48 protein-coding genes (2 of these 48 cut by a window edge) are annotated in these 57,467 nt (G+C 67.6%); 35 read left to right on the top strand and 13 right to left on the bottom strand.

Annotation, left to right across the window (positions count from 1 at the left end; genetic code table 11):
• On the bottom strand, positions 1-90 hold the beginning of the coding sequence (locus tag RYM47_RS07085; protein ID WP_315386827.1) for a nucleoside deaminase. Its footprint begins 363 nt before the window's first position; 90 of the gene's 453 nt are visible here — the first part of the coding sequence; its start codon is at positions 88-90; the stop codon falls past the left edge of the window.
• 71 nt (positions 91-161) lie between these two features.
• Between RYM47_RS07085 and ubiE the strand changes: the two genes are divergently transcribed.
• The 3 genes from ubiE (at position 162) to RYM47_RS07070 (ending at position 3,771) form a co-directional block, all read left to right on the top strand.
• A complete protein-coding gene (gene ubiE, locus RYM47_RS07080) occupies positions 162-923 on the top strand; it encodes a bifunctional demethylmenaquinone methyltransferase/2-methoxy-6-polyprenyl-1,4-benzoquinol methylase UbiE (protein WP_315386826.1) in 762 nt (253 codons plus the stop codon).
• 93 nt (positions 924-1,016) lie between these two features.
• Entirely contained in the window at positions 1,017-2,948 is a 1,932-nt protein-coding gene (locus tag RYM47_RS07075; protein WP_315386825.1) for a M1 family metallopeptidase, read from the top strand.
• A 91-nt stretch (positions 2,949-3,039) separates the two neighbouring features.
• Entirely contained in the window at positions 3,040-3,771 is a 732-nt protein-coding gene (locus RYM47_RS07070) for a hypothetical protein (RefSeq protein ID WP_315386824.1), read from the top strand.
• A 182-nt stretch (positions 3,772-3,953) separates the two neighbouring features.
• Here RYM47_RS07070 and RYM47_RS07065 read toward each other — a convergent pair whose 3' ends face one another.
• Entirely contained in the window at positions 3,954-4,892 is a 939-nt protein-coding gene (locus tag RYM47_RS07065; RefSeq protein WP_315386823.1) for a carbohydrate kinase family protein, read from the bottom strand.
• A gap of 283 nt (positions 4,893-5,175) precedes the next feature.
• Here RYM47_RS07065 and RYM47_RS07060 point away from each other — a divergent pair, with 283 nt between their 5' ends.
• From RYM47_RS07060 to RYM47_RS07025, 8 genes are all read left to right on the top strand, one after another.
• A complete protein-coding gene (locus RYM47_RS07060) occupies positions 5,176-6,222 on the top strand; it encodes a rod shape-determining protein (RefSeq protein ID WP_005419402.1) in 1,047 nt (348 codons plus the stop codon).
• Positions 6,223-6,354: 132 nt separating this feature from the next.
• Entirely contained in the window at positions 6,355-7,413 is a 1,059-nt protein-coding gene (mreC, locus tag RYM47_RS07055) for a rod shape-determining protein MreC (protein WP_315386822.1), read from the top strand.
• A complete protein-coding gene (gene mreD / locus RYM47_RS07050) occupies positions 7,410-7,895 on the top strand; it encodes a rod shape-determining protein MreD (RefSeq protein ID WP_070208914.1) in 486 nt (161 codons plus the stop codon). Before mreC ends, mreD begins: the two co-directional genes overlap by 4 nt.
• Position 7,896: 1 nt before the next feature.
• Positions 7,897-9,960 carry a penicillin-binding protein 2 gene (mrdA, locus tag RYM47_RS07045; RefSeq protein WP_315386821.1) on the top strand — a complete coding sequence of 688 codons (2,064 nt, stop codon included), beginning with the start codon at positions 7,897-7,899 and terminating at the stop codon, positions 9,958-9,960.
• Complete coding sequence (gene rodA / locus RYM47_RS07040) at positions 9,957-11,069, top strand: rod shape-determining protein RodA (RefSeq protein ID WP_315386820.1); 1,113 nt, start codon at positions 9,957-9,959, stop codon at positions 11,067-11,069. Before mrdA ends, rodA begins: the two co-directional genes overlap by 4 nt.
• A 510-nt stretch (positions 11,070-11,579) precedes the next feature.
• Positions 11,580-12,725 (top strand): lytic murein transglycosylase B, encoded by a 1,146-nt coding sequence (gene mltB / locus RYM47_RS07035; protein ID WP_315386819.1) that lies wholly within the window; start codon positions 11,580-11,582, stop codon positions 12,723-12,725.
• On the top strand, positions 12,722-13,972 hold the full coding sequence (locus RYM47_RS07030) for a septal ring lytic transglycosylase RlpA family protein (protein WP_315386818.1): 1,251 nt from the start codon (positions 12,722-12,724) through the stop codon (positions 13,970-13,972). The genes mltB and RYM47_RS07030 overlap by 4 nt, the downstream gene beginning before the upstream one ends.
• 101 nt (positions 13,973-14,073) lie before the next feature.
• Entirely contained in the window at positions 14,074-15,291 is a 1,218-nt protein-coding gene (locus RYM47_RS07025) for a D-alanyl-D-alanine carboxypeptidase family protein (RefSeq protein WP_315386817.1), read from the top strand.
• A 47-nt stretch (positions 15,292-15,338) separates the two neighbouring features.
• Here RYM47_RS07025 and RYM47_RS07020 read toward each other — a convergent pair whose 3' ends face one another.
• Entirely contained in the window at positions 15,339-16,403 is a 1,065-nt protein-coding gene (locus RYM47_RS07020; protein ID WP_315386816.1) for a lipid A deacylase LpxR family protein, read from the bottom strand.
• 190 nt (positions 16,404-16,593) lie between these two features.
• Here RYM47_RS07020 and RYM47_RS07015 point away from each other — a divergent pair, with 190 nt between their 5' ends.
• From RYM47_RS07015 to gnd, 7 genes are all read left to right on the top strand, one after another.
• Positions 16,594-16,872: a DUF493 family protein gene (locus RYM47_RS07015; RefSeq protein ID WP_315386815.1), complete on the top strand. Its 279-nt coding sequence runs from the start codon at positions 16,594-16,596 to the stop codon at positions 16,870-16,872.
• 11 nt (positions 16,873-16,883) lie between these two features.
• On the top strand, positions 16,884-17,570 hold the full coding sequence (gene lipB, locus RYM47_RS07010; RefSeq protein ID WP_315386881.1) for a lipoyl(octanoyl) transferase LipB: 687 nt from the start codon (positions 16,884-16,886) through the stop codon (positions 17,568-17,570).
• Entirely contained in the window at positions 17,563-18,573 is a 1,011-nt protein-coding gene (lipA, locus tag RYM47_RS07005) for a lipoyl synthase (RefSeq protein ID WP_315386814.1), read from the top strand. The genes lipB and lipA overlap by 8 nt, the downstream gene beginning before the upstream one ends.
• A gap of 435 nt (positions 18,574-19,008) precedes the next feature.
• Positions 19,009-21,186 carry a carboxy terminal-processing peptidase gene (locus tag RYM47_RS07000; RefSeq protein WP_315386813.1) on the top strand — a complete coding sequence of 726 codons (2,178 nt, stop codon included), beginning with the start codon at positions 19,009-19,011 and terminating at the stop codon, positions 21,184-21,186.
• 126 nt (positions 21,187-21,312) lie between these two features.
• A complete protein-coding gene (locus RYM47_RS06995) occupies positions 21,313-22,011 on the top strand; it encodes a DUF2242 domain-containing protein (RefSeq protein ID WP_315386812.1) in 699 nt (232 codons plus the stop codon).
• Between the two features lie 119 nt (positions 22,012-22,130).
• On the top strand, positions 22,131-23,303 hold the full coding sequence (locus RYM47_RS06990; RefSeq protein WP_315386880.1) for a hypothetical protein: 1,173 nt from the start codon (positions 22,131-22,133) through the stop codon (positions 23,301-23,303).
• Positions 23,304-23,306: 3 nt separating this feature from the next.
• Positions 23,307-24,212, top strand: coding sequence for a phosphogluconate dehydrogenase (NAD(+)-dependent, decarboxylating) (gene gnd, locus RYM47_RS06985; protein WP_315386811.1), 906 nt, complete (start codon positions 23,307-23,309; stop codon positions 24,210-24,212).
• Between the two features lie 216 nt (positions 24,213-24,428).
• Here the strand turns inward: gnd and RYM47_RS06980 are convergent, their stop codons facing one another.
• Complete coding sequence (locus RYM47_RS06980) at positions 24,429-25,472, bottom strand: oxidoreductase (protein WP_315386810.1); 1,044 nt, start codon at positions 25,470-25,472, stop codon at positions 24,429-24,431.
• 171 nt (positions 25,473-25,643) lie between these two features.
• Between RYM47_RS06980 and RYM47_RS06975 the strand changes: the two genes are divergently transcribed.
• Both RYM47_RS06975 and RYM47_RS06970 read left to right on the top strand, forming a co-directional pair.
• Positions 25,644-26,021 (top strand): BON domain-containing protein, encoded by a 378-nt coding sequence (locus RYM47_RS06975; RefSeq protein WP_315386809.1) that lies wholly within the window; start codon positions 25,644-25,646, stop codon positions 26,019-26,021.
• Between the two features lie 147 nt (positions 26,022-26,168).
• On the top strand, positions 26,169-27,680 hold the full coding sequence (locus RYM47_RS06970) for an ATP-binding protein (RefSeq protein WP_315386879.1): 1,512 nt from the start codon (positions 26,169-26,171) through the stop codon (positions 27,678-27,680).
• On the opposite strand, the gene RYM47_RS06965 is transcribed toward RYM47_RS06970, so the two are convergent.
• On the bottom strand, positions 27,681-28,415 hold the full coding sequence (locus tag RYM47_RS06965) for a 20S proteasome subunit A/B (protein ID WP_315386808.1): 735 nt from the start codon (positions 28,413-28,415) through the stop codon (positions 27,681-27,683).
• 84 nt (positions 28,416-28,499) lie between these two features.
• On the opposite strand from RYM47_RS06965, the gene folK reads away from it, so the two are divergent.
• Complete coding sequence (gene folK / locus RYM47_RS06960) at positions 28,500-28,985, top strand: 2-amino-4-hydroxy-6-hydroxymethyldihydropteridine diphosphokinase (protein WP_315386807.1); 486 nt, start codon at positions 28,500-28,502, stop codon at positions 28,983-28,985.
• Positions 28,986-28,991: 6 nt separating this feature from the next.
• Here folK and RYM47_RS06955 read toward each other — a convergent pair whose 3' ends face one another.
• Positions 28,992-29,729, bottom strand: coding sequence for a pteridine reductase (locus tag RYM47_RS06955; protein ID WP_315386806.1), 738 nt, complete (start codon positions 29,727-29,729; stop codon positions 28,992-28,994).
• A gap of 55 nt (positions 29,730-29,784) precedes the next feature.
• Here RYM47_RS06955 and RYM47_RS06950 point away from each other — a divergent pair, with 55 nt between their 5' ends.
• Both RYM47_RS06950 and RYM47_RS06945 read left to right on the top strand, forming a co-directional pair.
• The gene (locus RYM47_RS06950; protein ID WP_315386805.1) at positions 29,785-30,969 is read left to right on the top strand and encodes an SAM-dependent methyltransferase; all 1,185 of its coding nucleotides are present in this window, start codon (positions 29,785-29,787) and stop codon (positions 30,967-30,969) included.
• 16 nt (positions 30,970-30,985) lie between these two features.
• The gene (locus RYM47_RS06945) at positions 30,986-31,366 is read left to right on the top strand and encodes a VanZ family protein (RefSeq protein ID WP_315386804.1); all 381 of its coding nucleotides are present in this window, start codon (positions 30,986-30,988) and stop codon (positions 31,364-31,366) included.
• A 208-nt stretch (positions 31,367-31,574) separates the two neighbouring features.
• Here the strand turns inward: RYM47_RS06945 and RYM47_RS06940 are convergent, their stop codons facing one another.
• From RYM47_RS06940 to RYM47_RS06925, 4 genes are all read right to left on the bottom strand, one after another.
• The gene (locus tag RYM47_RS06940) at positions 31,575-33,911 is read right to left on the bottom strand and encodes a family 20 glycosylhydrolase (protein WP_315386803.1); all 2,337 of its coding nucleotides are present in this window, start codon (positions 33,909-33,911) and stop codon (positions 31,575-31,577) included.
• A gap of 114 nt (positions 33,912-34,025) precedes the next feature.
• Positions 34,026-36,689 (bottom strand): TonB-dependent receptor, encoded by a 2,664-nt coding sequence (locus tag RYM47_RS06935; RefSeq protein ID WP_315386802.1) that lies wholly within the window; start codon positions 36,687-36,689, stop codon positions 34,026-34,028.
• A 110-nt stretch (positions 36,690-36,799) separates the two neighbouring features.
• On the bottom strand, positions 36,800-37,771 hold the full coding sequence (locus RYM47_RS06930) for a glucokinase family protein (protein ID WP_311184714.1): 972 nt from the start codon (positions 37,769-37,771) through the stop codon (positions 36,800-36,802).
• 135 nt (positions 37,772-37,906) lie between these two features.
• Complete coding sequence (locus RYM47_RS06925; protein WP_315386801.1) at positions 37,907-38,053, bottom strand: hypothetical protein; 147 nt, start codon at positions 38,051-38,053, stop codon at positions 37,907-37,909.
• 131 nt (positions 38,054-38,184) lie between these two features.
• Here RYM47_RS06925 and RYM47_RS06920 point away from each other — a divergent pair, with 131 nt between their 5' ends.
• The 8 genes from RYM47_RS06920 (at position 38,185) to RYM47_RS06885 (ending at position 48,999) form a co-directional block, all read left to right on the top strand.
• Positions 38,185-39,477 (top strand): sugar MFS transporter, encoded by a 1,293-nt coding sequence (locus RYM47_RS06920; RefSeq protein WP_315386800.1) that lies wholly within the window; start codon positions 38,185-38,187, stop codon positions 39,475-39,477.
• A 42-nt stretch (positions 39,478-39,519) separates the two neighbouring features.
• Positions 39,520-40,587 carry a LacI family DNA-binding transcriptional regulator gene (locus tag RYM47_RS06915; protein WP_315386799.1) on the top strand — a complete coding sequence of 356 codons (1,068 nt, stop codon included), beginning with the start codon at positions 39,520-39,522 and terminating at the stop codon, positions 40,585-40,587.
• 7 nt (positions 40,588-40,594) lie between these two features.
• Positions 40,595-41,623 carry an SIS domain-containing protein gene (locus RYM47_RS06910; protein ID WP_315386798.1) on the top strand — a complete coding sequence of 343 codons (1,029 nt, stop codon included), beginning with the start codon at positions 40,595-40,597 and terminating at the stop codon, positions 41,621-41,623.
• Positions 41,623-42,771: an N-acetylglucosamine-6-phosphate deacetylase gene (gene nagA / locus RYM47_RS06905; protein WP_315386797.1), complete on the top strand. Its 1,149-nt coding sequence runs from the start codon at positions 41,623-41,625 to the stop codon at positions 42,769-42,771. The genes RYM47_RS06910 and nagA overlap by 1 nt, the downstream gene beginning before the upstream one ends.
• Entirely contained in the window at positions 42,768-43,835 is a 1,068-nt protein-coding gene (locus RYM47_RS06900) for a heparan-alpha-glucosaminide N-acetyltransferase domain-containing protein (RefSeq protein WP_315386796.1), read from the top strand. Before nagA ends, RYM47_RS06900 begins: the two co-directional genes overlap by 4 nt.
• 120 nt (positions 43,836-43,955) lie before the next feature.
• On the top strand, positions 43,956-46,805 hold the full coding sequence (locus RYM47_RS06895) for an autotransporter outer membrane beta-barrel domain-containing protein (protein WP_315386795.1): 2,850 nt from the start codon (positions 43,956-43,958) through the stop codon (positions 46,803-46,805).
• 48 nt (positions 46,806-46,853) lie between these two features.
• Positions 46,854-47,573, top strand: coding sequence for a helix-turn-helix domain-containing protein (locus RYM47_RS06890; RefSeq protein ID WP_315386794.1), 720 nt, complete (start codon positions 46,854-46,856; stop codon positions 47,571-47,573).
• A 97-nt stretch (positions 47,574-47,670) separates the two neighbouring features.
• Positions 47,671-48,999, top strand: a complete 1,329-nt coding sequence (locus tag RYM47_RS06885) for an MFS transporter (RefSeq protein WP_315386793.1) — start codon at positions 47,671-47,673, stop codon at positions 48,997-48,999.
• 46 nt (positions 49,000-49,045) lie between these two features.
• Here RYM47_RS06885 and RYM47_RS06880 read toward each other — a convergent pair whose 3' ends face one another.
• Positions 49,046-50,215 (bottom strand): mandelate racemase/muconate lactonizing enzyme family protein, encoded by a 1,170-nt coding sequence (locus tag RYM47_RS06880; protein WP_315386792.1) that lies wholly within the window; start codon positions 50,213-50,215, stop codon positions 49,046-49,048.
• Positions 50,212-51,144: a dihydrodipicolinate synthase family protein gene (locus RYM47_RS06875; protein WP_315386791.1), complete on the bottom strand. Its 933-nt coding sequence runs from the start codon at positions 51,142-51,144 to the stop codon at positions 50,212-50,214. Before RYM47_RS06875 ends, RYM47_RS06880 begins: the two co-directional genes overlap by 4 nt.
• A gap of 243 nt (positions 51,145-51,387) precedes the next feature.
• On the opposite strand from RYM47_RS06875, the gene RYM47_RS06870 reads away from it, so the two are divergent.
• Genes RYM47_RS06870 through RYM47_RS06855 form a run of 4 tightly spaced genes read left to right on the top strand, consistent with a single transcriptional unit; the run spans position 51,388 to position 57,194 of the window.
• Entirely contained in the window at positions 51,388-54,063 is a 2,676-nt protein-coding gene (locus tag RYM47_RS06870; protein WP_315386790.1) for a TonB-dependent receptor, read from the top strand.
• Positions 54,064-54,094: 31 nt separating this feature from the next.
• Positions 54,095-54,832 carry an SDR family NAD(P)-dependent oxidoreductase gene (locus tag RYM47_RS06865; protein WP_315386789.1) on the top strand — a complete coding sequence of 246 codons (738 nt, stop codon included), beginning with the start codon at positions 54,095-54,097 and terminating at the stop codon, positions 54,830-54,832.
• Complete coding sequence (locus RYM47_RS06860) at positions 54,829-55,749, top strand: 2-dehydro-3-deoxygalactonokinase (RefSeq protein WP_315386788.1); 921 nt, start codon at positions 54,829-54,831, stop codon at positions 55,747-55,749. Before RYM47_RS06865 ends, RYM47_RS06860 begins: the two co-directional genes overlap by 4 nt.
• Positions 55,746-57,194 (top strand): 2-dehydro-3-deoxy-6-phosphogalactonate aldolase, encoded by a 1,449-nt coding sequence (locus RYM47_RS06855; RefSeq protein ID WP_315386787.1) that lies wholly within the window; start codon positions 55,746-55,748, stop codon positions 57,192-57,194. Before RYM47_RS06860 ends, RYM47_RS06855 begins: the two co-directional genes overlap by 4 nt.
• A 235-nt stretch (positions 57,195-57,429) precedes the next feature.
• Here the strand turns inward: RYM47_RS06855 and RYM47_RS06850 are convergent, their stop codons facing one another.
• On the bottom strand, positions 57,430-57,467 hold the 3' portion of the coding sequence (locus RYM47_RS06850) for a multifunctional CCA addition/repair protein (protein ID WP_315386786.1). Its footprint extends 1,183 nt past the window's final position; only the last 38 of its 1,221 coding nucleotides appear in the window; its start codon lies off the right edge, out of view; its stop codon occupies positions 57,430-57,432.

Raw genomic sequence — 57,467 nt, 5'->3', positions numbered from 1 at the left:
GCCGATCGGGATGCCGCCCTCGGCCAGGCCCTGGCGGGCTTCGGCAATGGCGGTTTCGAGCAGGGCGGCGTAGTCGGGGGTGCTGATCATGGGCAGTCCATTGAAGTGAAGGGGGCATCATAAGGTGCCGCAGACCGGCCGGCGGTGCGATAATCGGCGGCATGAGCGAATCCCCCTACAAGACTGGCACCACCCATTTCGGCTTCCGTGACGTAGCCGCCTCGGACAAGCAGAAGCTGGTGGGCGAAGTGTTCACCTCGGTCGCGCGCAACTACGACCTGATGAACGACCTGATGAGCCTGGGCGTGCACCGGGCGTGGAAGCGCTACTACGTGGCGACCGCGCAGGTGAAGCCGGGCGACCGCGTGCTCGACCTGGCGAGCGGCACCGGCGACATCGCCGCCCTGCTGAAGGAGCGCGTCGGCGCCGAGGGCTCGGTGGTGCTGGGCGACATCAACGCCGGCATGCTGTCGGTCGGCCGTGACCGCCTGACCAACCGCGGCCTGGTGCTCGGCCTGGACTACGTGCAGTGCAACGCTGAAGCCCTGCCGTTCCCGGACAACAGCTTCGACCTGGTCACCATCGCCTTCGGCCTGCGCAACGTGACCGACAAGGACGCCGGCCTGCGCGAGATGTACCGCGTGCTGAAGGTGGGCGGCCAGGCCCGCGTGCTGGAGTTTTCCGAAGTCACCGCGGACTGGTTCAAGCCGATCTACGACTTCCACTCGTTCAAGATCCTGCCCAAGCTCGGCAAGCTGTTCGCCCGCGACGCCGACAGCTACCAGTACCTGGCCGAAAGCATCCGCAAGCACCCGCCGCAGGAAGCGCTGAAGACCATGATGGGCGAGGCCGGGTTCGCGCGCTGCCACTACAAGAACCTGACCGGCGGGATCGTCTCGATCCATTCGGGGTACAAGATCTGATTGAACGTAGCGCCGGGCTCTGCCCGGCGCGTCCGTATTCAGGATTCGGGAGGGGGTAAACTGGCGGTTTCACCCCTGATCGGTCCCGATTCAATGCGATCTCCGTTCCTGCTGATTCCCCTGGCCGTCGCGCTTGCCGCCGGCTGCTCCAAAGAGCCCGCCGCCCCGACCGCGGCCCCCGCCGCCCAGCCGAGCGCCGCCAACGCCGTGAAAGCCGCCAACCGCAGCCACGATGAAAGTTCCTACGCCGAGCCGGACAAGGTCGTCATCCAGGACCTGGCGCTGGACCTGAAGCTGGACTTCGACGCGAAGCAGATCGGTGGCACCGCCACCTACACGCTGGACTGGAAGGACAAGGCGGCGAAGCAGCTGGTGCTCGACACCCGCGAGCTGACCATCGAGAAGGTCGAAGCGCTGGGCGCCGACGGCAAGGCCACGCCGCTGCAGTTCGTGCTGGCGCCGGCCGACAAGGTGTTCGGCAGCAAGCTGACCATCGAAGCGCCGGAACAGCCGGGCAAGGTGCTGGTGACCTACCACACCGCACCGACCGCCTCGGGCCTGCAGTGGCTGGAGCCGTCGATGACCGAAGGCAAGCAGCTGCCCTTCATGTTCAGCCAGTCCCAGGCCATTCACGCGCGTTCGTGGGTGCCGCTGCAGGACACGCCGAGCGTGCGCTTCACCTACAGCGCGCACGTGACCTCGCGTCCCGACGTGATGGTGCTGATGAGCGCCGACAACGACCCGAAGGCCGCGCGTGACGGTGATTACACCTTCAAGATGCCGCAGCCGATACCGTCCTACCTGCTGGCGATCGCCGCCGGCGACCTGGTGTTCGAGCCGATCTCCGGGCGTTCGGGCGTGTGGGCCGAACCGACCATGGTCGGCAAGGCGGCCAAGGAGTTCGAAGACACCGAGAAGATGATCGGTGCGGCCGAGAAGCTGTACGGCGAGTACCGCTGGGGCCGCTACGACATGCTGGTGCTGCCGCCGTCGTTCCCGTTCGGCGGCATGGAAAACCCGCGCCTGACCTTCGCCACCCCGACCGTGATCGTCGGCGACAAGTCGCTGGTCTCGCTGGTCGCCCACGAACTGGCGCACAGCTGGTCGGGCAACCTGGTGACCAACGCCAGCTGGAAGGACATCTGGCTCAATGAAGGCTTCACCACTTACGTCCAGGGCCGCATCACCGAAGCCCTGTACGGCAAGGAAATGGCCGAGATGGAGAAGCAGATCGACCAGACCGACCTGCTGGCCGAAGTGAAGGACATGAGCCCGGCTGACCAGGCACTGGCGCTGCCGCCGCTGAACGAGCGTGATCCCGACGAAGCGCTCAGCCAGGTCGCCTACGTCAAGGGTGCGTGGTTCCTGGAATTCCTGGAGCAGCGCTTCGGCCGCGAAACCTTCGATCCGTTCCTGCGCGGCTGGTTCGATGACCACGCCTTCCAGAGCGCCAACACCGACCAGTTCGTCGAGTACCTGAAGAAGAACCTGCTGTCCAAGAAGCCTGGCGCGGTCACCGACGCCGAACTGAAGGCATGGCTGGACGAGACGGGTATTCCGGCGTTCGCCACCAAGGCACGTTCGCGCAACTTCTCCATCGTCGACACCGCGCGTATTGCCTGGCAGGGCAGCGACAAGCTGCCGAACGCGCAGATCACCAGCGAATGGGGCACCCAGGAATGGGTCCACTTCATCGACGGCCTGGGCAAGACCCTGCCGGTGGAGAAGCTGGCCGCGCTGGACCGCGCCTACCACTTCACCGGCACCGCCAATGGCGAAATCGCCATGCGCTGGTACCCGCTGGCAATCAGCAGCGGCTATGCCGAAGCCAATGAGGCGGCTGGTGCGTTCATCGAGCGCGTGGGCCGTCGCAAGCTGATCCTGCCGATCTACGCCGAACTGGTGAAGACTCCGGAAGGCCTGGCGTTCGCCAAGGCAGCGTTCGAAAAGGCCAAGCCCAGCTACCACCCGATCACCACCGCATCGGTGCAGGACATGCTGGACAAGGCAAGCGCCGGCAAGTAACCGCCGGGCTGCGCGTTGAACGAAAACGGCGGGGGAAACCCCGCCGTTTTTCTTTGTAAACTCGGGGCAATCCCTGGAACCGGACCTGCCGATGAAACGATTGATCCTCGCCGCCGCCTGCGCGTTCGCCCTGGCCGCGTGCAGCAACCCCGAGGAAGAGCGCAGGGCGCAGGAAGCTGCCGATGCTGCCGCCCGGGCGCAGAAGGAACAGAAGGCCGAAGGCGTGGCCAAGCAGTACGACATGGCCGTGGCCGCGCAGGACTGGGAGCGCGCGCGCATCCACGGCGGTTCGCTGCTGGACCAGTACAAGGACACCGACGTGGCCGCGCGGATCGAGCCGGGCTACGCCGAGGTGAAGGCCAAGGCTGAAACCGCGCGCGAACTGCGCCGCATGCAGGGCCTGTGGCAGTACAACCAGATGCCGGTGGGCAACAAGGGCAACCAGGTCTCGGCCTCGATCTACAGCAAGGAGCGCGTGGACGTGGACGGCAGCGGTCCCAAGCCGGTGCAGCTGATCTTCCGCGACCACCCGGAGTGGAAGCGCCACGCCTACCTGGTGCTCCAGGCCGGTGATTTCCGCTGCCCGCAGTGCACGGTCAAGGTTACCGTGGACGACGGCAAGCCGATCAACATGGCCGCCTGGCGCCCGAAGACCGACGAAGCCATCGCCATGTTCATCACCGACCAGAAGGCGCTGTGGAAACTCGCCCGCAAGGCGAAATCGATCAGCATCGAATTCCCGGTCAAGGCCGGCGGCACCCGCACCGCCGTCTTCGAAACCGGCGGCGTAGACGCCAGCCGCATGCCAAATTGGTGGAATTGACCGAACGGTGATCCACCGCGCGGAAAGCAGCCGGGCAGGGCCCGGCTCTACCGGTATCCCGTCTGGTGGAACAGCCCCCTTCTGTTAAGGGGGCGCGCCGACAGGCGCGGGGATAGGTGGAATGCAATGGGGCCCGCAATTCGCCAATGGCGAATTGTGGGCAGCGTTTGATCGCAACGCGATCAAACGTTCAACGAGTAACCGAATTGCTGTTTGAACTGTTCGTTGAACTCGTCGAACGTAAAGCGCTGGTTCTGCGTGCCCGGGTGCTCCACCTTCAGCGCGCCCATCAGGTTGCCCATGCGGCCGATGGTCAGCCAGTCGTAGCCCTTCTGGATGCCGTAGATCAGGCCGGCGCGGAAGGCGTCGCCACAGCCGGTCGGGTCGACCACGCGGCGCTCGTGCGCCGGCGGGATGTCGTAGCTCTTTTCCGGGGTGTGGATGACCGCGCCCTTCGGGCCGCGGGTGGTGATGTAGGCCTTGACCCGGCTGACGATCTCTTTCTCGTCCCAGCCGGTGCGTTCCTGCAGCAGGTTCGACTCGTAGTCGTTGACCACCACGTAGTCGGCCTGCTCGATGAACTCGCGCAGTTCCGGGCCGTTGAACAGCGGCATGGCCTGGCCCGGGTCGAAGATGAACGGGATGCCGTCTTCGTGGAATTCCTGCGCGTTCTGGATCATGCCTTCGCGGCCGTCCGGGCCGACCAGGCCCAGGGTCACGCCCGGTACGCCACGCACGTGGTTCTCGTAGGAACGCATCATCGCGCCCGGGTGGAAGGCGGTGATCTGGTTGTTGTCGTGATCGGTGGTGATGAACGCCTGCGGGGTGAACAGCTCATCGATCACGCGCACGCGCGACAGGTCGATGCCCAGGCCTTCGAAGTACTCGCGGTACGGGCCGAAGTCCGAACCCACGGTGCCCATCGGGATCGGCTGGCCGCCCAGCAGGTGCAGGTTGTAGGCGATGTTGCCGGCGCAGCCGCCGAACTCGCGGCGCATGCGCGGCACCAGGAAGGACACGTTCAGGATGTGCACCTTGTCCGGCAGGATGTGATTCTTGAACTGGTCCGGGAACACCATGATGGTGTCGAAGGCAAGAGAACCACAGATCAGAGCGGACATCGATGTAAGCCTATGCGGTGAATTTTGGGGTGGGCCGGCCCGGTTCGGCGGGCAAGCAAACGGCGCCCTTGGGCGCCCGACGGCGCAAAGGTTACCCGCTGGTGCCGCTCAGGGCCAGAACCGGGTGAGACCCGATCAGGCCGAAAGCCTGTGAAGACGCGGGTTCAGCTAGTTTTTTCCTTGCTCGGCGGCAGGCGGGTTGCTAGGCTTGTCGGCCTCGATTTCTGCCCATTTTTTCGCCATCCCGCGGCGGGCACGACACCCCTCAGGACTCCTTCCTCAGATGTTCAAGAAACTCCGTGGCATGTTCTCCAACGACCTGTCCATCGACCTGGGCACGGCCAACACCCTCATCTACGTGCGCGGGCAGGGGATCGTGCTGAACGAGCCATCGGTCGTGGCCGTGCGTCAGGACCGTGCCATCGGTGGCACCCGCTCGGTGGCAGCCGTAGGCGCCGAAGCCAAGCAGATGCTTGGCCGTACCCCGGGCCACATCACCACCATCCGCCCGATGAAGGACGGCGTCATTGCCGACTTCACCTATACCGAGGCGATGCTCAAGCACTTCATCAAGAAGGTGCACAAGTCGCGCGTGCTGCGCCCGAGCCCGCGCGTGCTGGTCTGCGTGCCGGCCGGTTCGACCCAGGTCGAGCGCCGCGCGATCAAGGAATCGGCCGAGGAAGCCGGTGCCCGTGACGTGTTCTTGATCGAAGAGCCGATGGCCGCCGCGATCGGCGCCGGCATGCCGGTGACCGAAGCGCGTGGCTCGATGGTCATCGACATCGGCGGCGGCACCACCGAAGTGGCGGTGATCTCGCTCAACGGCATCGTCTATTCGGCGTCGGTCCGCATCGGTGGCGACCGCTTCGACGAGTCGATCACCAACTACGTGCGCCGCAACCACGGCATGCTGATCGGTGAAGCCACCGCCGAGCGCATCAAGGTCGAGCTGGGCTGCGCCTACCCGCAGGCGGAAGTGATCGAGATGGAAATCTCCGGCCGCAACCTCGCCGAGGGCGTGCCGAAGATGATCAAGATCAGCTCCAACGAGGTGCTTGAAGCCCTGCACGAGCCGCTGTCGGGCATCGTCAGCGCGGTCAAGCTGGCGCTGGAACAGACCCCGCCGGAGCTGTGCGCCGACGTCGCCGAGCGCGGCATCGTGCTGACCGGTGGCGGCGCGCTGCTGCGCGACCTGGACCGCCTGATCTCCGAGGAAACCGGCCTGCACGTGCAGGTGGCCGACGACCCGCTGACCTGCGTGGCCCGCGGTGGCGGTCGTGCGCTGGAGCTGGTGGACATGCACGGCAACGAGTTCTTTGCGCCGGAGTAATCCGTACCGGTCCTGTGTCGTGGACGCGCCCCTGCGGCGTGATGCCCACTGCGTGCCTGCCACGCCGGGCATCGCAGCGCCGGGGCGTTGTCGCATCCGCTCCCTCTACATCCTGATCAATCGAAACCGCTCGTGCCGCCCTACGCCGGTCCTCCCGTAGCCTCCCGCCAAGGGGATGCCAGCAGCCCCCTGCGGCTGCTCGCCTACCTGGCCCTGGCCATCACCCTGATCGTGCTTGACGACCAGGCTGGCTGGCTGGCGCGTGCCCGCGCCCAGGCCAACGTGCTGGTGCAGCCGGTGTGGGCCCTGGCCGGCCTGCCGGGCCGGCTGGGCACCCAGGTCAAGGACAACGCCGCCAGCCACGGCCAGCTGGTCGACGAGAACCGGCAGCTGCGCAACCAGCTGCTGATCGCCAATGCGCGCCTGACCCGCCTGCAGACCGCCGCGCTGGACAACGCCCAGCTGCGCGAACTGCTCAACGTGGCCGAACGCAGCGGGCTGGACGTACAGCTGGCGCCGATCCTGGACATCGACCTGGATCCGGTGAAGCAGCGCCTGGTGCTGGCCGCGGGCAGCCGCGACGGCGTGCACCTGGGCCAGGCAGTGATCGACGCTGGCGGCCTGATGGGGCAGGTGATCGCTACCACCGGCGGCTCCGCCACCGTGCTGCTGCTGACCGATCCCGACCACGCGGTACCGGTTACCGTGGCCCGCAACGGCGTGCGCCTGATCGTGTACGGCCGCGGCGACACCCTCGAATTGCGCGACATCCCGCTCAGCGCCGGGGTGGAAGTGGGCGACGAGATCGTCACCTCCGGCCTCGGCGGCCGCTTCCCGGCCGGCTTCCCGGTCGGAAAGATCACCGCCCTGCGCCCCGACGACACCCACGCCTTCCTGGTCGGCGAGCTCAAGCCCGCAGCGCAGCTGGACAGAGGCCGCGACGTATTGTTGTTGCGCCCCGGCGCAGCCATCCGCGTACCTCCCAACCTGCAGCTTTCCGAAGCCGCAGGCGGTCCGGCAATTGGCACGCCTGCGGCGCGCGAATTGCCTCAGCCAAATTCGCCTGCGGCGAACCCGGCTGCCGGGGGGGCATCCCACCTTGACCCCGCGCCTTCGGCGCGCCCCCTTGAACAACAAGGGGGCTCTCCTCCAGATGCGCCTGCTCCCGCTCCAACGGGGCCCACCCCATGAGCCGCCTGCGCGACAAACCCTGGGTGCTCCCGGTCAGCATCGTGCTCGCACTGCTGCTCGGCCTGCTGCCGCTGCCCGAACTGCTGCAACCCCTGCGCCCCTACTGGCTGGCGCTGGTGCTGGCGTACTGGGTGATCGAAGCGCCCGACCGGGTCGGCCTCGGCGTGGCCTTCAGCTGCGGTGTGATCGCCGACCTGCTGTATGGCGGCGTGCTCGGCGAACAGGCGCTGCGGCTGGTGATGCTCACCTTCATCCTGCAGCGCTTCCGCGCGCGCATCCGCTTCTTCCCGATGTCGCAGCAGGTGCTGGCGATCGGCGGCCTGCTGTTCAACGACCGCATCGTCAGTGCCGTGGTCCATATCGCAGTAGGCGAACCGACCTTGCCGTGGTCGTACTGGTGGGCGCCGCTGCTGGGCATGGGTCTGTGGCCGCTGGTGTTCGTGCTGCTCGACGCGGTCCGCTTCGGACGTCGCGGGCGCTGACATGTACGTGCGCCGCCATGCCAAGAACCCCCACGCCGAAGCCGAGCAGTTCCGGCGCCGCGCCGCGCTGGGCTTCCTCGGCGTGCTGGTCTGCCTGCTGGGCCTGGGCGGCTGGTACTTCAAGCTGCAGGTGCTGGACCACGACATCTATGCCACCCGGTCGGAAGCCAACCGGATCAAACCGCGACCGGTGGTGCCCGGGCGCGGCATGATCTACGACCGCAACGGACGACTGCTGGCCGAGAACGTGCCCGCGTTCCGGCTGGACATCACCCCGGACAAGGTCAAGGACATGGACGCCACCCTGGCCGGGCTGGCGACGATCCTGACCATCAGCCCGGAAGACATCGAGACCTTCAACAAGTCTCGCAAGGCGCGCCGCAGTTTCCTGCCGGTGACCCTCAAGCTGCGCGTCACCGATGAGGAAATGGCGCGCTTCGCGGTGGACCGCTGGCGCTACCCCGGCGTCGAGCTCGAACCCTACCTGACCCGTCGCTATCCGTACGGCGACCTGTTCGCGCACATCATCGGGTACGTCGGCCGCGTCGACGACAAGGACCTGGAGATCCTCGGCGAAGGCAATGCCGCGCTGACCCACATCGGCAAGTCCGGGCTGGAGCGCTATTACGAGCAGGAACTGCGCGGCAAGGTCGGCTACGAGCAGGTCGAGACCAACGTGCAGGGCCGCGCCATCCGCACCATCGGCCGGGTCGCCGCGCAGTCCGGCAGCGACCTGCGCCTGTCCATCGACGCTGACCTGCAGCGCGCGATGGTCGCCGCCTTCGGCGAGTTCGAAGGCTCGGCGGTGGCGATGGACCCACGCACCGGCGAGGTGCTGGCGATGGTCAGCCTGCCGTCGTACGACCCCAACCTGTTCGTCAACGGCATCTCGCACGCCGACTTCAAGGCGCTCAACGACAATCCGTCGCGACCGCAGTTCAATCGCCTGGTGCTCGGTGGCGTGGCCCCGGGTTCGACGATCAAGCCGCTGATCGGCCTTGCCGGCCTGGACAGCGGTACCCGCCGCCCCGAGGACAAGATCCTGTCCACCGGCATGTTCTACCTGCCGGGCACCTCGCGCGGCTGGGGCGACGCCAACCGCGGCGGCCACGGCTGGACCGACCTGCGCAAGTCGATCACCCAGTCGGTCAATACCTATTACTACAAGCTCGCCCTGGACATGGGGATCGAGAAGTTCGACCACTACATGGGCTACTACGGCTTCGGCGAGCCCACCGGGATCGACCTGACCGGCGAGATCGGCGGCATCCTGCCGTCACCGCAGAACAAGGCGAAGGCGCGCAAGGAACGCTGGTACCCCGGCGACACGGTGAACGTCAGCATCGGCCAGGGCGACTGGAAAGTGACCCCGCTGCAGCTGGTGCACGGCGTCGGCGGCATCGCCAACGGCCAGTTGCGCACCCCGCACCTGGTGATGCAGCAGCGCGAAGGGTTCGACGCCGACTGGGTGGCCACCCCCGCCGGCGCCAGCAAGCCGGTCAGCCCCAGCCCGGGCAACCTGCAGGCCGTGCGCGAGGGCATGATGGGTACCATGCGCCCCGGCGGCAGCGGTGCGCGTGCCGCGGCCGGCGCGCCGTACACCATCGCCGGCAAGACCGGCACCGCCCAGGTGATCAGCCGCCGCGGTACCGCAGCGGTGAATCCCAAGAGCCTGCCGATGCACCTGCGCCACCGTTCGTTGTTCGTGGGCTTTGCCCCGGCCGAAAACCCGGTGATCGCGCTGGCCATCGCCGTGGAAGGTGGCGGCTACGGCGGCTCGGCGGCTGCACCGATCGCGCGCAAGCTGTTCGACGCCTGGCTGCTGGGCAAGATGCCCGAAGGCATGGAGCCGCTGGACAGCGCCCGCGGCACCACGGCGATCGGCATGACCCCGTTTGAAGGCGACAGCGCCGCGCGAGAGGCCGGTGATCTCGCCGCTGCCGCGCTGGAGTCGTTGCCAGTGCTCGTCGGCCTGCCCGAACCGGCGCCCACACCAGCGCCGTTGCCCGGCGCACCGCTGGCGCCTGCCGCCGCCCCGCCGACGCCCCCGGAGCGCACCCGATGAAGGATTTCCTGCGCTGGGCGACCGACATGGTCGTGCGCTTCTGCAGCACCCTGGATTGGGTGCTGTGCCTGGCCCTGGGTGCCTTGATGTTGATCGGCCTGTCGGTGCTCAAGAGCGCTGGCGGCGATGGCCTGGTGTTCGCCCAGGCCGCGCGTTTCGCGGTGGGGCTGGCCGCGCTGTGGATGATTTCACGGGTGCCGATCCTGCGCATCCGTTCGGCCACGCCGCTGATCTATGCAATCTCGATGATTCCGCTGCTGGCCGTGTTCGTGCTCGGCACCGGCAAGTACGGCCGCCAGTGGCTGGACCTCAAACTGTTCTACCTGCAGCCGGCCGAGCTGCTCAAGGTCAGCCTGCCGATGATGGTGGCCTGGTACCTGCACCGCATGCCACTGCCACCACGCTTCAACACCGTGCTGGTGAGCGCGGTCATCATCGGCGTGCCGACCGGCCTGGTGATGCTGCAGCCGGACTTCGGCACCGGCGTGCTGATCGCGGCCAGCGGCGCCTTCGTGCTGCTGCTCGCCGGCCTGCCCTGGTGGTGGGTGGGTGTGGCGGTGGGCGGCGCGGCCGCGGCGGCACCGGTGGCCTGGATCTGGCTGCTGCGGCCGTACCAGAAGGACCGCATCATGATGTTCCTGGACCCCGAGAGCGACGCGCTGGGCGCCGGCTGGAACATCATCCAGTCCAAGATCGCGATCGGCTCCGGTGGCCTGGACGGCAAGGGCTGGGGGCAGGGCTCGCAGTCGCACCTGAATTTCATTCCGGAACAGACCACCGACTTCGCCTTCTCGGTGCTGAGCGAGGAGTTCGGCTGGATCGGCGTGGCCACCGTGCTGGCGCTGTACCTGGTGGTGATCGGGCGCTGCCTGTGGATCGCCTCGCAGTCGCGCGACTCGTATTCGCGCCTGCTCGCCGGCGCCACCGGCCTGGCGTTCTTCGTCTACGTGCTGGTCAACGGCGGCATGATTTCCGGCCTGTTGCCGGTGGTGGGCGTGCCGATGCCGCTGATCAGCTACGGCGGCACCTCGGCGGTCTCGTTGCTGGCCGGGTTCGGGCTGGTGATGGCCGCCCGCGCCCACCAGCCGGTGCACGGCGGCTACAGCTGAGCGGCGACATTCTGTCGCGCTGCAGATATGTCTAGTCAAAACGGCGGCGGAATATACGTTGGGTTTTGCGCAATCCGGCCGTTGGATCGTTACTAATGTGCTGAAACCGGCAGCATCCGTGCAGGAGGTGTCAACGACCCGACGGGAAAGTGGGATGACGCGCACAGTTATGAATGCGCTTGATCACGATCAATGGACTTGTCGTAAACGGCCTGCACAATGGCGGCCCGCAAGCAGCTGCGCGTCGTGCCAAGCGAGGCGCCAGGCGCTGCGGGACGTAGTTGACCTAACGGGTACAGGGGGTGCGACGTTGCGCTGGGGAGTAGCGCGTCGCGCTGGTATCGACCTGGTCGGTAAGCCGGTTGCGTCCATGGGGATGGGGACGCAACCGGCGATACCTTGGCACGACCTCTACACACGCTCTTAACGAATTGGCGGTTGTCTGCGCAAATCGTTGGGATTCATGGTGTTAGGGGTTTTATTTCATCTTTGACCTGCTAACCTGCGGCGATGATTCGACGCACTTTGGCTTGCATGCTCACGCTCGGTCTGGTCGCCTGCGCGACCCAGCCGCAGTCCCCATCACCGCCGCCGCAGGCGTCGGGTGCGCCCAACAAACCGGGCGTGGCCCACAAGGGGCCTGCCGAAGCTGCGCCGGAAGGTGCTGCGGCCACCGCCCCGCCGGTCGATCTGACCCCCGTTCCGTTCGAAACCGCCCGCGCCAACTTCGTGCGCGACACCGCTGCGCGCTACGGCATTCCAGCCGCCCAGATCGAAGCCACCCTGGCCCAGGCGCAGGTGCGCGACCCGATCATCGCGGCGATGTCGCGTCCGGCCGAGCGGGTCAAGCCGTGGAACGAGTACCGGCCGATGTTCATCAGCCAGGCGCGGATCGATGGAGGAAAGAAATTCCTGGCCCAGCACCGCGACGAGCTGATGCGCGTGCAGCAACGTACCGGCGTGCCGGCCGAAGTGATCGTGGCGATCATCGGCGTGGAAACCAGCTACGGCGGCAATACCGGCAGTTACCGCGTGCTCGACGCGCTGTACACGCTCGCCTTCAATTACCCGCGCAGCGGCGACCCGGCCAAGCTGGAGCGCGAAGTGCGTCGCGAGCTGTACTTCCGCGACGAACTGGCGCGCCTGTTCGCGCTCACCCGCGACGAGAAGCTGGACATCCTCGCGATCAAGGGCAGCTATGCCGGCGCCATGGGCATGGGCCAGTTCATGCCGTCCAGCTATCTGGATTTCGCCGTGGACGGCAACGGCGACGGTCGCCGCGACCTGTTCAACAGCTTTGATGACGTGTTCTCCTCGATCGCCAACTACTTCGTCAAGAAGGGTGGCTGGGTACGCGGCGGTCCGGTCGCGGTGCCGGCCACGCTGGCCGCCGGTCGCGCACCGTTCGACCCGACCGACTGGACCCCGAGCTGGACCCTGTCCGAGCTGGCCCAGCGCGGCTACCAGCCCAGCGTTCCGGTCGCCGCGGGTCTGACCGCCACCCCGATCACGCTGGAGGGCAGCACCGGCAAGCAGTACTGGCTGGGCTTCCAGAACTACTACGCGATCACCCGCTACAACCTTTCCAAAATGTACGCGATGGCCGTGTACCAGTTGTCCCAGGCCATTGCCGGACAGGAGTTGCCGCCGGCATGAACGTATTCGCACGCTGCAGATGGGTGGTCCCCAGCCTGCTGATCCTGGCCCTGGCCGCCTGCAGCAGTGCACCGAAGAAGCCGCCGGCCGCCAGCGTCGGCGGTGGCAAATCCAGCGGCACACTGGTGCAGGGCGCGGGCAAGGGCAGCCGCCCGGCGCATTGCCCGGAAGGCTCGCCGTACAAGGCGGCAACCGAGGATCCCAGCACGCGCGGCAACTACCGCGCCGGCGGGCTGTACAAGCCCGGCGTGAACGACAGCACGCCCACCTACATTCCCAACGTGGCCTGCATTCCCGAGCCGGACGTCGTCGACCTGCCGCGTTCGCCGGTCGGCAACAAGACACCGTATGCGGTACTCGGCAAGCAGTACCAGGTCATGGACAGCACCCGTGGCTACGCAGAGAAGGGCACCGCGTCGTATTACGGCGCCAAGTTCCATGGCCGCCTCACCTCGAACCGTGAGGTGTACGACATGTACGCCTTTACCGCCGCGCACAAGACCCTGCCGCTGCCGAGTTTTGCGCGGGTGACCAACCTGGACAACGGCGAGTCGGTGATCGTGCGGGTCAACGACCGTGGGCCGTTCCATGACGGCCGGGTGGTCGACCTCAGTTATGCCGCGGCCGTGCGGCTGGGCATCACCCAGCGCGGCACCGGTAATGTGGAGATTCGCGCGCTGCAGCCGGGCGACGACAACCTGTTGGCCGACAAACCCTCGCGCCGCGAGCGCCGTGCCATTGCCGCCGCCGCTGCCGCGCCGGTAGCCGCCGCCGCGCCGCCGCCCAAGCGCGCCAGCGACATGGACCGGCTGGTCGGCGCTCTGCCGCCACCGTCGCCGCGCCCGGTCGGCAACGCCCAGCCTGCGGCCACCCAGGCTGCCTCGCTGGAGACAGGCCCCGTCACGGTGAGCACCCTGCCGCCGGCTGCACCGGTGGTGGCGGCTGCGCGCCCGGCCCCCACGGTTGTACGCCCGGCGCCTGCGCCGACGCCGAGTGCGTCGCTGCAGGAGCAGGTCGGCTACGTATTGCTGCAGGTGGCCAGCTTCGCCAGCCGTGAAAACGCAACCCGCGCGCTGGGCCAGTTGTCTTCGGCCGGCATCGTCGGCGCCAGCATCAGCGACATTGTCAGCGGGGGTCGTACCCTGTGGCGCCTGCGCGTACCCGCTGCCGACACGGCCAGCGCCTCGGAACTTGCCGGTCGCATTGCCGGTCTGGGATTCGGGTCGCCCCAGATCGTAAAAGAGTGAATGCGGCCAGGCCGGGCACGCCTGCGCGTGCGGCCACCCCATGGCCCTACAATGGCCGTCCCCTGTAATCCCCTTGGCGCCTTCCTGGAGCTTGCTGTCCGATGAAATTCCGCTTTGCCGCTGCTGCCCTGGCCACGACCCTGTTCGTGGGCATGGTCTCCGCCCAGACCCCCCTGCCGACGCCCGCCCCGGCACCTGCTCCCGCCGCCGCCGCGCCGGCCACCGTGGCCACCCCGCCGGCGCCCAAGCCCAGCGTGTCCAAGGCCTGGATCCTGATGGACTACGCCACCGGCCAGGTGCTGGCGGGCGAAAACATCAATGAACAGCTGGCGCCGGCCAGCATCACCAAGGTGATGACCTCGTACGTGGTCGCCGCCGAAGTGAAGAATGGCAAGGTCCGCACCGACGACCAGGTGATGATGAGCGAGCGCGCCTGGCGCGAAGGCGGCGCAGGCACCGACGGCAGCTACAGCGGCTTCCCGGTCAACCAGACCGCACGCCTGGAAGACATGGAAAAGGGCATGGCGATCCAGTCGGGCAACGACGCGGCGATCGCCCTGGCCGAACACGTGGCCGGCAGCGAAGAAGCGTTTGCCTCGCTGATGAACAGCTATGCCGCCAAGATCGGCATGAAGGACTCGCACTTCGTCAACGCCCACGGCCTGAGCGCCGAAGGCCACCACACCACCGCCTACGACCTGGCGCTGCTCGGCCGCGCGTTCGTGCGTGACTACCCGGAAACCTACGCCTACAACAAGGTGAAGGAATTCACCGTGGGCAGCATCACCCAGCCCAACCGCAACCTGCTGCTGTGGCGCGACCAGAGCGTGGACGGCATCAAGACCGGCCACACCTCGGAAGCCGGTTACTGCCTGATGAGTTCGGCGCAGCGCGGCGACCAGCGCCTGATCGCGGTGGTGCTGGGCGGCTCTTCGGAAAAGCAGCGCGCCGACGACAGCCTGGCGCTGCTCAACTGGGGCTTCCGCTTCTTCGAAACGCACCGCATGTACGAGCCGGGCAAGGCCGTGGCCGAGCACAAGGTGTGGAAGGGCACGGCCGACAAGCTGCAGCTGGGCGTGGCCCAGCCGCTGCTGGTGAGCGTGCCGCGCGGCCGCTACAACGATCTGAAGCCGAGCATCGACGTGCCCAAGACCCTGGAAGCGCCGTTCACCGCCGGCCAGGAAGTGGGGACGCTGAAGGTGACCCTGGACGGCAAGGTGGTGGCCCAGGCTCCGCTGGTGGCCGTGGCCGCCGTGGAGGAAGCCGGGTTCTTCAAGCGCCTGTGGGACAGCTTCTGGATGTGGTGGGAATCGGAATAAAAAAAAGACCGGCAAAAGCCGGTCTTTTTTTGCGTCACGCCGGCCGTTTACAACGACCGGCTGATGGTGAAGGACCCATAGATCGGCGACTGGTCCTGCAGGTCGAACTCGCGGGTGCTGTGGTAGCGGGCGAGGGCGAACTTCCAGCGGTTGTACATCACCGCCAGACCGTAGCCGGCCTGGCCGACGACGTTGCGCTTGTCCACGCTGTGGCTGTTGCGGAAGGTGTTGCCGTCCAGGGTGATGTCGCGGATCACCCAGGCGGCGTCGGTGGTGGCAAACAGGTGGAACGACCAGCCACTGGACTTGCCGCCGCGGGTGGGCGCGGTGTTCTCGCCCGCCGGGCGCAGCGGGGTGCTGCCGAAATCGTCCGGCAGCTTCCAGCCGAAGCGCACTTCGCCGCCGGCGTTGACGTGGGTGGCCAGGTTGCCGACCGCGCCGCCGTAGTGGCTGATCGCATCCCAGCCCCACCCGCTGAGGTTGTCGGTGGCGTCGGCCGGCCAGCGGCGCATGCGCTCGTGGGTCAGCATCACCACCGGCTCGTTGTGCAGCTGGTTGTCCCAGCCCTGGAATTTCTCGTCGCCCAGCGCGTCGTGCACGGCATCCTGCACTTCCTTGCCCAGCGCCAAGGGTCCGACCACGCCCAGGGTGAGCTGGGTGGTCTGCAGGCGATCGCCGCGGCGTGCGTTGTAGCCGAAGCTGCCGACCAGCACGCCGGCATAGGGACGGTCGTCCTCGATCACGTCGCGGCGGGTGAAGTCCTTGGGCGTGTAGATCTGCTGGGCGAAGCTGAAGATCATGTTCTGCTGCTCGAATTCGCCGGGGGCCAGGCGTTCGAGGTGGCGGTTGACCCAGCGCGCCAGCCGCGGCAGGCAGGGGTCGTCGGTGTAGTCGACCAGGTTGGGCGAGACCAGCGTGATCTGGGCGCCGTTGGTATAGCCCTGGTCCTGGTCGGCGCCACCGAACAGGTCGTTGTCGACGCGGAAGTTGATCTGGGGGGGATGCTCGCTCATCGCATCCGGTCCACATTGTTCGGCGGCCTGTACGGCGGGCGCGGCCAAGGCAAGCACACCGGCGAGTGCGGCCGGCAACGCAAAGGGCTTCAACTGCATGGTGATCCCGCTGATGGTTTATCCACTTTTAAGCGGGTGCAGCGTAGTCAGGGTGTGAGGTCATCTCAACGCCGCGCATGCACTGGATCGTTTTGTTGATGAACGCCGATCTTCACGTAACGTTGGGCGCCACTGTGCGCACGTTCCGGCAGGGCTTGGGTTCCGTCGTTTCCATCCCCATAATCCGGCCATGGAAATCAAGTCTGACAACCCCGAACACGGCTTCCAGTTCCCCGGTCAGTTCGAGCTCAGCGCGATGGGCGCGGCGAACATCGGTCTGGAGCACGAACTTCCGCTGCTGCTGCAGGCAGCCGGCATTGAAGTGCTCAAAGAGCGCATCAACTGGAAAACGTCTTCGAACGGCAAGTATGTGTCGGTGAAGCTGGTCTTCAAGGCCGACAACCGCGAGCAGCTCGACGCCGCCCATGAGGCGCTGCGCAACCATCCGGAAGTGAAGTGGACCCTGTAGCCGTCTGTGCGCTGGACGCCGCTGCCCCCGGGCAGAGGGCGGCCCGGCGGGCCATCGTGCGCGACCTCGGCCGGCAGGCCTACGCGCCGGTGTGGCATGCGATGCAGCGTTTCACCGACGCGCGCACCGACGACACGCCCGACGAGCTGTGGGTGGTCGAGCACGACCCGGTGTTCACCCTGGGCCAGGCCGGCAAGGACGAGCACGTGCTGGCGCCGGGCGACATTCCGGTGCTGCACGTGGACCGCGGCGGCCAGGTGACCTACCACGGGCCGGGCCAGATCGTGGTCTATCCGCTGCTGCAGCTGCGCCGGCTCGGTATCGGGGTGCGCGATTACGTGTGTCGGATCGAGCAGGCCATCATCGATACCCTGGGCGAATGGAATATCGGGGCTGAACGGCTGGACGGTGCGCCGGGGGTGTACGTGGGCGGGGCCAAGGTGGCCGCGCTGGGCATCCGGGTCCGCCGGGGCTGCACTTTCCATGGCCTGGCCTTCAATGTGGCGATGGACCTGGAACCGTTCCACCGCATCAATCCCTGCGGCTACCAGGGGCTGCAGGTGACCTCGGTGGTAGACTTGGGGGGACCGTCCGGCGTGGCGGCCGTCACGCCGGTACTGATGGGCCACCTGGCCCGCCAGTTCGGCCTGGACCTCCAGCCCGCCGCGGACCTGCCCGATCTGACTGACCATGACTGAAACCACCGCTCGCATCATTCCCCTGCAGGTCGTGCAGGGCGACACGCCGTCCGCCGCGCCGTTGCAGGCGGGGGTCAAACAGCTGGGCGGCGACAAGATCGGCCGTTCGCCGGTGCAGTTCGCCGACGCGCCGGTGCTGCGCAAGCCGTCGTGGATCCGGGTCCGGATTCCGTCGGGCAACGCGGTGCAGACGCTGAAGGCCAAGCTGCGCGAGAACCGTCTGGTGACGGTCTGCGAAGAGGCCAGCTGCCCGAACATCCACGAGTGCTTCAGCCACGGGACGGCGACGTTCATGATCCTGGGCGAGGTCTGCACGCGGCGCTGTTCGTTCTGCGACGTGGCGCATGGCCGGCCGAAGCCGCCGGACGCGGGCGAACCGGCCAGTCTGGCGCAGACCGTGGCGGACATGGGCCTGAAGTACGTGGTGGTGACCAGCGTGGATCGCGATGATCTGCGCGACGGCGGTGCGCAGCATTTCGCGGACTGCATCGGGGCGATCCGGGCGAAGTCGCCGAACACGCGGATCGAGGTGCTGACCCCGGACTTCCGTGGCAAGGGCCGCATGGAACGGGCGCTGGACATCCTGGCGACGAACCCGCCGGATGTGTTCAACCACAATATCGAAACCGTGCCGGACCTGTACCGCAATGTGCGGCCGGGCGCGGACTACCAGTGGTCGCTGACGCTGCTGAAGAACTTCAAGGCGCAGCACCCGTCGATCGCGACCAAGTCGGGGATCATGCTCGGCCTGGGCGAGGAGATGGACCAGGTGCGGGCGACGATGCGCGACCTGCGCGCGCACGACGTGGACATGATCACGATCGGCCAATACCTGCAGCCGACCGCGCACCACCACCCGGTGCTGCGCTACTGGACCCCGGACGAGTACAAGGCGCTGGAAGACTACGGCTACGAGCTGGGCTTCAGCCACGTGGCCTCCGGCCCGATGGTGCGCTCCTCGTACCACGCCGACGTGCAGGCCAAGGGCGCAGGCGTCGCCTGACTTTCCGGGTGGGTCCGCGCTTAGAGCGGGGCGCCTCCGTGTCCCGTGCTGGGCCGAGGGCGGGTAGCCCCGTCCGGGACACGCCGTAAACCCATCCATGGGGGCTTGGTCGCGGCATCCATGCCGCTCACAGTCCCGGCCGGGGCTACCCGCCCTCGGCCCCGTAGAGTCCCATTCGGGCGGATCGAAGAGGCCGGCCCGCGTTCTGGGCTGAATGCCGTCCGACCCGGATTCCGTTCATCGCTCAGTTTGGCGTGCGCGCAAACCGTTGTTTCTCCGGCTTCTCCGTTCCATTCACGATTTCGTACAGGGCGCGGTTTAGGCTGGAAATGCGCGTTCTGTCGCGCTGGATGACAAACCCCGCAACTTTCGGCACTGTCGTGTGGTCTGATCCGCACGCAGTCTCTCCCCTGGCAAGGTGCCATGAGCAAGTCGATGAAATTCAAAGCCCCCGCATTCCTGTTGGCCCTGGCGCTGAGCGCCCCGCTGGCGCTGTCCGCCTTTGCCGATTCGCCGGCGCTGCCGTCGGCGGCGACCGCCGACCAGGTCACGACCTCGAAGCTGGTCTACGGGCTGCTTTCGGACAGCCGGTATGCGTACCGGCCGCGCGCGCTGGACGCGGCGACTTCCAAGGACGTGTTCAAGCGGTACCTGGAGTCGCTGGACGGCAGCAAGCAGTTCTTTACCCAGGCAGATATCACCAAGTTCGCGCCGTTCGAGGCCAACATCTCCTCGGCGATCCGGGGCGGTGAGCTGGAGCCGGCGTTCCAGGTGTTTGCGGTGTACAAGCAGCGCGTGGGCGAGCGGGTTGGCTATGCGCGCAAGCTGCTCAAGCAGGATTTCGATTTCAGCACCGACGAGCGCTTCGAGTACGACCGCAAGGACGTGCCGTGGGCGGCGAGCAGTGCGGAACTGGATGACCTGTGGCGCAAGTCGGTGAAGAACGACTGGCTGCGGCTGAAGCTGGCCGGCAAGCAGCCGGCCGAGATCCGCAAGACGCTGGACAAGCGCTATGCGCAGCTGGAGAAGTCGGTCAACGAGCTGAAGGGCGAGGACGTGTTCCAGTTCTTCCTCAACGCCTATACCAGCGCGGTGGATCCGCATACCGATTACTTCACCCCGCGCACGGCGGAAAACTTCAACCAGGCGATGTCGCTGTCGCTGGAAGGCATCGGCGCACAGCTGCAGCGCCAGGACGACATGGTGGTGATCCGCGAGATCATCGCCGGTGGTCCGGCGGCGGTGAACGGCACGCTGAAGCCGGGTGACCGCATCGTCGGCGTGGGCCAGGGCAAGTCGGGTCCGGTCGAGGACGTGATCGGCTGGCGCATCGATGACGTGGTGGCCAAGATCCGCGGCAAGAAGGACACCCAGGTGCGGCTGGAATTCATTCCGGCCGAGGAAGGCGTGGACGGCAAGCCGCACATGCTCGTGCTGACCCGGCAGAAGGTTCGCCTGGCCGAACAGGCTGCCAAGGGCGAAACGCTGACCATTCCGGCGAAGGATGGCGAACCTGAGCGCCGCGTCGGCGTGATCAAGCTGCCGACCTTCTACCAGGACTTCGAGGGCCGCCGCCGCAACGCGACCGACTATGCTTCGGCTACCCGCGACGTGGCCAAGCTGCTGGCCGGCTTCAAGAACGACAAGCTGGACGGCGTGGTGCTGGACCTGCGCAACAACGGTGGTGGTTCGCTGGACGAGGCGATCGAGCTGACCGGCCTGTTCATCGAGCAGGGCCCGGTGGTGCAGGTGCGCGAATCCGGTGGCCGGGTCACGGTCAACAACGACCGCAGCGAGGCGGTGGCGTGGGACGGTCCGCTGGCGGTGCTGATCAACCGCGGGTCGGCCTCGGCGTCGGAAATCTTCGCCGGTGCGATCCAGGACTACGGCCGTGGCCTGGTCATTGGTGAAACCACCTTCGGCAAGGGCACCGTGCAGAACATCGTCGACCTGGACCGCTGGCCGAGCGGCGAAGCGCAGCGCTTCGGCCAGGTCAAGCTGACCATCGCGCAGTTCTTCCGCGTGAGCGGCAGCAGCACCCAGCACAAGGGCGTGGTCCCTGACCTGGCCTTCCCGGCCAGCGTGGACGCCAGCGAGTACGGCGAAAGCACCTACGACAACGCGCTGCCGTGGACCCGCATCGCTGCCGTGCCGCATACCCAGTACGGCAACTTCGGTCCGCTGCTGCCCAAGCTGGAAAGCCGCCACGCGTCGCGCATCGCCACCGACAAGGAATTCCAGTGGTGGAACGAGGACGTGGAGCAGTTCCGCACCGAGGCGGCCAAGAAGTACATCTCGCTCAACGAGGGCGAGCGCCGTGCCGAGCGTGAGCGCCAGGAAACCCAGCGCAAGCAGCGCCAGGCGACCCGCAAGGAACTGGGCCTGGACCTGGACCCGCTGGCCGACGACAGCAACGACGATGGCCTGACCGGCAACGAGCGCGACATCGTCAAGGACGCCGCGCGCGAGAAGGCCGCCGAGAAGCGTCCGGATCCGCTGCTGCGTGAGTCGGCGGCGATCCTGGCCGACGCGGTGAACCTGCTGGCCGAGGACCGTCCGCTGTCGGCACAGGTGCTGCCGCAGTCGACCGCGGCGGGCCGCTGGGCGGACTGAACGCCTGGATCGGGTGAATCCTCCTGAAACGAAAGGCCGGCGGAGACGCCGGCCTTTTCGCTTTTAGACCCCGCGCATACGTGTCCGGCCCTATGCTGGGGCGATCACCCTCCTGCAGGAGCGCTCATGCGGCTGTCCTACGCACTTCCGGCCGGGCTGTTGGCCCTGACCCTGTCCGCCTGCGGCGGCAAGGCGGCCGACAGCACGCTGTTGCGCGAATCCTTCGATTCGGGCGACACCTATTCGCGCACGGTACCCGGCACGCCGGCACAGGCCTGCGAGGCCGCACGGCGCACCCTGCTCAGCCAGGGCTATGCGATCGCGCGCGCCGACGCCGATGCGGTCGAGGGCAACAAGAACTTCCAGCCGCGCGAAGACGCGCACGAACAGTTGGTGCTGCGCATCTCCTGCGCGGCGCGCGGCGAGGAGGCGCTGGTGTTCATCAGCGCGGTGCAGGACCGCTATGCGTTGAAGAAGAGCCCGACCTCGGCCAGTGTCGGCGTGGGCGCGCTCGGCTCGGTCTCGTTGCCGTTCGGCAGCAATGACGACTCGCTGGTGAAGGTGGCCAGCAGCACCGTGCAGGACGCCGACTTCTACCGCCGCTTCTTCGCCCGCCTGCAGCAGTACCTGCCGGCAGCCAAGGCCGGCACGCCCGAGCCGGTGCCGCCGGTGCCGACGCCGCCGACCCCGGTTCCGGAACCGGGCCCGACCGCGCCATTGCCCCCTGCGGCTGCGCCCGCAGCCATGCCACCCGCGATGGTGCCGGAACCTGCTCCGGCCGAGGCGGTGCCTGAGGTTGACCACACGCCCACGTCGCAGAACTGACCGGAGCCAGGGTGGCGCGTCCGCGACTTCCTCGCCGCCGTCGGCCGCGTGCTGTGGTGCTGGCGCTTGCCGTGGTGTTGTCGCTGCCGGGCGCGACGAGCGCCGCGCCGTCCGACTGCATGCAATCGCTGCTGGAACGCCTGGGCTGGCAGCTGGGCGAGGCCGATATCGATGCGCCGCGCGTGCACGGCGGCCCGGTCTGCGACCGCGACACGCTGCGCGATGCGCAGGCGGCCGGTGACCTCCGCGTGCAGCTGCCGCGCGCCTGGCCAGCCGCGCAGCGCGAGGCTTTCCTGCGCAGTCTGCTGGACGATCCCGCGACGGTCTGTGCGTACGCCTTTGAACTGGGCAACGCGACCCGGCGCGCGGCCACACGGCTGCAGGACAACCCGGGCTACCGCTTCTCCGGGCTGCAGCTGGGCTGGATCGGCTTCGGCCCCGGTGGCGCGGCCGCGCAGGGCTGGGAAGGCTTCCGCAGCCTCGGCCGCGGCTACCAGCCGGCCGGCCGCAACAGCACGGCCTTGCAGGCCTTCTATGACGGCCGTGTACGCAGCGAGTGCGGGGTGGGCCGCCAGGTCGCGCAACTGGCTACCCAGCGCGAGCTGTACGGCGACGCCGGCTTCGATGCGGCCTTCAGCCCGGCCGAGCTCTCCATCGGCACCTTCCTGACCCTGCACGACACCGACAGCATCCTGCTTGGGAAGCACGCGGGGGAATTCTTCGGCGACGGCAAGGCGGTGCGCACCTCGCGCATGGGCCGGCAGGCGTTCGTCGGCGCACCGGGTTTCATCGAGCACGTGTTCGACCGCCAGTTCCTGGACGACATCAACAACCAGGCCGAGAACTTCGTGGTGGTGGAAGTCAGCGCGGCGGCGGGTGAGGCGGTGCGCACGCTCGGTGGTTTCGCCCACTACGATCGCGTCAACCAGCGCATCTGGGAACTGGCCAACCAGATACCCGGGCCGGGACCGCGACGCTTCGAGCGGCTGCTGTTCGAGCGCGACCCGGCGCTGCGCGCGTCGCTGCCGGCGCGGCAGCAGCCGGTGCTGGCTGAACTGGACGCCCTGCTGGACGATCCGTTCTACCAGGGGTTCGTGATTTATGTGCACCCGCGCGGTATACGTCCGGTGGGCTATCACGTGTCACGCCTGCTCGACCGCAATCCGCGCACGCCGTTCGCGTTCGAGCTGGGCCTGCACAACCTGCATACCACGCTGTACCGCCGCTGGGTGGATACCCAACTCCAGCAGTGCGCGGCAGCATCGAGAGATTCGCAACCCGAGCAGAGGTGAGTCATGGAAATTGCAATGATTGGACTGGGGCGCATGGGCGCCAACATGGCCGAGCGGCTGCATCGCGGCGGCCACCGCGTGATCGGCGTGGACCCGGGCGAGGCCGCGCGTGCCAGCGCTGCCGCGCGTGGCTTCGAAGTGAGTGCGACCGTCGCCGAGGCGCTGGCGACGATGTCGGTACCGCGCGTGGTGTGGCTGATGGTGCCGGCCGGCGACGTGGTCGACCAGACCCTGGCGTCGCTCTCGCCGCACCTGTCCGAAGGCGACGTGGTGATCGACGGCGGCAATTCGTACTACAAGGATTCGATGCGCCGATCCGCTCAGCTGCTCGAAGAAGACGTCACCTACATCGACTGCGGCACCAGCGGCGGCGTGTGGGGCCTGCAGGAAGGCTACAGCCTGATGATCGGCGGCGACGCCGAAGCAGTGCAGCGCATTGGTGCGATCTTCAGGACGCTGGCACCTGCCGAGGATCGTGGCTGGTCGCATGTCGGGCCGAGCGGGGCAGGGCACTTCTGCAAGATGGTCCACAACGGCATCGAGTACGGGATGATGCAGGCCTATGCCGAGGGCTTCGCGCTGATGCAGCGCAAGACCGAATTCAACCTGGACCTGGGTGAGGTGGCGAAGGCGTGGCAGCACGGCAGCGTGGTGCGCTCGTGGCTGCTCGATCTCAGCGCCGACGCGCTGCAGCGCAACCCGCAGCTGGACGGCATCGCGCCATTCGTGCCCGATTCCGGCGAAGGCCGCTGGACCGTGGCCGAGGCGATCGACCTGGACGTGTCCGCACCGGTGATCACCCTGTCGCTGCTGGAACGCCTGCGCTCGCGCGAAAAGAACTCCTTCAGCGACCGCATGCTGTCCGCATTGCGCAACCAGTTCGGCGGCCACGCGATGATGAAGGAATAACGTCGCGCCCTGACCTCGCCGTGATCATGGGGACCTGCACGGTAGGGTCGGTTCCCAAACGACCGCACGGATGGGTGATCGGCGCGACGAACGCATGACCTGTGCCGGAGGCGTTCCTTCGGTAAAGTCATGCCCAACCGGCTCCGGAAAATGCAATGGCGGTCGATCGGGATGCGACCCTACCGGCGCGCTCGTCGGCATCGTTTGGGACACGTCTTACCGCAGATCCACGCGCCGGCCGGTGTCGGCGCTTTCGCGGCCGGCTTCCAGCAGGCGCATCAGCTGAAGGGCCTGCTCGGCAGTCACCGGCGGTTCGCCGTCGCCCAGCATTGCGTCGCGGAATGCGGCATAGAAGCGCCGGTAGTCGCCCAACACGTTATCCACGCTTTGGCGGTGCACCTTGCCATCTCCATCCAGCTGCACCTGCAGCCCGTGCACCGGGTCCAGCCCCCAGCCCGGTGCGCCCGGCGCGATGCCCTGGCGCAACTGGTCTTCCTGCACGTCGCGACCGTCTTTGAGGTAACTGCCCAAACTGCCATGCACCGCAAAGCGCGGTGCAGACGCGGCCACCAGCGAGCCGGCGTGCACGATCGCGCGCAGACCGGGGTAGTGCAGCACGGCGTGGAAATAGTCGTCGCTGCGTGCACCGTCGCGTTGTGCGTCGATGTCGGCGCTGATCGCTTCGGGCCAGCCGAACAGCTGCAGCATCTGGTCGAGCAGGTGCGGGCCCAGGTCCATCCACAAGCCACTGCCCGGTGCGTCGCTCTCGCGCCAGCGGTCGCGCACCTGCGGACGGAAGCGGTCGAAGTGGGAGTGGCATTCGGCAATCCGTCCCAATGCACCGGATTCCAGCACACCGCGCAGGCTGAGATAGTCCGCATCGAAGCGCCGGTTCTGGAACACGCTCACCACGCGCTCGGCGGCACGTGCGGCATCCACCACCGTACGTGCTTCGGCCGTGCTCAACGCGAACGGCTTATCTACAAGTACATGCTTGCCGGCTTCAAGCGCGGCCAGTGCCAGCGGCGCATGCTGCTCGTTCGGCGTAGCGATCACCACCGCGTCGATGGCCGGGTCCGCCAGCAGGTCATCGGCCTGCGCGTGAACGTGCACGTCGGTAAACGTGCGCAGCAACCGGTCGCGCTGCGAACTGGCGATGGCGTGCAACGACAGCCCGGGCGTGTGCTGGATCAAGGGCGCATGGAACACGCTGCCGGCCAGGCCGTAACCGATCAGTCCCACCTGCAGGGTCGCGCTCATGAAATGGCCTTGGGTGTGTGCGTGGAGTAAGAATAATTGCAATTGATGCAGTGCGGAAACGTGAACCGTTGGGGATCAAGCTGACTGGTTCACGGCGATTTGATGTGGCTGCGACGTGCCGTGTACGCACCGCGGCCGACACTGGCGACACACACCAGGGAGACACCGCACATGACCAACACTACGCGTAATCTGCTTGCTGCTTCGCTCGCCTTCGGCATGCTGCTGGGCACCTCCGCAGCAATGGCCAAGGATCCGCCGAAGACCACCGACCACAGCGCCATGACGCATGCCGACAAGCATGATTCGGCCGAACCGGTCACCGATACGTGGATCACCACCAAGGTCAAGAGCGACCTGCTGGCCAGCAGCAATGTGTCTGGCACCGACGTCAAGGTTGAAACGGTCAACGGCGTGGTGTCGCTGTCCGGCACCGTTGCCACCAAGGCTGAGCACGACAAGGCCGTGATGACCGCGAAGGGCATCAAGGGCGTCAAGAGTGTCGACTCCAAGGCCCTCATGGTGGCCGGCGCCGCTGCCAAGCGCTGATCGGCACCGCATCGCATACACCGGGGGCGCGCCGCAGGGCGCGCCCTTTTTGCTGTCCCGGGGACTGTCCGGTTCTGTCCCGTATTCACGTTGGTGTGGAGTATATTCACGCCATACATGAACCCGGCCGGGGAGGCCGAGTACGCCATGCCACCGATCGGGTCTTCGTTGGGACACCTGCGCATCCTGCTGGTGGAAGATTCGCCTGAAGACGCCGCGCTGATGAGCCGGCAGATGCTCGATTCCGGACTGCAGGCGAGTTTCGAGCGGGTGGAGACGGCGGCTGAACTGCGCGAGGCGCTGCTGCGCTTCGCCCCGGACATCGTCCTGTCCGAACTGGGCATGCCTGGCTTCGCCGGCAACCAGGCGCTGGAGATCGTGCGTGGCTGGCACGCGGACCTGCCCTTCATCTTCGTCTCCGGCACCCTGGGCGAAGAGAACGCGGTGGCTGCCCTGCACCAGGGCGCCAACGACTACATCATCAAGCACCAGCCGGCGCGGTTGCCCTCGGCGGTGGCACGCGCGGTGCGCGATGCGCGGGGTTCGATCGACCGCCAGCGGGTGGAAGCCGAACTGATGCGTGCGCAGCGTCTGGAAAGCCTGTCGCTGCTGGCCGCCGGGCTCAGCCATGACCTGCGCAACATCCTGCAGCCGCTGCTGATCATGCCGGAGCTGCTCAAAGCGCGTACCCTGGACCCGCAGTTGCACCACCTCGCGGACGTGATCGCCGAGTGCGGCCGGCGCGGGCACGAGATGGCCGAGTCGATGCTCTCGTTCGTGCGCGGCTCGCGCAACGCCAGCGAACGCATCCAGGTCGCGCACCTGTTCGAGGCGATCGAGCTGCTGCTGCGCAGTACCTTACCGTCGCGCGTGAGCCTGCACCTGGAGGTGCGCGACCCGGCGCTGACGGTGGACGCCAATTACACCGAGCTGCAGCAGGTGTTGTTGAACCTGGCGCTCAACGCGATCCAGGCCATGCCCGACGGCGGCCGCCTGACCCTGCGCGCCGAAGCGGACGCCGACCCGCGCGGCCCGGAACGGCTGCGCCTGTCGGTGAACGACGAAGGCGTGGGCATGGGGCCGGAAGTGATGTCGCGCCTGTTCAATCCGTTCTTCACCACCAAGCCCAACGGCACCGGCCTGGGCCTGATTTCGTGCAAGCGCATCATCGAAGGTGCCAAGGGCAGTATCCAGGTCGCCAGCACCCCCGGCGTTGGGAGCTGCTTCGTGCTGCTGCTGCCGATCCGTGCCGAGATCGTCGAGGAGGCGCAGCCGGCGCAGCCGGTGGCCGCGGGTACCGGGCAATCGATCCTGGTGGTGGACGGCGAGGCGACCCGGCTGTCGCTGCTGGGCAACGCGCTGTCCAGCCAGGGCTACCACCTGCAGCTGGCCTCCGACGGCGGCGCCGCGCTGCGCTGGATGCAGCAGGAGTCGATGCCGGCGCTGGTGATCGCCGATGCCGGCGACAAACTGCTGTCGGCCGGGCATCTGCTGGGCGAAATGGCCGCGCTGGGTTACCACGGGCCGGCGCTGGTGCTGGAGGACGCCGACGAACCGGTGCCGTTGCAGGAATTCCCGGGAACCGTGGATGTCCACCTGTTGCGCAAGCCACTTGAGATGCAGCAGGTGTTCCGCTCGGTGGCCGACGCGTTGGCGTGATCACCCCTCCCAGGGGAACCGCGGCAACAATGCCACCGCCTGCTCCAGTCGCCGCGACCAGTTGCCATGGATTTCCGCATACAGCGGGCTGTCGCCGGCCAGCCGCATGCGGTGGCTGATGTGCAGGTCGCCGGCGCGCAGCAGCACCAGGTCGACCGGCAGGCCAACCGACAGGTTGGAGCGGATGGTCGAGTCCAACGACACGATCGCAGTGCGCGCCGCGTCGTCGAGGTGGGTCTGCGGCCGGATGATGCGGTCCAGGATCGGCTTGCCGTACTTGGACTCGCCGATCTGCAGGAACGGGGTCTCCGGCGAGGCCGCGATCGCATTGCCCAGCGGATAGATCATGTACAGCCCGGGATGCTCGCCGCCGACCTGGCCGCCCAGGATCAGGGTGGCCTGGGTGTTGACCCCGTCATGGCCGTGCTCGGGGTTGCTGCATTTGACCTGGCTGTCGACCAGCACCCGGCCCACGTACTCGGCGACCTCGAACAGGTGTCGGTAGGCGCGCAGGTTCTCCGGCCGTTGTTCCTCCACGTCGCGGTGCAGCCGCGAGATCAGCAACTGGGTGGTGGCGAGGTTGCCGGCGGCCATGATCACGAAGCTGGCCTGGCCCGGGAACTCGAATTCGTGCAGCTTGCGGTGCACGCGAACGTCGTCCAGCGACGCGTTGGTACGGGTATCGGCGGCGAAGACCAGGCCTTCATCCACCGCAATGCCGACGCAATAGGTCATGTCGGTGTCCTATGATGTGCACCCCGATTCTATGCGGTGACCCTGTTGGTCCCGTGTGGATTCGCCCCACGTACGCTGAATACCATGACCACTGTGCTCCTGAGCCTGGGCAGCAACCTGCAGCCGCAACAGCATCTTCACGCCGCGGTGGCCGTGCTGCGCCAGCGTTTCGGCGATATCGGGGTGTCCCCGGCCTACCGCACCGCGGCGGTGGGGTTCGACGGCCCGGCCTTCCTCAACAATGCGGTCGCGCTGGAAACCGACATGCCGCTGGAGGCGCTGGACGCCTGGCTGCATGCGGTCGAAGACGCGCACGGCCGCGACCGCAGCGGGCCGCGCTTCAGCGACCGGACCCTGGACATCGACGTGGTGTTCTATGGCGACCTGATCGTGGAAGGCCCCGGCCACCTGCGAATTCCGCGCCCGGAGCTGAAGCACGCTTTCGTGCTCAAGCCGCTGGCGGACATCGCGCCGGACTTCGTGGACCCGGTCAGCGGGCTGGACCTGGCCGCATTGTGGCGAGCGCACACGCAACATGGCGACGTGTTCGAGGTCGTGGAACTGGGATAACCCCTGTCACGACAACGTCCGCCCCCCATCCACCCGCAATGTGTGCCCGGTCACGAACGGGGCGTCGTTGACCAGCCAATATACCGCCTCGGCAATCTCCTCCACCGTCCCGGTGCGGCCCAGCGGGGTGCGCGCCAGCAGCGCCTGCTGCGCGTAGTCGTCCTTGCCCTGTTCGGGCCACAGGATCGCCCCCGGCGCCACTGCATTGACCCGTACCTTGGGCGCAAGCTCCAGCGCCAGCGAGCGGGTGACCATTTCCAGCGCGGCCTTGGCGGCGGCGTACACCGGGTGGTCGCGCATCGGCTGGGTGCCGTGCAGGTCGGTCAGGTTGACGATGCAGCCCTGGTGGCGGCGCAGCTGCACGGCCGCCGCCTGGGCCAGCAGCAGCGGGGCGCGGGCGTTGACCGCGAACAGGTCGTCCCACTGCTCGGCGGTGATCTGGCCGAGCAGGGTCGGGTAGAAGTTGGAGGCATTGTTGACCAGCGCGTCCAGCCGGCCGAACTGGGCCACGGTCTGTTCGACCAGGTCGGGCAGGGCCTCGGCGTCACGCAGGTCGGCCTGCAGGGCCAGCACGCTGCCCGGGCGCAGCATGTCCAGGTCGAAGGCCATCTGCTGCAGCTCGGTGGTGGAGGTGTTGGCGTGCAGCACCACCGACCAGCCGCAGGAATGGAACTGGCGGGCAATCGCGGCGCCGATCCGGCGCGCGCTGCCGGTGATCAGCACGACGGGTGTGGTGGCGGTCATCGGGGCTCCTTGCAGCTCGGCTATGCTGTGCATTGTCACCGCAATCGCCTGCACCATGCATTCTTCACTGCCCACGCCCGACACCGACGCCCTGGCCCACAGCGACGAACTGGCCGCTGCCCTGCGCGCGGAGATCCTCGCCAATGGCGGCGCCATGCCGTTTGCCCGGTTCATGGAGCTGAGCCTGTATGCGCCCGGCTACGGCTATTACAGCGCCGGGTCCAGCAAGTTCGGCGAGGCCGGCGACTTCACCACGGCACCGGAAATGGGGCCGCTGTTCACCGCGACCCTGGCCAACGCCATCGCCCCCGTGATGCAGCAGCTCGGGCCGGAAGCGCGGTTCCTGGAGCTGGGTGGTGGCAGCGGTGCGTTCGCCGAGATCCTGCTCAAGCGCATGCTGGAACTGGACGCGCTGCCCGAGCGCTACGCGATCCTGGAACCGAGTGCGGACCTGCGCGAACGCCAGCGCGAGCGCCTGGAACGCGCGCTGGTGCCGCCGCTGTTTGCCCTGGTGGAATGGCTGGACGGCCCGTTCGACGACGACTGGGACGGGGTGGTGTTCGCCAACGAAGTGATCGACGCCCTGCCCACGCCGCGTTTCCTCGCGCGCGACGGCATGGTCTACGAGGAAACGGTGGAGCTGGATGCCAACGGCGCGTTCATGCGCGGCGCGCAGCCGGCCGACGCGATGTTGAGCGCGGCAGTGCGCCACCTGGAGCGCTACCGTGAGAAGCCCTTTGCCGACGGCTACCGTTCCGAGCTGCTGCCGCACCTGCCGTACTGGATCCAGGCGGTGGCCGGTGGGCTCAAGCGCGGCGCCATGCTGTTCGTCGACTACGGCTACCCGCGCAACGAGTTCTACAACGACGACCGCGACGACGGCACCGTGCGCGCGTTCTACCGCCACCATGTGCACAACGACGTGTTCCTGTGGCCGGGCCTGCAGGACCTTACTGCTTCGGTGGATTTCACCGCGCTGGCGGAGGCCGGCACCCATGCCGGGTTCGAGCTCGCCGGGTACTGCACGCAGTCCAGCTTCCTGCTCGGCAATGGCCTGGACGCGCTGTTGGCGCTGGCCGAGGGCCGTGCCGACGAGGTCGGCAAGCTGCGCCTGCGCGACCAGGTCAAGAAGCTCACCCTGCCCAGCGAAATGGGCGAGCGCTTCCAGGTGATGGGGTTCCAGCGCGACGTGGATTTCGAACCGGCGTTCGCGCTGGGCGACCTGACCTGGCGTCTCTGAGATGCCGGCCACCGGGATGTTGAAGCCACTGCGCTTCCCGCGCCTGTGGCTGGGGCTGTGGTGGCTGGCGATCGTGGTGACGATCGTGGTGTGCCTGATTCCGCCGCCGCCACTGGGGTTGCCGCCGAACAGCGACAAGGTCGAGCATTTCCTCGCGTATTTCCTGCTGGCCTCGGCGGCGGTACAGATCTACCGCACGCGCACGCGCACGGCGCTGCTGTGCGCTGGCGCGGGCCTGGTGTTGCTCGGCGTAGGCATCGAGTTCCTGCAGGGCGCGTTGACCACCAACCGCATGGCCGACCCGATGGATGCGCTGGCCAACACGACCGGGGTGATCGCCGGGATGGCGATCACCTTTACGCCGTTGCGCGATGTGTTGATCCGTCTGCGGGGCTGACTGGCGGTAGGGTCGGTTCCCAAACGACCGCCGATAACAACGAGCAGATCATTGGCGCATGACCTCCGAACGCAAGAAGCGCATTTCGTTCCGGAGTCCATGCGTCACCGTGCCGATCATGGTTATCGGCGGTCGTTTGGGAACCGACCCTACCAATGCGGTTCCCACCATCGCGCGGGTGCCGGCTATTGCCGGCACCCGGAAAACCTCAGCGCGGAACCAGCGTCAACTCGTCCAGCACCCACATCGTCGGGCGCGTATCGCCGGTGAAACGCACGCACAGGTCCTGGCGGCCCTTCAGCGAACGCGGCAGCTTCGCTTCCAACGTGATGAATCCATCCGCACCCGGCGCGGCCGGCAGCGGCACGCTGGCCAGGGGCTTGCCATCGCACTGTGCATTGAGGATGTCCATCTCACCATGCGCGCTGCGCGCCTTCACGAAGCGGCGCTGCGGCTCGTCGTGGGCCAGCTGGAAGTAGTACGGAATCTGCCCCGCGCGCACGCGCAGGCTGGCGATGCCGTCGACGTCAGCCTTCTCCCACAGCCAGCACGGGTTGAAGATGTTGACGTTGAAGATCGCGCGCTCACCCTGCAACGGACCATCGTCTTCCAGCCGCAGCAACAGCTTGCCTTCGCCCGGGCACATCGCCAGATGCTCGTCGTTGCGCGTGAGCAGCGACTGCGCGGTGATGTCGAAGCGGCTGGCCGCCTTGGCCAGTGCCTGTCCATCGAAGAACGCAGCGGCCTGCACGCCAACCGGCAGTGGCTGGGTCAGCGGCGCGGTGTAACGTGGTGATTGCGCGGTGACCGCACTGCCGTCCACGCTGTAGCGGATTTCGTAGTTGAGCGGGTTGCGCAGCGCCAGCGTGGCGGTGCCGGCCTTGCGGTCGTCGCTGACGTCGGCTTCCACCTCGAACGGCGTCTGCGCATACGCGATGCCCATCGCCTGCCAGCGCTGCAGCTGCGACGGCAACCGGGCCAGGAAATCGGCGAAGTTGCGGCGGTCGCGCGGCGTCCAGCCGGTTTCAGCCACCGCGGCAAGGCGAGGGAACACGTTGTGGTGCAGCCGCGCGACGCTGCGGGTGTGCTCGGTGAACATGTTGGCCTGCAGGCCCAGGATGTGCTGTTCCTTGTCCCTGGCCAACGCGTCGGGCACCGGTTCGAAGCCGTACACGCGGCCCAGCGGCGTGGTCAGCGGGCGGCCCGGCGGCTCGTTTTCCGAGTTGGTCTGCAGGTAGTCCATGTACATGTCGGTAACCGGCGACATCACCACGTCGTGGCCTTCGCTGGCGGCCTTCAGGCCGCCTTCGGTGCCGCGCCATGACATCACCGTGGCCTCCGGCGGCAGGCCGCCTTCGAGGATTTCGTCCCAGCCGATCAGGCGGCGGTCGTGCTGCTCCAGGAATTTCTCCAGGCGCTTGATCAGGTGCGCCTGCATTTCATTTTCGGTGCCGGCGCCGACCTCGCGCATGCGCTCCTGCACGCGCGCGTTGGCCTCCCACTGGTCCTTCACCGCCTCGTCGCCACCGACGTGGACGTACTTGGCGGGGAACAGTTCGATGACCTCTTCCAGCACGTTCTCCAGGAACTCGAACGTGCTTTCCTCGGTGTTGAACAGGTTCGGGAACACGCCCCATTCGCTGAGTGGCTGCAGCGGCGTGTCGATCGTGCCCAGCTCGGGGTAGGCGGCAATCGCGGCGGTGGCGTGGCCGGGCACGTCCACTTCCGGAATCACCTGGATGTGGCGCGCGGCGGCGTAGGCGATCACTTCACGGATCTGGTCCTGGGTATAGAAGCCGCAATAGGGGCGTGGCTCGCCGGTGACCGGGTCGCGGCCGCCATCGCCGGCCGGAATGCGGCAGCTGCCCACTCCGGTCAGCTTCGGGTAGCGCTTGATCTCCATGCGCCAGCCCTGGTCATCGGTGAGATGCCAGTGGAAGGTGTTGAGCTTCTGTTCGGCCATCGCGTCGAGCACGCGCTTGATCTCGTCCAGGCTCTGGAAGTGGCGGGCCGAGTCCAGCATCAGGCCGCGCCAGCTGAAGCGCGGCGCGTCGTCGATCTTCAGCGCCGGCACCACGCCGTTGCTGCCGCCGGTGAGCAGCTGCGACAGGGTGGCCGCGCCGTAGAACAGGCCGGCTTCGGTCGCAGCCTGCACGGTCACGCCGCGCGCATCGCTGCGCAGCTGGTAACCCTCGGCGCCGGTCTTGAGCGTCGCGTCGAGCACGAAGCGGATGCCATCGGTGCCGCGCGCGGTGGCCACGGCCAGTGCCGGGCCGCCGCTGTGCTGCAGCTGGGTGGCGAACAGGCCGGCCACGCGCTGGGCGGCCGCACCCTGCGCACGCAGCGCGGTGGTGGAGGTGACGGTATAACCCGCGCCCTCAAGGCGTTGCAGCTGGGCGGGGGCGGGAATGAGGGGCAGCGAGCCGGGCAGGGCACGCGGGCCGTCCGGGGCCTGGGCGTCGGTGGCCTGGGCCAGCGGCGCGAGGGAGAGTGCCAGTGCGAACGAAAGCAGCGACAGCGAGGTACGACGGGTGCGGGTCTGCATCGGGTCATTCCTTTGGTGCGGTGTGAAAAAAAACGGGCCCGGATATCCGGACCCGTTTTCAGGTGAGGCGCGGTGCGGCGTAGAGCCGGGCCATACCCGGCTCCACGCACCGTATCAGTACTTGAAGCGGAAGTTCAGATAGTACTGGCGACCGTTGGAGTAGAACGAGGTCGGGATCGACGCGCTCTGGTAGTACTTGTAGGTCGGGTTGTTGAGGTTCAGGCCGTCCAGGGTGATGCTCATCCACTTGGTCGGCGAGTAGCTCAGCGAGGCCGACAGCGTGCCGAAATCATCCTGGTAGTACGGGTTGGCACCGGACAGGCTGATCAGGAACGAGGAACGGCGGGTGTAGCTGACACGTGCACCGAAGGTGTCGTTCTCGAAGAAGGCGCCCACGTTGTAGGTGTTCTTCGAGGTGCCCAGCAGGTTGTGGCTGCCGTCGGCCCAGGTGTGCGCGGAGGTGCCGTTGGCGTAGGTGTAGTTGGCGTTGATGCCGAAGTTCTCGCCGATCGGCTGCTCGTACGCCACTTCCACGCCGGTGACCTTGCCGTCGGCATTGATCGGGGTGGACACCGCGTAGGTTTCAAGCTGGTTGGTCAACTCGCTGAAGAGCTGCTTGTTGATCACGTCGAAGGCGATGTAGTCCTTCAGGTCGATGTGGTACGCACCAACCGACAGCAGGCCGCGCGGCATGAAGTACCACTCCAGGTTGGCGTCCAGGTTGGAGCCGATGGTCGGCTTCAGTTCCGGGTTGCCGCCACCGCCGGTCTTGTTCAGGTCCGAACCCCAGGCAGACGCACCCAGTGCCGAGTAATCCGGCAGGGTCTGGGTCTGCGACGCGGCCACGCGCAGCACCAGGTTGTCGTCCAGGTCGAACTTGATGTTGGCGCTCGGCAGCACGCGGCTGTGCTTGTTCTGGAAGGCCTGGCGCTGCCACATGCCGAACAGGCTGCTGACGTCGGCGCGGGCCGGGTCGCTCACCGCCAGGTAGGTGTCGATGTCCTGCTTGATGTCCACGTAACGCAGGCCGACGTTACCGCTCCACCAGTCACCGGTGAAGTTGGCCTGCACGTAGCCGGCGAAGTTCTTCTCCTTCACCTTCCACTCGGCGCCGTAGTTGTGGCGACCGGTCGGGCCGTCATTGTTGGCCAGCCAGGTGGAGTTGTTGAGGATCGCAGTCTGCAGCGCGTCCGGGGTGTAGTACCAGATGTCGCGCGGGAAGTTGCCGCCGATGCCGCTGGCGAAGTTGCCCGGGTAGTTGCCCGTGGCACTGCCGCGCAGGGCCGACCAGATGTCGCCCGGGCTGGCGCCTTCCGGCGACAGCGCTTCACGTTCGTGGTCGGCGAAGCGCAGGCCGAAGTCGATCGAGCTCAGCGCGCCACCGTCGCCGAAGTACTGGTTGAAGTCGAGCGATGCCCAGTCTTCCTGGTCTTCCGCCTTGACCTGCTGGTTGCCCCAGGTGCCGAAGCTGCTCACGCCGTTCGGGCTGGTGTCGCCGCCCACGTTCCAATCCACCGGCGAACTGGCGCCGTGCGTGGACCAGTTGGCGCCGCCGCCCTGGCCCAGGGTCACTTCGGCGATGAACTGGCGCGGGGTTTCGCCGGTGCCCTTGGTGGTGCCGGCCTGGAACTTGGCTTCAAGGTTGTCGTTGATCTGCCAGTCGGCGTCGAAGGTGACGTAGCTGGTCTTGGCCGTGGCTTCACGGTAGATCATGTCGTACACGGCGTAGTTGGTGCCCGGCACGCCCGCGTAGGTGGCATTGCTGAGCACGCCGTCGGTGACCGTGTAACCCGGGTTCGGCGCCTGCGACCTGGCGAAGTTGCCGCCCCACATCATGTAGTTGCGGTTGTAGTTGTTGGCTTCCAGTTCCGAGGTGAACCCGCTCAGGCCGAGGGTCAGGTTGTCCATCGGCTTCCACTGGAACGTCAGCAGGCCGCCCTTGCGCTCACGGGTCTGCTCGAACAGCGTCGAACCGAGCAGGCCCGGCACGTTCACGCCGATCAGGTCCGGATTGGTCGCGGCGACCGGGTCGGTGGCGGCGATCTTGAAGAAGCCACCCGGGATTTCCTGCGCTTCACGGCGCAGCTCACGCTTCTGGTAGAAGGCCTGCAGCAGCACGCCGAAGGTGTTGCTGTCGTTCTTCCAGTTGACCAGGCCCGAGAACTGCGGGTCGGTCGAATCGGCCTGGTCCGAACGCACCGCGCCGAGCGAGGCTTCGGCGCTGAACGGCTTGGAGAACTGCAGCGGGGTGCGGGTGATGATGTTGACGGTACCGGTGGTGCCGCCGTCCTGCAGCTTGGCCTGCGAGGACTTGTTCACTTCCACCGAGCTGACCAGCTCGGACGGCAGCAGCGAGTAACTGACGCTGCGGCCGACGTTGTTGCCCTGGCTGAGCACGAACCAGTCGGCCGAACCGACGCTGTGGCCGTCGATCAGGGTCTGGGTCAGGCTCGGGGCGGTGCCGCGCAGGCTGACGCGGTCGGCTTCGTCGAAGCCGCCTTCGTCGGCGCTGGCCGAGCTGATGTTCACGCCGGGCAGGCGCTGCAGGGTGTCGGCCACGTTGTGCGCCGGCAGCTTGCCGACGTCTTCGGCGGTGACCACTTCCAGGCGCGCATTGGCTTCACGCTTGGTGTCGAGCGACTTCTCCATCGAACCGCGGATACCGGTGACGGTCACGGTGTCCAGGTCGGTGGCGGTGGGCTGGGCGTCCTGCGCGTTTGCGCCGAAAGCCATACAGCTGAAAATGGCTGCCGAAAGCAGGCTGATACGGTGGTTCATGATGTCTCTCCTCATCAATCGTGTGTGCGCCAGCGACGGCGTTCGGTTAGAGATGCGTACAACCTTGCCCAGCGACCGTTGCCGGTGCGCGACTTACTTTTGAAACTGGATCAAGCGTCCGTGCGGCCGAGGTACCAGCTGGCGGCGCCGATGACGCCCAGTTGCCCGTGCTCGACCACCTTCACGGGAATACGTTCCAGCGCCTCGCGCATCGGCCCCTTGTTGAGGTACCGGGTGACGAAGGTGCTGTTCAACAGGAATTCGCGGATCTGCGGCAGGATTCCGCCCGCCAGGTACACACCGCCATGGGCGCCGTACTGCAGGGCCATGTCGCCGATGGTGCTGCCGAGCAGGCCGCAGAACACTTCCAGGCTCTGGCGCGCCAGCACGTCCTGGTTGCTGACGGCGGCGGCGGTGATCGCATCCGGGGTGGCCAGCACCGCCGGCTGCCCTTCGATCGCGCACAACGCGCGGTAGAGGTTCATCAGGCCCGGGCCGGACAGCGCGTGCTCGACCGAGACGTGCGCGTGCTCGCGCTGCATCTGGCGGACGATGGCCATTTCCAGTTCGGTGCTGACCGCCAGGGTCGGCTGGCCGGCTTCAGTGGCCAGCACCACCGCGCCGTGCGCGGTGGGAATCCACAGCGCGGCACCCAGCCCGGTACCGGGGCCGACCACGAGGGTCGGGCCGCGCGGTGCGGTGGCCGGACCGGTGAGCTGCAGCACGCCGCTGGCATCGACCTGGGCGGCGGCATAGGCCACCGCTTCGAAGTCATTGACGATGTACACCGCTTCCAGGCCCAGGTCGCGCTCGATCTGCCGGGCCGACAGCGGCCACGGCACGTTGGCGGTGATCACGGTGCCGTCTTCGCGGGCATAGCCCGCCGTGGCCACCACGCAGTGCGCGGGCCGCTCGCCGTCGGCGATGAAGGCGGACAGGATCGCGCTCAGGCCGGGGTAGTCGGCATTGCGGAACTTGCGGTACTCCAGCAGCTCAACCGGGTGGGCCGGGTCGGCGCTGGCCTGCACGCGGGCCACGCGGACGTGCGTGCCACCCACGTCGGCGGCCAGGAACGGCGGCATCGCGGGGCTGGCATGGGCCGGTATGGCGTGGGCGGCTGCGGTCACACGGACTCCCCTGGGATGCGTACGGCCGGGTCTGGCCCCGGCGATTGAGCGGAGTCTGTAATCGTTCTGACAACGATGTCAACGATAACCTCACACTTTCGATGCTGCGCCGCAGCGACCTGCGTCACAAGAAAACGTTTTCATGCCGATGTCGTAAAGATTTCGCAAAGCTGCTGCAATCAAAGGCCCCGTGAAGGCAGGGCGGGAGGTTGCCGGGTATTTGCGCAGCTGCAGCATGCGGTTTTCCAGCGCTGCCGCAGAAACCAGTGGTTGACAAAGACCAGTGGCCCATCGAATAAATGTGACAACGTTGTTCCCAGCCACTCTTCCGACGCCGCCCGCGTGCCGTCGATGCAGGAGCCTTCCAGATGTCCGCAGTGCCTGCTGCTTCCGCGCGTTCCAGCGTGGCCACCTCGATCCTGATCATCGGGGTGCTGTTCTTCCTGATCGGCTTCTTCACCTGGCTCAACGGTCCGTTGATCACCTTCGTCAAGCTCGCCTTCGAGCTCGACGAGGTCGGCGCCTTCCTGGTGCTGATGGTGTTCTACCTGTCCTATTTCTTCCTGGCGCTGCCGGCCTCGTGGATCCTCAAGCGCACCGGCATGAAGAAGGGCCTGAGCCTGAGCCTGCTGGTGATGGCCGCCGGTGCGGTGGTGTTCGCCCACTTCGCGCAGCAGCGCTGGTACCCGGGCGCGCTCAGTGGCCTGTTCATCATCGGCAGCGGCCTGGCCCTGCTGCAGACGGCGGTGAATCCGTACATCAGCATCCTCGGCCCGATCGAGACCGCCGCACGCCGCATCGCGCTGATGGGCATCTGCAACAAGATCGCCGGCATGATCGCCCCGTTCCTGATCGGCACCCTGGTGCTGCATGGCATCGGCGACCTGTCCGACCAGGTGGCCGCCGCCGACCCGGTGACCCGCAACGCGCTGCTCGACACCTTCGCGGCCAAGATCCAGATGCCGTACATGGCCATGGCCGGGCTGCTGGTGGTGCTGGCGGTGGGCGTGCTGTTCTCGCCGCTGCCGGAAATCAAGACCGCCGAAGCCAACGCCACCCCGGCGCGCGCGCCCGGCGTGGCCGAACGCACCAGCATCTTCCAGTTCCCGCACCTGTGGCTGGGCGTGCTGTGCCTGTTCGTGTACGTGGGCGTGGAAGTGATGGCCGGTGACGCCATCGGGACCTACGGACACGGCTTCGGCCTGCCGCTGGACCAGACCAAACTGTTCACCTCGATCACCCTGTTCGCCATGCTGGTCGGCTACCTGGCCGGCCTGGCGCTGATCCCGCACGTGGTCTCGCAGTCGCGCTACCTGAGCATTTCGGCCACGCTCGGCGTGCTGTTCTGCATCGGCGCGCTGTTCACCCACGGCTATGTGTCGGTGGGCTTCGTCGCCGCGCTCGGCTTTGCCAACGCGATGATGTGGCCGGCGATCTTCCCGCTGGCCATCCGCGGCCTGGGCCGCTTCACCGAAACCGGCTCGGCGCTGCTGGTGATGGCCATCGCCGGTGGCGCGATCATCCCGCAGGCGTTCGCGGTGCTGAAGCAGCATTTCGACTTCCAGTTCGTGTTCGCCGGGCTGATGGTGCCGTGCTACCTGTACGTCCTGTTCTACTCCCTGCGCGGCTACCGGATCGGCCTGCCCCGCGACGGGCAGTGATCGGCGATCATGGACGCCCAACCGGTGAGCCAGGAAAAGAGCATGCGCAGAGCGACCATCAAGGATGTCGCCGAACGGGCCAAGGTGTCGTTGAAGACCGTTTCGCGGGTCATCAACAACGAACCGTCGGTGATGCAGGCCACGCGTGCGCGCGTGCTGCGTGCCATCGCCGAGCTGGACTACGAGCCCGACCCCGCTGCACGCAACCTGCGCACCGGCACCACGCTGGTGATCGGGCTGGTTTACGACAACCCGAATCCGTACCACATCATCGGCGTGCAGAACGGCGTGCTCGCCGCCTGCCGCGAAACCGGTTTCGGGCTGCAGATCCATCCCTGCGACTCCAGCTCGCCGATGCTGGCCGAAGAACTGGCCGACTGGGTGCAGCGCTCGCGCCTGGCCGGGCTGGTACTGACCGCGCCGATGTCCGAGCGCGCCGACCTGGTTGCCGCGTTGACCGCACGCGGGATCAAGCTGGTGCGCATCATCGCCGCCACCGCCGACCCGCAGGACGGCGCCTGTGTGTTCGTGGACGACCGCGAGGCCGCCTACGAGATCACCGAACACCTGATCCAGCTCGGCCACCAGCGCATCGGCTTCCTGTGGGGCGGGTCTTCGCACCGTTCCAGCGGCGAGCGCCACGCCGGCTATGAAGCGGCGCTGCGCGACTACGGCATTCCGCACGACAAGCACCTGGTGGTGCAGGGCGATTACACCTTCGACGACGGCTTCCGCGGCGCGCGCCGGCTGCTGGCGTTGCGCGAACCGCCCACCGCGATCTTCGGCTCCAACGATGAAATCGCCGCCGGCGTGCTCGCTGCGGCCAAGTCGGCGGGCATGAACGTGCCCTACGACCTGTCCATCGCCGGCTTCGAGGACAGCCCGTTCTCGCGCCAGTCGTGGCCGCCGCTGACCACTGCCAAGCAGGCCACCGAAGACATCGCCCGGCATGCCGCGCGCCTGCTGATCGCGCAGCTGCGCAGCGACGCCTATGACGACGCGCCACTGCAGCTGCAGAACCAGGGCTTCGTGCCGCAGCTGATCGTGCGCGGTTCCACCGCCCCGATGCGGCCGCTGGCCGCGCGTCCCCCCACCCCCGAAACCACCTGAGTCCCGCATGTCCCTGCCAGCCCCGCACGACACCCTGATGTTCCGCGAAGCCGCCGAAGCGGCCGACGTGATCGCCGCGCAGTTCACGCGCAACGAAGCGACGGTGCAGACGCTGGCCGCGACCCTGCGCGCGGCGCCGCCGCCGTTCGTGGTGACCTGCGCGCGCGGCAGCTCGGACCACGCCGCGACCTATGCCAAGTACCTGCTGGAGACCAAGCTCGGCCTGGTGACCGCCTCGGCCTCGCCGTCGGTAGGCTCGGTGTACGAAGCGCCGCTGCAGCTGCGCGGGGCGCTGTACATCGTCATTTCGCAGTCCGGCAAGAGCCCGGACCTGCTGCGCAATGCCGAGGCCGCGCGTGCGGCCGGTGCGCGCGTGGTGGCGCTGGTCAACGTGGAGGATTCGCCGCTGGCGCAGTTGGCCGAAACGGTGATTCCGCTTGGCGCGGGCGCCGAACGCAGCGTGGCCGCGACCAAGAGCTACCTGGCCTCGTTGTCGGCGATCCTGCAGCTGGTCGCGTACTGGAGCCAGGACCCCGGCCTGGTCGCCTCGCTGAAAACCCTGCCCGACGCATTGCGCCAGGCCTGGAACAGCGACTGGTCGGCGCTGACCGACGGCCTGGTGCCGGCGCACAATCTGTTCGTGGTCGGCCGTGGCCTGGGCCTGGGCGCGGCACAGGAAGCCGCATTGAAGTTCAAGGAAACCTGCGGCCTGCACGCCGAGGCCTACAGCTCGGCCGAGGTCAAGCACGGACCGATGGCGCTGGTCGGCCCGGGCTTCCCGGTGCTGGCCTTTGCACAGCCGGACGAAACCGGCGCGGGCACCCGCGCGGTGGCGGCCGAGTTCGCCGCGCGCGATGCGCAGGTGTGGCTGGCCGCGCCGGACGGCGACCTGCCGCTGCCGCAGGCGCCGCATCCCGCCTGCGCGCCGCTGTTGACCGTGCAGGCGTTCTACCGCGCGATCAACGCGCTGGCGCTGCGTCGCGGCCACAACCCGGACCTGCCGCCGCACCTGAACAAGGTTACGGAGACCGTCTGATGAAGACTGTCCTGCGCAATGCGCGGATCCTGACTGCCGATGGCTTCCGCGACGATCTTGCGGTGGTGATCGAAGCGGGAAAGATCAGCGCGCTGGTGTCCGATGCCGCTCCGCAGCTGGGCAGCACGGCCGAGCAGGTGGACCTGGGCGGCGGCTGGCTGCTGCCGGGCTTCATCGATGCGCAGGTCAATGGCGGCGGCGGCGTGCTGTTCAACAACACGCCCGACGTCGAAAGCCTGCGCACGCTCGCGGCGGCGCATCGCCGCTTCGGCACCACCGCGCTGCTGCCGACGCTGATCAGCGACGACGTGCAGGTGATGCGCACCGCGATCGACGCCACCCGCACCGCCATCGAACAGGGCGTGCCCGGTGTGATCGGCATCCATCTGGAAGGCCCGTACATCGCACCGGCGCGCAAGGGCACCCATGACGCCAACAAGTTCCGGGTGCCCGATGCCGAGGAGATCGCGCTCGCGGCCTCGCTCGATAACGGCGTGACCCTGCTCACCCTCGCTCCGGAGCGGGTGCCGCTGGACAGCATCCGCGCGCTGGTCGAACGCGGGGTGATCGTCGCCGCCGGGCATACTGCTGCAACCTATGAAGAGGCTCGCGCCGGGCTCGACGCCGGTATCCGTGGCTTCACCCATCTGTACAACGCGATGTCGCCGTTGACTGGACGCGAACCCGGCGCGGTCGGCGCCGCGCTGGAAGACCGCGACAGCTGGATCGGCATCATCGCCGATGGCGTGCACGTGCACCCGGGCAGCCTGCGCGTGGCGCTGGCGGCAAAGCCATCCGGAAAGGTCATGCTGGTCACCGACGCGATGTCGCCGGTCGGCGCCGACAGCCCCAGCTTCGAGCTGTATGGCGAAGTCATCACCGTGGTGGATGGCGTGGTCCGCAATGCCGCCGGCGCCCTGGCCGGCTCGGCGCTGGACATGGTCACCGCCGTGCGCAACGCGGTGAACCTGCTCGGCCTGCCGCTGGACGAAGCCGCGCGCATGGCCTCGCGCTACCCGGCGCAGTTCCTCAATGTGGACGACCGCCTGGGCGAGATCGCCGAAGGCTACCAGGCCGACCTGGTGCTGCTCGACGACGCGCTGCAGGTGCGTGCAACCTGGATTGCCGGCCAGCGCGAGGACGCATGAACACACCTGCATCGGTGCGCATGGGCTCCATCGACGCCCTGCGCGGACTGACCGTGGCCGCGATGCTGCTGGTCAACAACCCGGGCGACTGGGCACACGTGTATGCACCGCTGCTGCATGCGGAGTGGCACGGGTTCACCCCCACCGACCTGATCTTCCCGCTGTTCCTGTTCATTGCCGGGGTCTCGATGGCCTGGAGCCTGGTGCCGCGAGCGGTGGACCCGCTGCTGCGCCCGGCGCTGGCACGCACGCTGTTGCAGCGTGCGCTGCGGATCCTGGTCGCAGGCGCGCTGCTGCACGTACTGGCGTGGTGGCTGTTCGACCTGCCGGCGTACCGGGTGTGGGGCGTGCTGCAGCGGATTGCGCTGTGCGTGGCGGTGGTAGGCCTGTTGGCCATCCATGCGCGTGCGCGCACGCACTGGCTGGTACTGGGTGGGCTGCTTCTCGGCTACACGGCGTTGCTCCTCGGTGCCGACACACTGGCACCGTGGCACAACCCGGTGAGCCGCGTCGATACGGCCTTGTTCGCGCCGTTCCTGTACAAGTACGACGCGATCACCCGCCTCGGGCATGACCCCGAAGGCCTGCTCAGCAGTGCCGGCGCGATCGCCACCACGCTGCTGGGATTGATCGCCGGCAGCTGGCTGCGTGCAGGGCGGCGCGGCGCGCTCGCCGGGCTGGCGCTGGTCGGGTTGGGCGCGGGACTGCTGCTGGCGGCGGTGCTGCCGTTCAACAAGAACCTGTGGACGCCAAGCTACGTGCTGTGGACCGGCGGGCTGTCGATCCTGGCGCTGCTGCTGGCGCACCAGCTCATCGACCGCTGGCACTGGCCGACGGTCGGGCGCCGTTTCGGCGTCAACGCGATTGCCGCCTACCTCGGTTCGTCGGTGATGGCGCTGGTGCTGATCGCGAGCGGTGCGTGGGCGGCATGTTTCGCCGGGCTGCTGTCGTTGATGCCTGGCGCGCCGAAGCTCGCGTCGCTGTCGTGCGCGCTGGGATTCGTGGCGTTCTGGTGGTGCGTGATGTGGCTGCTTGATCATCGCCGCGTCTATTTCAAGATCTGATGCGCGTTGTTTTTGACGTGGCCATCACGGCGGTGGACAGACAGTAGCGTCAGCCGGCCCTGCGAGGGGAACCATAGGTCCGTTGCAGTACCCCATTTCACTCGTTGAAAGGAAGGGTGTATGCAACCCCATGCCTCCGCGCCGGCCCGCAATGGGCTGGCCTCTGCTGTTTCGTGCTGCCTGCGTGTCGGCAGACGTGGCGCATTGAGCGTCGTGCTGTTGGGCGCTACCGCGCCGGCATGGGCAGCGTGTGACAACGCCGCGCCCACCGCAGGCCAGACCGTGACCTGTACACCGGCCGCGCCCAACCCGCAGACCACACCCATCGCCAGCGTGGCCGGCTCGGCGGGTGTCACTGTCAACGTGCAGACCAATGCGGAACTGGTGGTGCCCACCGGCGCGGCAATCGCACTGGATGGGGGTGGCGGCCACCGCATCGACAACCGCGGCACGATCACCGGCACCGCCGGCGCAGCCATTCTCAGCAACACCGCCACCACGGTCATCAACCGCGGCGTGATCAGTGGCGGCACGACCGGCATCATCTTCGGGCTGGGCGCGGACCGGCTCGAGATGCTGGGTGGCAGCATCACCGGTGGCGTGCTGCAGGGCGCGGGCACCGACAGCGTGGTGATCAGCGACGGTACCCTCGACCACATCGACCAGGGCGAGGGCGAGGACAGCCTGGAGATCAGCGCCGGCACGGTGACCGGCACCATTGATCAAAGCCGCGATCCCGATACCTTCGTGATGACCGGCGGCACGATCGGTGCGCTGTTGCAGGGCGATGGCTTCGACAGGTTCCGCATGACCGCCGGCCACATCATCGGCGGTTTCGACGACGGCGACTCGGCCGAGATGACCGGCGGCCGCATCGGCCGGGTCAACATGAAGCTGGACGACAACATCTTCCTGATGTCAGGCGGCAGCATCGACGCCAACCTGGTCACCGGCCTGGGCAAGGACCGTGTCGAACTCTCCGGCGGCGATATCGGCGGCAACATCAGCGTCAGCGGCGGCGACGACATCGTCAAGGTCAGCGGCGGCTCGGTGGGCGGCAGCATCCTGCTCAGCGTCGGCAATGATCGTTTTGAATGGACCGGGGGCGGCGTGCTGCGCGGACCGGTGGACTTCGGCGAGGGCAACGACACCGCCACCCTGACCAACCTCACCCCGACCCAGATGAGTGCGCTGCCGCTGTTCGACGCCGGGCCGGGGACCGACAAACTGGACATGCTCAACGTCAAGACCGGCGGCGTGGCGCGCTTCGCCAACTGGGAACAGGTCAACGCGACGCGTGGCACCGAGCTGACGATGGACGGCACCCTGGCGCTGGGCGACAGCGCCAGCGGCACCGGCGCGCTGGTGATCGACAGCGCCAGCGCGCTGCTGGCCGGTGGTGGCGGCGGTCGCGTAGCGGCGTTCACCGCCGGCCAGCTCGCCAATGTGAGCAATGCCGGCCGCATCGACCTGGGCAACGGCAGCAGCGCGCCGGGTGACACCTTCACCATTGCCGGCAACTACGTCGGCAATGGCGGCACGTTGGCATTGCAGACGGTGCTGGGCAGCGACGCCTCGGCGTCGGACCGGCTGGTGATCGCCGGCGGGAGTGCCACCGGCAACACCGTCATGCGCGTCACCAATGTCGGCGGCGGCGGTGCCAGCACCGTGGCCGACGGCATCATGGTGGTGCAGGCCACCAACGGTGGCAGTACCGCCGCAGGCGCGTTCGCGCTGGCCGGCAGTCTGTCGGCCGGTGCCTATGAGTACTTTCTCTTCAAGGGGGGTGTGAGTGCAGGCACCAGCAACAACTGGTATCTGCGCTCCACCATTGTTCCCGGCCCCGTACCGGCGCCCGTGGTAGTGGTCCCCGACCCGCCGCCGCCGCCACCGCCGGTGGCCGGCGTACCACCGGAGCCGCCGCCGCCGCCGGTGCCCGTGCCGGTACCCAGCCCGATGCTGGTGCCGCCGACCCCGCAGGCGCGCCCGCCGCAGATGGCGGTGGTGCCCATCTACCGGGTCGAAACGCCGGCGTACGCGGTGATGCCGCCGCTGCTGCGCGAAGCGAGCATGGCCAGCCTGGGCACCTTCCACGAGCGCCAGGGCGAACAGCGGCTGCTGCGTGGCGAGGGCATCTTCCGCTCGGTGTGGGGCCGCCTGATCGGGCAGAGCCACGAGCAGAGCTGGGCCGGCGACGCGCAGCCCGGCTTCGATGGCGACTTCCTCGGCGTGCAGGCCGGCGGCGACCTGTACGCGAACGCTGGCGATCTGCGCCACCAGGTCGGACTCTTCGTTGGCCAGACCCGTGCCAAGGGCAATGTCACCGGCTTCGCACTGGGCTGGGAAAACGTCGCGGTCGGTCGCACGCGGCTGGACGACAAGCACCTGGGTCTGTACTACACGCTGGTTGGCAGCGAAAACGGCTATCTCGATGCCGTTCTGATGCGCAGCCGTTATGACGGCGACAGCGTCTCCAGCCGCGGCATCGGTGTGGATATCGAAGGCGACGGCACCACCGCCTCGCTGGAAGTGGGCAAGCCGCTGCTGCAGTTTGGCGGTTCGGCATGGTGGCTGGAACCGCAGGCCCAGGTCATCTGGCAGAAGACCAGGGTCGACGACACCCGCGATGCGCTGTCGGTGCTGCGCGTAGACAACGACGATGCCTGGACCGCCCGCATCGGGTTGCGCCTGGCCGGGGATTACATGCTCCGGGACAACGGCTGGCAGCCCTACGTCAAGGTCAACTACTGGCGCGCCTTCAGTGGCGAAGATCGGATCGACATTGGCGGCGACCCGCTGGTGAGCGAACAGGGCTATCGCGCGCTGGAAGTCGGGGTGGGCGTGGTCGCGCGCTACAACGCCAACATCAGCGCCTTCGCCGTGGCCGATTACACCCGCGACCTGGACAGCCACCGGTTGAAGGAGCGGCGGGTGATCGAAGGCAACATCGGGCTGCGCGTGGACTTCTGACGGCCCCACTGGCGGGGCTGGGTGTTGCTATTGGTGTACGCTTTCCGGATGCGAACCAAGCCCAATGCCCAGCCCAACCAGAGCCTGATCGACGGTATCGCCACCCTGCAGGCGCTGGCGTCCTCGCCCGAACCGGTCGGCTGCCGGGAGCTGGCCCGGCAACTGGATGCCAATCCCACCCGGGTCAACCGCCTGCTCAAGACCCTGGCCTACCTGGGCATCGCGCGGCAGACCGCCGACCGCAAATACACCGCCGGGCCGGGCATGCATGTACTGGCGGCGCAGAGCCTGTTCGCCTCGGGATTGATCCGGCGCGCACTGCCGGTGCTCGAGCACCTCCGCCGGTTCGGCCACACCGTGGCGCTGGGCGTGCTGTGGAACGACAGTGTCAGCTACCTGTTCCATGCGCCGCCGGGCATCGAGGCGGCGCGCGGGCTGGGCCGCATCGGTCTGCTGCCGGCCACCACCAGCGGGATCGGCATCGTGCTGCTGGCACAGTTGTCCGACGAGGAAGTACGCGAGCTGTATGCAGACCGGCCGATCCCGATGTTCCCGGACGGCATCGACCAGCTGCTTGCGACCCTCGCCCAGACCCGTGCGCAGGGCCATGCCCGCGTGCACGTGGCCGACGAACGCGACCACCACATCGTGGCCATCGCGATGGGCGATCCGGTGCATGCCGGCATCGCCATGTCCGGCTGGATCCCCGAATCGGCCACGGCCGAGCTGGTCGCCGCCCTGCGTGCCGCAGCCGCCGAGATCGGCTGAGGTGTTTGCCGCAGTGCGGTTTGACATGTTGCTACAATAGCAATACGTTGCAGCCTTCCGAAGGGGAGGCATCGGCGATGTCCAAGCGTGCGGCGGCGTGAGCAGGTCGGGGAACACCAAGTGGGTGCTGTTGTCCCTGTTGTTCGTATCCACGGTGATCAATTACCTGGACCGGCAGGCGCTGTCGATCCTGGCCACCACGATCCAGGCCGACCTGGGCATGACCGACCTGGAATACGCGCGCGTGGTGCAGGTATTCCTGTTCGCGTATGCAGCTGCGTACGTGATGGCGGGCAGGGTTACCGACTGGCTCGGCGCACGGGTGGCGCTGCTGCTGTTCGTCGGCTGGTGGTCGCTGGCCAATATCGCCACCGGGTTCGTACGCAGCGCGGTGGAGCTGGGTGCGGCGCGCTTCGCGCTCGGCCTGGGTGAGCCAGGCAATTACACGGTGGGCACCAAGGTGGTGTCCGAGCAGTTCCCGGCAAAGCAGCGCGGCCTTGCCCTGGGGCTGTACACCGCAGGGGCGATGATCGGCGCGACCCTGGCGCCGCCGCTGATCGGCGGCATCGCGCTGCACTATGGCTGGCGCAGCGCGTTCTGGATCACCGGCGTGGCCGGGTTGCTGTGGATGATTGCGTGGTGGTGGTTCTACCCGCGCACTGAGCGGCAGCGCGCTGTTGCGCCTGCGCCGGCCACTACGGCAGCGACCACGGCGGAGGCGGTCGCCACGCCTGCGATTGAGATGCCGGTGGCTGCAGTGCCGGCCACCTCGATGAAAGGTGTGTGGGGTCGACTGGCACGCGATCGCACCGTATGGGCGCTGGTCGCCTCGCGCGCGGTGGCTGACCCGGTCTGGTACTTCTACCTGTTCTGGTTTCCCAAATACCTGGGCGATGCACGCGGCATGAGCCTGGCCGCGATCGCCTCGCTGGCGTGGATCGTCTACGTCGCGGCGGACATTGGCAGCGTCGGTGGCGGGATGATCTCCGGCCGGCTGGTCAAGCGCGGCATGAATCCGGTGCGGGCGCGACTGACCACCATGTTCGGCGCTGCGTGCCTGGCGCCCGTGGGCATGCTGGTGGCCTTCCATCCGCCGATCCCGCTGCTGCTCGGCCTGGCCTGCCTGGTCACCTTCGCGCACCTGACCTACCAGATCAATCTCACCGCGATGACGGTGGACCTGTTCCCGTCGCGCTACATCGCCTCGGTGGCCGGGCTGGTCGGTTGCGGCAGTGCGCTCGGCGGCATGGTCTCCGCACAGGTGGTGGGCCACCTGGTGGCCGACGGTAATTTCGACCGCGCCTTCGTGCTGATGGCGTTCCTGCATCCCATCGCGGTGGTGCTGGCGTGGACCGCGCTGAAGATGGCGCGCCGTTCGAGGATGACGTTGATCGGTCCGGAAGCAGAAGCCGTCGCGGCAGGTTGATCGCGGGCGGGAACACGGGCCGGGCATTGCCTGGCCCTTCGTCTGCTCAGGCCACGAACTCGGCGTGGTCCCAGAACTTCTCATTCGGCTCCGCGCCGAGACCGTGCCCACTCGGCAACGTGTATCCCTCGCGCGCATATGCCATGTCGGTGTCGAGCATCTCCACCGAGCGCGAGAAGATCGAGTGCTGCCACTCGTGCCGCCACAGGTCGTCGATCACTGCTGAGGCATGCAGGCTCGCCGCCATGAAGATGCCGCCGCCGATGGTGGCGTGCGGCGCCACCGGCACCCCGTGCTGGGCAGCCAGGCGCGCGATGCGCAGGAACTGGGTGATGCCGGTGTGGCCCATTTCCGGCTGCACATAGGCCAGCGTGCCACCGACCAGGCGCAGCTGGGCGATGTAATCGGTCGCCCACTCTTCGCCCGCCGCCACCGGAATCGGGCTGTCCCCGCCGAGTGCGATCAGCCCCGCAACGTCTTCGGGCTTCAGCGGCGCTTCGATGAAGGTCAATCGTGCCGGCAGCAGCTGCGTTGCCAGCGCCAGTGCCTGCGCGTGATCGAACTTCCAGTGCAGGTCCACCATCAGCTGCACGTGATCGTCCAGTGCGTTGCGCAGCGCCAGCATCTCCTCGACGATGCCGTCGTGGCTCACTACTGCGTGCACCTTGAACGCGTCATGGCCCTGCGCGGCGAAGGTACGCGCCATCGCCACCTTTTCGTCCACCGTCGATGCCGGGAGACCGGACACGTATCCGGGGATCGTCTCGCGCCGGCGCTCGCCAAGCAGTGCCCATAGCGGCTTCCTGGCAGCACGCGCGCGCAGGTCCCACAACGCGATGTCCAGCGCGGCGAGGGCGTCGGTATGGAAGCCACTGCCGCAGCCGCGCACCCGCATCAGTCCATACAGGTCGTCCCATATCTGTTCGACGTCCCCAGGCTCACGCCCGAGCAGTTCCGGGGCGAGCAGGTCGTTGATGATTTCGCAGGTCGCGCGCGGCGCGCAGATGCCATACGTTTCGCCCCAGCCCACCGCCCCATCGGCGGTGGTCACGCGCACCAGCACCGAACGGTCCACGGTGGGGTAGAGCGTGCCGTTGCCACGGCGTACCAGATAGCCGCGCGCATTGACCCGTTCGCCCGCGCCCAGCGGCCCCAGGTACGGCGTGCTGCGCGGCACGGTAAGGATGAAGGTTTCAACCTGGGTGACCTGGCTCACGCGGGGGTTCTCCGGACCTGCCCGGGGACGGCGTCCAACGGCAGCAGGTCGCTGATGCGATCCAGCAGGATATCCAGTTCGCGTGCGTCGAAGCGGTCCAGTGCCGGACCCGGCGCGCGCACATGATCGCTGCCGATCAGCCCGCGGCGAAGCAGGATCGCCTTGGTCAGGCGCCAGCGGAACACCGCCTGCATGCTCAGCAGCGGCAGGGTGCGTTCGAACAGGGTGCGCGCGCGTGCGTAGTCGCCCGCCGCCCACGCCGCCAGCATCGCCACGTGCACCTCGGTGATCTCGCAGGCCGGCATGGTGCCGACCGCGCCGCGTGCCAGCTCGTCCAGTACATATCGCGCACCTGCGCCACCAAAGACTGCACGTACGCTGTTGCCGGCGCGTTCGGACAGCGCGGTGATGCGATGCCCGGAGGGCATGGTTTCTTCCTTCACGTACTCGATCGCCGGTACCTGCGCGGTCAGTGCCACCACCGCGTCCACGCCCAGCCCGACCCCCATCGGCGCCGGCGCGTTCTGCAGCATCACCGCCACGCCCGACTCACTGGCCAGTCGACTGAAGAAGCTGGCCATGCCCTCGGCGTCGCCGGCCAGCGCATGCGGGGTCAGCACCATCGCGGCGCTGGCGCCGGCGTCGCCGCCGGCACGGGCCAGCTGCACCGCATCTTCCAGGGTGCGCGCGCTGGCGCCGACGATGAAGGGCACGCGGCCGCGGTTCCAGCGCCCGATGCAGGCGGTGAGGTGCAGGCGCTCCTCCAGGGCGAGCATGTCGTACTCGCTGGCAAGGCCCGGGAACACCACCCCGGCCGCACCCGCGGCCAGGATGTACTCGAACACCGCTTCGGTCCCGGCGTCGTCGATGCCGCCCTGGGCGTCGAAGATGGTGGGAAGGATCGGGAAGACACCTTGCAGAACGGCCATTGCGCCGGGTCCTTGTTGGATTGCGTGTGCCATGGATAGCAACACTATGAAAGGGAAGTGGCCGCAGACGCCACAGGGAGTGATTGATTCTTCGCTGCATTGCAGCGTGCGCGGCCAAATCATATTGCTATATTAGCTACACGCTGCCAAGTCGCAGCGCAGCAGCAACGACGAAAAAGCTGGATCCAGCGGACAGGTCGGGGGACCTGGCGCTGGATCCCTACCTTGGGAGAGGGCCGATCCATGCTTCGTTTTCGACGTTCCACCCTGTACACCGCCCTGGGCACCTGCCTGCTTGCGCCGATGTTGGCCGCCGCACAGGACCCGGCGTCGCCGCCCGCCACCTCCGCTGCCGGGGAGCAGCAGGCGCAGACCCTGGACGCGGTCAGCGTCGTAGGCATCCGCGGCAGCCTGGAAGCCTCGCGCGACCTCAAGCGCGACTCGGCGCAGATCGTCGACGCGATCGTGGCCGATGACATCGGCAAGCTGCCCGACACCAACGTGGCCGAGTCGCTGGGCCGCGTGGCCGGCGTGCAGCTCGAGCGCGGCATGGGCGAAGGCAGCGACATCCTGGTGCGCGGCCTGCGCGAGAACGTGCTGCTGTACAACGGCCGCCAGATCGTCGACGCCACCGGGCGCGGCGGCAACGGCCTGGACCAGCTGGCCACCTCCACCTACGGCCTGCTGTCGCTGGTACCGTCCGAGCTGATCTCGCGGCTCGAAGTCACCAAGCTGGCCGGCGCCGACCAGCTGTCCGGCGGTCTGGGCGGCATCGTCGACATCCACACCCGGCAGCCGCTGTCCGGCGACAGCGACCAGAACGTGGTGAGCCTGGCCGGCACCTACGACGAAATGTCCGATTCGTGGGGGAACAACGCTTTCGGCCTGCTCTCGCGGCGCAACGAGGACCGTACCTTCGGCGCGCTGCTCTCGGCCACCTACGGCCGCCGCAACGTGGTACAGCAGGGCCTGGATACCTTCTCCGGCTATGCGCGCTTCACCGACCCGGTCGACCGCACCACCACGCGCTTCGGCAGCACCGACATGCGCGCGCAGAACATCGACGACGACCGCACCAAGGTCGGGGTCAGCGCGGTGCTGCAGTGGCGTCCGACCGATGGCGTCGAACTGTCCTGGGATACGTTCTATTCGCGGCAGGAGGCGGAGCGCGACCGTTACTGGATCGCCTTCAATCCCTCCGCGGGCCTGAGCAACGCGGTCTACTCGGACCACGACATCCTGCTGGCCGGGCGCTCCACCGGCACCGTGCTGCTCAACACCGAAGTGGCCGACATCGACTCGGACGTGCTGTCCAGCGCGCTGCGCGCCAGCTTCCGGGTCGGCGAACGCCTGGACGGTTCGGCTGAACTGGACTGGGGCCGCTCGACCTCCACGTACAACCAGCGCTACATGCGCCTGGCGCCGATGGCGGGGCTGACCTCGGTCACCGACTTCGACCTGCGCAGCGGCAGCTTCGGCAGCTTCAACGTGAGCGGGGTCAACGTGGTCGACCCGTCGCAGTGGCGCATGACGATCATGTTCGACAACGACTGGCGCGCGCAGACCGACTCGCGTGCGCTGCGCACCGACTGGAGCCTGGCCTTCGGCGACGGCGCGCTGCGTTCGCTGGACTTCGGCGCGCGCTTCAGCCGCCTGGAAAGCCTGCAGGACCCGCGCCGCGCCGACATCCGTCCGGCCGGTGGCATCCCGGTCTCGCAGATGGGCCCGTACATCCGGGTGTACAGCAACAACGACTTCCTGCCGGGCGAATTCGCCGGGCTGCCGCGCGACTACCTGGGGGCGTTCCGCAGCACCTTCGGCGGTTGCGACAGCTTCACCACGTTGCCGCAGATCTCGCAGAACGCACAGTGCCTGGACCCGGCCAGCACGGCGCTGGCCTATTCGGCCACCTTCAGCGTCGACGAGGATTTCCTGGAGGCGTATGCCAAGCTCAACTGGGACACCGAAGTCTCCGGCATGGCACTGGGCGGCAACGTCGGCGTGCGCTTTGTCGGGCGCGACATGACCTCGCGCGGCAACCTGATCAGCGGCACCGGCGCGTTGACCCCGTCCAGCTTCGAGCGCGACGACCGCGAGGTGCTGCCCTCCGCGGTGGCCAAGCTGCAGATCAGCGACAGCCTGGTGCTGCGCGGTGGTGCCGCCAAGGTGGTGGCCTTCCCCAATACCGAAGACCTCAACAACGGCGTGACCCTCAACAACAATGCGGTGTTCGACGCCAACGGCGTGCAGACCTCGCCGGGGACCGGCAGTGGCGGCGCGCCCGACCTGGACCCGTTCAAGGCGACCCAGTACGACCTGTCGCTGGAGTGGTACTACGGCGGCCAGGGCCTGCTCTCGGCCGGCCTGTTCTACAAGGACATCTCCACCTTCATCGTGCAGCGGCAGAGCGCCGAAACCTACAGCAACGTCAACTACCTGGTGCTGCGCAAGATCAACGGCGACCAGGCCAAGGTGAAGGGCGTGGAGCTGCTCGCGCAGGTCCCCTTCAGCGGCATGTTGGACGGCTTCGGCGTGGTCGCGACGTACACCTGGATCGACTCGGAGACCCCGATCACCGACATCAACGGCAACGCGATGACCTTCCCGGGCCTGTCGAAGAACAACGCCAACCTGATCGGGTACTACGAGAACGGCCCGTTCGGCATCCGGCTGGCCTACAACTGGCGCGATGAATACCTGGTCGGGCTGTCGGCCGCGTCCACCGGCATCTACAACGACACCTACAAGGACCTGTCGGCGTCGATGAGCTACGATTTCAGTGAGCGCCTGTCGCTGAAGCTGGAAGGCAACAACCTGCTCGACAGCGAACAGCGCACCTTCGATGGCTATGCCGAAGGCCTGCGCACCAACGTGGTGTTCGGCCGGTCCTACAAGGCCAGCCTGACCTACCGGTTCTGAGCATGGCTTCTCTGGAAAGGAAGGGCAGGGCATGAGCGAGGCGGGAATGCAGGGGCAGGTGGTACTGGTCACCGGTGCGGCCAGTGGCATCGGCGCGGCGGTGGTGGCTCGGCTGCGCGCCGACGGTGCCAGGGTGGCCGCGCTGGATCTGGGCGCGGCACAGGGTGCCGACGCCAGCGCGGTGGCCGATCTGCGTTCGGCGGAGGCGGTGACCGCCGCCATCGCCGAACTGCGCAGTGCGGTTGGCCCGTTCGACGCACTGGTGCACTGCGCCGGGATCTGCCCACCGGGAAGCACGCTCGACAGCGACGATGCGCAGTGGCTCGACGTCTATTCGGTGAACGTGCTCGGCGCGCTGCGGGTGATCCGCGAGGTGGTGCCGGACATGCGCGGGCGTGGCGGAAGCATCGTGCTGGTGTCGTCGATCAACGCGCGCTTTGCTACCCCCGGGCTGGCTGCCTATGCAGCATCGAAGGCGGCGCTTGAGGAAATGGCGCGCACCGCCGCGTTGGAGTTGGCTGCCGACAACATCCGGGTCAACACGATTGCGCCGGCGTCGCTCGACACGCCGATGCTGCAGGCCTCGTTCGCGCGTGCGGCCGACCCGGCTGCCGCGCGCCGCAGCAATGAACAGCGGCATCCGCTGGGCCGGCTCGGCACGCCGCAGGACGCCGCCGAGCTGGCGCTGTTCCTGGCCTCGCCGCGCAGCGGCTGGATCACCGGCTCGGTGTTCGCGCTGGATGGTGGTGCGGGAGTGACCCGGCGATGAGCGCAGCGCACGACAGCTACATCATCGGTATCAACTGGGGCAGCACCAACTTCCGCGCCTACCGGATCGGCGCCGACGGCGCGGTTACCGCCACCCTCGAACAGCCGCGCGGCATCGCCGGACTGGAGCGCGCGCAGATGCAGGCGCTGCTGGAAGAGGTGGTGGCCGCGTGGCCGCATGCCACGCGCATCTACGCCAGCGGCATGATCGGGTCCAATATCGGCTGGAGCGATGCGGGTTACGTGGACTGCCCGGCCTCGCCGGATGCGATCGCCGGCCAGCTGCACGAGGTGCGGATCGGCGCGCACGCCGTGGCGATCGTGCCGGGGCTGGCCTGTCGGCGCAGCGACGGCGCGCCGGACATCATGCGCGGTGAGGAGACCGAGCTGCTGGGCATGGTTGCCAGTGGTGCGATCCCGGCCACCGGGCTGGTGGCGCTGCCTGGCACGCACAGCAAGTGGGTGCGCCTGGAGCAGGGCGTGGTGGTGGACTTCATGACCGCGATGTCGGGCGAAATCTTCGATCGGCTCACGGCCGCAGGCCTGCTTGCATCGGTGGTGGACGGTCCGGCGCACGATGGCGAAGCGTTCGTGGAAGGCGTGCAGGCAGCGCAGCGCGGGGTCGGTTTGGGCACGCTGCTGTTCGGCGCGCGTGCGCGGGTGATCCGGGGCCAGCTGGCCCGGCAGGAAGGCGCGTCGTATCTGCGCGGGCTGCTGATCGGCGCCGAGCTGACCGACGTGCAGCGGTATTGGGGTAGGGCATTGGAAGCCGTTCCGCTGGTAGGCGCTGCGCCGGTGTGTGCGCTATATGCGCGCGCGCTGCAGGAGCTGGGGGGCTCCGGCGTTGCCATCGCCTCGCAGCAGGCCTCCACGCGCGGATTCCTCGCGCTGCACCGTGCTGCAGGGGCGCTGGCATGAGTGCGCACGCTGTGGCATTCGACCACGCACTGGAAGAAACCGGTCTTATCGCGATCCTGCGCGGCTTGACCAGCGCCGAGGCAGTAGACGTGGTGGAAGCGCTGTACGACGCGGGCGTGCGGCTGGCGGAAGTGCCGCTCAACTCGCCCGACCCGTTCACCACCATTGCAGCATTGGCCAGGCATTTCCACGGGCGCATGTTGATCGGTGCCGGTACGGTAGTGACCGTTGCAGCCGTCGAGCGCCTGGCCGCGACCGGCTGCGCGTTCTGCGTGGCACCCAACAGCGACCCGGCGGTGATTGCCGCGGCGCTGTCGCATGGCATGGTGCCGTTGCCCGGCTTCGCCACCGCTACGGAAGCCTTTGCGGCGCTCGCCGCCGGGGCACGACACCTCAAGGCCTTCCCCGCGCATGGCGCACGGCCCCGTCTGTCGGCGCTGTCGGCGGTGCTGCCGAAAGGCACCACGCTGATCGCGGTGGGTGGAGTAGGCCCGACGGACATCGGGGCGTATCGCGAGGCCGGCGTGCAGGCGTTCGGCGTGGGTACCGATCTGTACCGGCCCGGTCGCGGGGCCGACGAGGTGGGCCGCCGCGCTCGTGCGTGGATGCAGGCTCTGCAGGCGCCCCCGGCACCGGTGGCCACGCTGGCACATGCGGCGCAGACCACGGTCGGCGAGTCGCCAGTGGTCGGTGCGGATGGCGCCGTGTACTGGGTCGACCCGACCGTCCCGTGCCTGCTGCGCTGGGACGATGCGCAGTGCACGCGCGTGCCTCTGGGCGAGCCGGTGTGGTCGCTGGGCCGCGATGGAGCCGCGCTGGTGGGTAACGGTGAAACGCATTTCCTGCGGCTGTCGCTGGACGGCAGGATCGAGGCGGGCCCGGAGGTCGAGGTCGGTGCTGGCTGCCGGCTCAACGACCTGGTCGTGGACAGCCGCGGCGGCCTGTGGGGAGGGACGATGCACCGCGGACTGCTGACCGGTCGCGGTGCGCTGTTCCATGCAGCGAACGTCGACGCACCCGCCAAGCGCGTGGCCGACGGCCTCGGCGTGGCCAACGGCATGGCGTTCTCCGCCGATGAGCGAACCCTGTTCGTGATCGACACGCTGGCACGCACGTTGCTGGCCTATCCGGCCGACATCCAGGCGGGCACGCTGGACGAACCGCGCGTGGTCACCGACTTTCTTGGCGTACCCGGCAAACCCGATGGCATGGCGATGTCCGCCGACGGTCACCTGTGGGTAGCGATGTGGGGTGGCCACGCGGTAGTGGAGCTGGCGCCGAACGGCGCGGTCCTGCGCTCGATTCCGGTGCCGGCCGCACACGTCGGCAGCCTCGCGTTCGCGCCGGACGGGCGGTTGTTCATCACCACCGCCCGCGCGCGCCTGTCCGACGCCGACCTGGCCCGTTCACCGGGCGCAGGTGGCTTGTTCGTAGTGCGCCCGTAGCCGAGGGATCTGGAAATCAACGACTGTCTGGGAGGTGCGCTGGTAGGGTCGCATCCCAATCGACCGCCGTGGAACTTGCTGCGTTCGGTGGGGCATGACCTCCGGCGCAGGCACGCGCTTCCTTCGGCGCAGGTCATGCGTTACCGGATGTGGAAACGCTGAGGGCGGTTGTTTGGGAACCAACCCTACCGGTGCCACGCAAACGTTGAGACCCTGCACCGATGGAATCGGGTGCTCAGCGCGCTGAGGCGATCGCCTTGATCCGTGCCCGGG

This window comes from uncultured Stenotrophomonas sp., assembly GCF_963519125.1.
Classification (GTDB): domain Bacteria; phylum Pseudomonadota; class Gammaproteobacteria; order Xanthomonadales; family Xanthomonadaceae; genus Stenotrophomonas.
The sequence above is the reverse complement of the archived record's forward strand: the minus strand, read 5'-3'. Positions and strand labels throughout refer to the sequence as shown.

Coding starts and splice junctions, on each gene's coding strand:
- RYM47_RS07025 (WP_315386817.1), top strand. CDS start 14,074: ATGAAATTCCGCTTTGCCGCTGCTGCCCTGGCCACGACCCTGTTCGTG.
- RYM47_RS06965 (WP_315386808.1), bottom strand. CDS start 28,415: ATGACCTATTGCGTCGGCATTGCGGTGGATGAAGGCCTGGTCTTCGCC.
- folK (WP_315386807.1), top strand. CDS start 28,500: ATGACCACTGTGCTCCTGAGCCTGGGCAGCAACCTGCAGCCGCAACAG.
- RYM47_RS06950 (WP_315386805.1), top strand. CDS start 29,785: ATGCATTCTTCACTGCCCACGCCCGACACCGACGCCCTGGCCCACAGC.
- RYM47_RS06860 (WP_315386788.1), top strand. CDS start 54,829: ATGAGCGCAGCGCACGACAGCTACATCATCGGTATCAACTGGGGCAGC.
- RYM47_RS06975 (WP_315386809.1), top strand. CDS start 25,644: ATGACCAACACTACGCGTAATCTGCTTGCTGCTTCGCTCGCCTTCGGC.
- RYM47_RS07065 (WP_315386823.1), bottom strand. CDS start 4,892: ATGTCCGCTCTGATCTGTGGTTCTCTTGCCTTCGACACCATCATGGTG.
- RYM47_RS06870 (WP_315386790.1), top strand. CDS start 51,388: ATGCTTCGTTTTCGACGTTCCACCCTGTACACCGCCCTGGGCACCTGC.
- lipA (WP_315386814.1), top strand. CDS start 17,563: ATGACTGAAACCACCGCTCGCATCATTCCCCTGCAGGTCGTGCAGGGC.
- RYM47_RS07070 (WP_315386824.1), top strand. CDS start 3,040: ATGAAACGATTGATCCTCGCCGCCGCCTGCGCGTTCGCCCTGGCCGCG.
- RYM47_RS06915 (WP_315386799.1), top strand. CDS start 39,520: ATGCGCAGAGCGACCATCAAGGATGTCGCCGAACGGGCCAAGGTGTCG.
- RYM47_RS06920 (WP_315386800.1), top strand. CDS start 38,185: ATGTCCGCAGTGCCTGCTGCTTCCGCGCGTTCCAGCGTGGCCACCTCG.
- RYM47_RS06935 (WP_315386802.1), bottom strand. CDS start 36,689: ATGAACCACCGTATCAGCCTGCTTTCGGCAGCCATTTTCAGCTGTATG.
- RYM47_RS07020 (WP_315386816.1), bottom strand. CDS start 16,403: ATGCAGTTGAAGCCCTTTGCGTTGCCGGCCGCACTCGCCGGTGTGCTT.
- RYM47_RS06890 (WP_315386794.1), top strand. CDS start 46,854: ATGCGAACCAAGCCCAATGCCCAGCCCAACCAGAGCCTGATCGACGGT.
- RYM47_RS06945 (WP_315386804.1), top strand. CDS start 30,986: ATGTTGAAGCCACTGCGCTTCCCGCGCCTGTGGCTGGGGCTGTGGTGG.
- RYM47_RS07075 (WP_315386825.1), top strand. CDS start 1,017: ATGCGATCTCCGTTCCTGCTGATTCCCCTGGCCGTCGCGCTTGCCGCC.
- RYM47_RS06980 (WP_315386810.1), bottom strand. CDS start 25,472: ATGAGCGCGACCCTGCAGGTGGGACTGATCGGTTACGGCCTGGCCGGC.
- ubiE (WP_315386826.1), top strand. CDS start 162: ATGAGCGAATCCCCCTACAAGACTGGCACCACCCATTTCGGCTTCCGT.
- RYM47_RS07015 (WP_315386815.1), top strand. CDS start 16,594: ATGGAAATCAAGTCTGACAACCCCGAACACGGCTTCCAGTTCCCCGGT.
- RYM47_RS06895 (WP_315386795.1), top strand. CDS start 43,956: ATGCAACCCCATGCCTCCGCGCCGGCCCGCAATGGGCTGGCCTCTGCT.
- RYM47_RS06925 (WP_315386801.1), bottom strand. CDS start 38,053: ATGCTGCAGCTGCGCAAATACCCGGCAACCTCCCGCCCTGCCTTCACG.
- RYM47_RS06990 (WP_315386880.1), top strand. CDS start 22,131: ATGCAATCGCTGCTGGAACGCCTGGGCTGGCAGCTGGGCGAGGCCGAT.
- nagA (WP_315386797.1), top strand. CDS start 41,623: ATGAAGACTGTCCTGCGCAATGCGCGGATCCTGACTGCCGATGGCTTC.
- RYM47_RS06865 (WP_315386789.1), top strand. CDS start 54,095: ATGAGCGAGGCGGGAATGCAGGGGCAGGTGGTACTGGTCACCGGTGCG.
- RYM47_RS06900 (WP_315386796.1), top strand. CDS start 42,768: ATGAACACACCTGCATCGGTGCGCATGGGCTCCATCGACGCCCTGCGC.
- RYM47_RS06910 (WP_315386798.1), top strand. CDS start 40,595: ATGTCCCTGCCAGCCCCGCACGACACCCTGATGTTCCGCGAAGCCGCC.
- RYM47_RS06940 (WP_315386803.1), bottom strand. CDS start 33,911: ATGCAGACCCGCACCCGTCGTACCTCGCTGTCGCTGCTTTCGTTCGCA.
- mltB (WP_315386819.1), top strand. CDS start 11,580: ATGATTCGACGCACTTTGGCTTGCATGCTCACGCTCGGTCTGGTCGCC.
- RYM47_RS07030 (WP_315386818.1), top strand. CDS start 12,722: ATGAACGTATTCGCACGCTGCAGATGGGTGGTCCCCAGCCTGCTGATC.
- RYM47_RS07060 (WP_005419402.1), top strand. CDS start 5,176: ATGTTCAAGAAACTCCGTGGCATGTTCTCCAACGACCTGTCCATCGAC.
- RYM47_RS06970 (WP_315386879.1), top strand. CDS start 26,169: ATGCCACCGATCGGGTCTTCGTTGGGACACCTGCGCATCCTGCTGGTG.
- RYM47_RS06855 (WP_315386787.1), top strand. CDS start 55,746: ATGAGTGCGCACGCTGTGGCATTCGACCACGCACTGGAAGAAACCGGT.
- RYM47_RS06875 (WP_315386791.1), bottom strand. CDS start 51,144: ATGGCCGTTCTGCAAGGTGTCTTCCCGATCCTTCCCACCATCTTCGAC.
- RYM47_RS06995 (WP_315386812.1), top strand. CDS start 21,313: ATGCGGCTGTCCTACGCACTTCCGGCCGGGCTGTTGGCCCTGACCCTG.
- RYM47_RS06955 (WP_315386806.1), bottom strand. CDS start 29,729: ATGACCGCCACCACACCCGTCGTGCTGATCACCGGCAGCGCGCGCCGG.
- mrdA (WP_315386821.1), top strand. CDS start 7,897: ATGTACGTGCGCCGCCATGCCAAGAACCCCCACGCCGAAGCCGAGCAG.
- rodA (WP_315386820.1), top strand. CDS start 9,957: ATGAAGGATTTCCTGCGCTGGGCGACCGACATGGTCGTGCGCTTCTGC.
- mreD (WP_070208914.1), top strand. CDS start 7,410: ATGAGCCGCCTGCGCGACAAACCCTGGGTGCTCCCGGTCAGCATCGTG.
- RYM47_RS06930 (WP_311184714.1), bottom strand. CDS start 37,771: ATGCCGCCGTTCCTGGCCGCCGACGTGGGTGGCACGCACGTCCGCGTG.
- RYM47_RS07000 (WP_315386813.1), top strand. CDS start 19,009: ATGAAATTCAAAGCCCCCGCATTCCTGTTGGCCCTGGCGCTGAGCGCC.
- gnd (WP_315386811.1), top strand. CDS start 23,307: ATGGAAATTGCAATGATTGGACTGGGGCGCATGGGCGCCAACATGGCC.